The 57,671-nt window shown below is 62.3% G+C and carries 45 protein-coding genes and 1 pseudogene (1 of these 46 cut by a window edge); 17 read left to right on the top strand and 29 right to left on the bottom strand.

The window, feature by feature from the left end:
• Window positions 1-14: 14 nt before the first annotated feature.
• From rbfA to B0G83_RS24095, 8 genes are all read right to left on the bottom strand, one after another.
• Complete coding sequence (gene rbfA / locus B0G83_RS24130) at window positions 15-380, bottom strand: 30S ribosome-binding factor RbfA (RefSeq protein ID WP_105509910.1); 366 nt, start codon at window positions 378-380, stop codon at window positions 15-17.
• Between the two features lie 200 nt (window positions 381-580).
• The gene (gene infB, locus B0G83_RS24125; RefSeq protein WP_105509909.1) at window positions 581-3,544 is read right to left on the bottom strand and encodes a translation initiation factor IF-2; all 2,964 of its coding nucleotides are present in this window, start codon (window positions 3,542-3,544) and stop codon (window positions 581-583) included.
• 94 nt (window positions 3,545-3,638) lie between these two features.
• Entirely contained in the window at window positions 3,639-5,114 is a 1,476-nt protein-coding gene (nusA, locus tag B0G83_RS24120; RefSeq protein ID WP_105509908.1) for a transcription termination factor NusA, read from the bottom strand.
• Window positions 5,111-5,569, bottom strand: coding sequence for a ribosome maturation factor RimP (rimP, locus tag B0G83_RS24115; protein WP_035550921.1), 459 nt, complete (start codon window positions 5,567-5,569; stop codon window positions 5,111-5,113). Before rimP ends, nusA begins: the two co-directional genes overlap by 4 nt.
• 624 nt (window positions 5,570-6,193) lie before the next feature.
• A complete protein-coding gene (gene rluB, locus B0G83_RS24110) occupies window positions 6,194-8,062 on the bottom strand; it encodes a 23S rRNA pseudouridine(2605) synthase RluB (protein ID WP_105509907.1) in 1,869 nt (622 codons plus the stop codon).
• Between the two features lie 64 nt (window positions 8,063-8,126).
• Window positions 8,127-9,173, bottom strand: a complete 1,047-nt coding sequence (gene scpB, locus B0G83_RS24105; protein WP_105509906.1) for an SMC-Scp complex subunit ScpB — start codon at window positions 9,171-9,173, stop codon at window positions 8,127-8,129.
• Window positions 9,174-9,543: 370 nt separating this feature from the next.
• The gene (locus B0G83_RS24100; protein WP_105509905.1) at window positions 9,544-10,785 is read right to left on the bottom strand and encodes a pyridoxal phosphate-dependent aminotransferase; all 1,242 of its coding nucleotides are present in this window, start codon (window positions 10,783-10,785) and stop codon (window positions 9,544-9,546) included.
• 143 nt (window positions 10,786-10,928) lie between these two features.
• A complete protein-coding gene (locus tag B0G83_RS24095) occupies window positions 10,929-11,831 on the bottom strand; it encodes a LysR family transcriptional regulator (protein WP_105509904.1) in 903 nt (300 codons plus the stop codon).
• Window positions 11,832-12,240: 409 nt separating this feature from the next.
• Between B0G83_RS24095 and B0G83_RS24090 the strand changes: the two are divergent.
• Both B0G83_RS24090 and B0G83_RS24085 read left to right on the top strand, forming a co-directional pair.
• Window positions 12,241-12,636: pseudogene (locus B0G83_RS24090) on the top strand (transposase); the annotation flags it as partial.
• A gap of 298 nt (window positions 12,637-12,934) precedes the next feature.
• A complete protein-coding gene (locus B0G83_RS24085) occupies window positions 12,935-13,189 on the top strand; it encodes a hypothetical protein (RefSeq protein ID WP_105509903.1) in 255 nt (84 codons plus the stop codon).
• A 301-nt stretch (window positions 13,190-13,490) separates the two neighbouring features.
• Here the strand turns inward: B0G83_RS24085 and B0G83_RS24080 are convergent, their stop codons facing one another.
• The gene (locus tag B0G83_RS24080) at window positions 13,491-13,814 is read right to left on the bottom strand and encodes a hypothetical protein (RefSeq protein WP_105509902.1); all 324 of its coding nucleotides are present in this window, start codon (window positions 13,812-13,814) and stop codon (window positions 13,491-13,493) included.
• 307 nt (window positions 13,815-14,121) lie between these two features.
• Here B0G83_RS24080 and B0G83_RS24075 point away from each other — a divergent pair, with 307 nt between their 5' ends.
• The 3 genes from B0G83_RS24075 (at window position 14,122) to B0G83_RS24065 (ending at window position 15,788) form a co-directional block, all read left to right on the top strand.
• On the top strand, window positions 14,122-14,799 hold the full coding sequence (locus B0G83_RS24075; RefSeq protein WP_374954939.1) for a YdcF family protein: 678 nt from the start codon (window positions 14,122-14,124) through the stop codon (window positions 14,797-14,799).
• Between the two features lie 251 nt (window positions 14,800-15,050).
• Window positions 15,051-15,293 carry a hypothetical protein gene (locus B0G83_RS24070; protein WP_035550948.1) on the top strand — a complete coding sequence of 81 codons (243 nt, stop codon included), beginning with the start codon at window positions 15,051-15,053 and terminating at the stop codon, window positions 15,291-15,293.
• Between the two features lie 237 nt (window positions 15,294-15,530).
• Entirely contained in the window at window positions 15,531-15,788 is a 258-nt protein-coding gene (locus B0G83_RS24065; RefSeq protein ID WP_035550951.1) for a hypothetical protein, read from the top strand.
• A gap of 114 nt (window positions 15,789-15,902) precedes the next feature.
• On the opposite strand, the gene B0G83_RS24060 is transcribed toward B0G83_RS24065, so the two are convergent.
• Window positions 15,903-16,193 (bottom strand): putative quinol monooxygenase, encoded by a 291-nt coding sequence (locus B0G83_RS24060; RefSeq protein ID WP_105510004.1) that lies wholly within the window; start codon window positions 16,191-16,193, stop codon window positions 15,903-15,905.
• A gap of 590 nt (window positions 16,194-16,783) precedes the next feature.
• Here B0G83_RS24060 and B0G83_RS24055 point away from each other — a divergent pair.
• Window positions 16,784-18,082, top strand: a complete 1,299-nt coding sequence (locus B0G83_RS24055) for an EAL domain-containing protein (RefSeq protein ID WP_105509900.1) — start codon at window positions 16,784-16,786, stop codon at window positions 18,080-18,082.
• 23 nt (window positions 18,083-18,105) lie between these two features.
• On the opposite strand, the gene arfB is transcribed toward B0G83_RS24055, so the two are convergent.
• Window positions 18,106-18,510, bottom strand: a complete 405-nt coding sequence (arfB, locus tag B0G83_RS24050; RefSeq protein WP_105509899.1) for an alternative ribosome rescue aminoacyl-tRNA hydrolase ArfB — start codon at window positions 18,508-18,510, stop codon at window positions 18,106-18,108.
• Between the two features lie 165 nt (window positions 18,511-18,675).
• Here arfB and B0G83_RS24045 point away from each other — a divergent pair, with 165 nt between their 5' ends.
• The gene (locus B0G83_RS24045) at window positions 18,676-19,317 is read left to right on the top strand and encodes a VC0807 family protein (protein ID WP_105509898.1); all 642 of its coding nucleotides are present in this window, start codon (window positions 18,676-18,678) and stop codon (window positions 19,315-19,317) included.
• On the opposite strand, the gene B0G83_RS24040 is transcribed toward B0G83_RS24045, so the two are convergent.
• Genes B0G83_RS24040 through recC form a run of 3 tightly spaced genes read right to left on the bottom strand, consistent with a single transcriptional unit; the run spans window position 19,318 to window position 28,618 of the window.
• Window positions 19,318-21,540: an AAA family ATPase gene (locus tag B0G83_RS24040; RefSeq protein ID WP_105509897.1), complete on the bottom strand. Its 2,223-nt coding sequence runs from the start codon at window positions 21,538-21,540 to the stop codon at window positions 19,318-19,320.
• Window positions 21,537-25,235, bottom strand: a complete 3,699-nt coding sequence (recB, locus tag B0G83_RS24035) for an exodeoxyribonuclease V subunit beta (RefSeq protein WP_105509896.1) — start codon at window positions 25,233-25,235, stop codon at window positions 21,537-21,539. Before recB ends, B0G83_RS24040 begins: the two co-directional genes overlap by 4 nt.
• On the bottom strand, window positions 25,232-28,618 hold the full coding sequence (gene recC / locus B0G83_RS24030) for an exodeoxyribonuclease V subunit gamma (RefSeq protein ID WP_105510003.1): 3,387 nt from the start codon (window positions 28,616-28,618) through the stop codon (window positions 25,232-25,234). The genes recB and recC overlap by 4 nt, the downstream gene beginning before the upstream one ends.
• A 201-nt stretch (window positions 28,619-28,819) precedes the next feature.
• Between recC and B0G83_RS24025 the strand changes: the two genes are divergently transcribed.
• Window positions 28,820-31,153, top strand: coding sequence for an FUSC family membrane protein (locus tag B0G83_RS24025; protein WP_105509895.1), 2,334 nt, complete (start codon window positions 28,820-28,822; stop codon window positions 31,151-31,153).
• Window positions 31,154-31,201: 48 nt separating this feature from the next.
• Here B0G83_RS24025 and B0G83_RS24020 read toward each other — a convergent pair whose 3' ends face one another.
• The 3 genes from B0G83_RS24020 to B0G83_RS39480 all read right to left on the bottom strand — a co-directional run bounded on the left by B0G83_RS24020 (window position 31,202) and on the right by B0G83_RS39480 (window position 32,816).
• Window positions 31,202-31,411 (bottom strand): hypothetical protein, encoded by a 210-nt coding sequence (locus B0G83_RS24020; RefSeq protein WP_105509894.1) that lies wholly within the window; start codon window positions 31,409-31,411, stop codon window positions 31,202-31,204.
• A gap of 248 nt (window positions 31,412-31,659) precedes the next feature.
• Window positions 31,660-32,643 (bottom strand): aldo/keto reductase, encoded by a 984-nt coding sequence (locus B0G83_RS24015; RefSeq protein WP_105510002.1) that lies wholly within the window; start codon window positions 32,641-32,643, stop codon window positions 31,660-31,662.
• Between the two features lie 20 nt (window positions 32,644-32,663).
• The gene (locus B0G83_RS39480) at window positions 32,664-32,816 is read right to left on the bottom strand and encodes a hypothetical protein (RefSeq protein WP_308701480.1); all 153 of its coding nucleotides are present in this window, start codon (window positions 32,814-32,816) and stop codon (window positions 32,664-32,666) included.
• 188 nt (window positions 32,817-33,004) lie between these two features.
• Here B0G83_RS39480 and B0G83_RS24005 point away from each other — a divergent pair, with 188 nt between their 5' ends.
• A complete protein-coding gene (locus B0G83_RS24005; RefSeq protein ID WP_105509893.1) occupies window positions 33,005-33,928 on the top strand; it encodes a LysR family transcriptional regulator in 924 nt (307 codons plus the stop codon).
• 144 nt (window positions 33,929-34,072) lie between these two features.
• On the opposite strand, the gene B0G83_RS24000 is transcribed toward B0G83_RS24005, so the two are convergent.
• Window positions 34,073-35,650 (bottom strand): diguanylate cyclase domain-containing protein, encoded by a 1,578-nt coding sequence (locus B0G83_RS24000; protein ID WP_374954938.1) that lies wholly within the window; start codon window positions 35,648-35,650, stop codon window positions 34,073-34,075.
• Here B0G83_RS24000 and B0G83_RS23990 point away from each other — a divergent pair.
• The 5 genes from B0G83_RS23990 (at window position 35,649) to B0G83_RS23975 (ending at window position 41,369) form a co-directional block, all read left to right on the top strand.
• Entirely contained in the window at window positions 35,649-36,053 is a 405-nt protein-coding gene (locus tag B0G83_RS23990) for a DUF2471 domain-containing protein (RefSeq protein WP_105509891.1), read from the top strand. The two genes, B0G83_RS24000 and B0G83_RS23990, sit on opposite strands and share 2 nt — an antisense overlap.
• 751 nt (window positions 36,054-36,804) lie before the next feature.
• On the top strand, window positions 36,805-37,017 hold the full coding sequence (locus tag B0G83_RS38260) for a hypothetical protein (protein WP_146120288.1): 213 nt from the start codon (window positions 36,805-36,807) through the stop codon (window positions 37,015-37,017).
• A gap of 643 nt (window positions 37,018-37,660) precedes the next feature.
• Window positions 37,661-39,532, top strand: coding sequence for a DUF3857 and transglutaminase domain-containing protein (locus B0G83_RS23985; RefSeq protein WP_105509890.1), 1,872 nt, complete (start codon window positions 37,661-37,663; stop codon window positions 39,530-39,532).
• 515 nt (window positions 39,533-40,047) lie between these two features.
• Entirely contained in the window at window positions 40,048-40,590 is a 543-nt protein-coding gene (locus tag B0G83_RS23980) for a TetR/AcrR family transcriptional regulator (RefSeq protein ID WP_105509889.1), read from the top strand.
• A gap of 44 nt (window positions 40,591-40,634) precedes the next feature.
• On the top strand, window positions 40,635-41,369 hold the full coding sequence (locus tag B0G83_RS23975; protein WP_105509888.1) for a CPBP family intramembrane glutamic endopeptidase: 735 nt from the start codon (window positions 40,635-40,637) through the stop codon (window positions 41,367-41,369).
• Window positions 41,370-41,519: 150 nt separating this feature from the next.
• Here B0G83_RS23975 and B0G83_RS23970 read toward each other — a convergent pair whose 3' ends face one another.
• From B0G83_RS23970 to B0G83_RS23945, 6 genes are all read right to left on the bottom strand, one after another.
• Window positions 41,520-41,912, bottom strand: a complete 393-nt coding sequence (locus tag B0G83_RS23970) for a hypothetical protein (protein ID WP_146120287.1) — start codon at window positions 41,910-41,912, stop codon at window positions 41,520-41,522.
• 147 nt (window positions 41,913-42,059) lie between these two features.
• The gene (locus B0G83_RS23965; protein ID WP_374954937.1) at window positions 42,060-42,395 is read right to left on the bottom strand and encodes a PAAR domain-containing protein; all 336 of its coding nucleotides are present in this window, start codon (window positions 42,393-42,395) and stop codon (window positions 42,060-42,062) included.
• Window positions 42,362-43,669, bottom strand: coding sequence for a sel1 repeat family protein (locus B0G83_RS23960; RefSeq protein WP_219849043.1), 1,308 nt, complete (start codon window positions 43,667-43,669; stop codon window positions 42,362-42,364). Before B0G83_RS23960 ends, B0G83_RS23965 begins: the two co-directional genes overlap by 34 nt.
• A 3-nt stretch (window positions 43,670-43,672) precedes the next feature.
• A complete protein-coding gene (locus B0G83_RS23955; protein ID WP_105509886.1) occupies window positions 43,673-45,721 on the bottom strand; it encodes a phospholipase D-like domain-containing protein in 2,049 nt (682 codons plus the stop codon).
• Window positions 45,722-45,724: 3 nt separating this feature from the next.
• Entirely contained in the window at window positions 45,725-48,571 is a 2,847-nt protein-coding gene (locus tag B0G83_RS23950; protein WP_105509885.1) for a type VI secretion system Vgr family protein, read from the bottom strand.
• A gap of 672 nt (window positions 48,572-49,243) precedes the next feature.
• Window positions 49,244-49,711, bottom strand: coding sequence for an Lrp/AsnC family transcriptional regulator (locus B0G83_RS23945; protein WP_105509998.1), 468 nt, complete (start codon window positions 49,709-49,711; stop codon window positions 49,244-49,246).
• A gap of 140 nt (window positions 49,712-49,851) precedes the next feature.
• Here B0G83_RS23945 and B0G83_RS23940 point away from each other — a divergent pair, with 140 nt between their 5' ends.
• A complete protein-coding gene (locus B0G83_RS23940; RefSeq protein ID WP_258168176.1) occupies window positions 49,852-50,418 on the top strand; it encodes a cysteine dioxygenase family protein in 567 nt (188 codons plus the stop codon).
• 155 nt (window positions 50,419-50,573) lie between these two features.
• Here B0G83_RS23940 and B0G83_RS23935 read toward each other — a convergent pair whose 3' ends face one another.
• From B0G83_RS23935 to B0G83_RS23920, 4 genes are all read right to left on the bottom strand, one after another.
• Window positions 50,574-53,210, bottom strand: coding sequence for a mechanosensitive ion channel family protein (locus tag B0G83_RS23935; protein WP_105509883.1), 2,637 nt, complete (start codon window positions 53,208-53,210; stop codon window positions 50,574-50,576).
• Window positions 53,211-53,418: 208 nt separating this feature from the next.
• Window positions 53,419-54,066: an NAD(P)-dependent oxidoreductase gene (locus B0G83_RS23930; protein ID WP_105509882.1), complete on the bottom strand. Its 648-nt coding sequence runs from the start codon at window positions 54,064-54,066 to the stop codon at window positions 53,419-53,421.
• 134 nt (window positions 54,067-54,200) lie between these two features.
• Window positions 54,201-54,680 (bottom strand): Rrf2 family transcriptional regulator, encoded by a 480-nt coding sequence (locus B0G83_RS23925; RefSeq protein ID WP_105509997.1) that lies wholly within the window; start codon window positions 54,678-54,680, stop codon window positions 54,201-54,203.
• Window positions 54,681-54,768: 88 nt separating this feature from the next.
• Window positions 54,769-55,248 (bottom strand): hypothetical protein, encoded by a 480-nt coding sequence (locus B0G83_RS23920; RefSeq protein WP_105509881.1) that lies wholly within the window; start codon window positions 55,246-55,248, stop codon window positions 54,769-54,771.
• Window positions 55,249-55,552: 304 nt separating this feature from the next.
• On the opposite strand from B0G83_RS23920, the gene B0G83_RS23915 reads away from it, so the two are divergent.
• Both B0G83_RS23915 and B0G83_RS23910 read left to right on the top strand, forming a co-directional pair.
• Window positions 55,553-56,134 carry a DJ-1/PfpI family protein gene (locus tag B0G83_RS23915; protein ID WP_105509880.1) on the top strand — a complete coding sequence of 194 codons (582 nt, stop codon included), beginning with the start codon at window positions 55,553-55,555 and terminating at the stop codon, window positions 56,132-56,134.
• Window positions 56,135-56,311: 177 nt separating this feature from the next.
• A complete protein-coding gene (locus tag B0G83_RS23910; RefSeq protein ID WP_105509879.1) occupies window positions 56,312-56,638 on the top strand; it encodes a hypothetical protein in 327 nt (108 codons plus the stop codon).
• Between the two features lie 69 nt (window positions 56,639-56,707).
• Here the strand turns inward: B0G83_RS23910 and B0G83_RS23905 are convergent, their stop codons facing one another.
• Window positions 56,708-57,671, bottom strand: partial view of an ATP-binding protein gene (locus B0G83_RS23905; RefSeq protein WP_105509996.1) — the 3' portion only. It continues 806 nt past the right edge of the window; only the last 964 of its 1,770 coding nucleotides appear in the window; its start codon lies beyond the right edge, outside the window — the gene reads right to left on this strand; its stop codon occupies window positions 56,708-56,710.

Raw genomic sequence — 57,671 nt, 5'->3', positions numbered from 1 at the left:
GGCTCGCGGCGCGCTCAGTCTTCTTTCGCACGACTGGCGTTGGCTTCGTCGATCAGCTTCGACATCTCGACTGCCCGCTCGATCGTCTGGTCGTAGTGGAAGTGCAACGTCGGCACGGTATGGATATGCAGACGTTTGAACAGCTGATTGTGCAGATGGCCGGCCGCGTGCGTGAGCGCTTCGAGCGTCTGTTGCGGGTCGCCCGTCAACGTCGTGAAATAGACCTTGGCGTGCGCGTAATCCGGCGTCAGCTCGACACTTTGAATCGTGACGATACCGATACGCGGGTCCTTGACCTCGCGCAGCAGTTCGGACAGATCGCGCTGGATCTGATCAGCGATCTGCACGTTGCGATTGGGAGAAGTACGTTTTTTAGGCATGGTGTGATGTGATCCGCTTGGGCGGATGCAAAAAAGTGGCTTCGCGCAGCTGCGGCCTGCCGATGGTTCGTGGAGCAACGCTTGAGCGGCCCCATTCCATTGACGACGGGTCAGACCGCCTGCGCGAAACGGCGGGCCCAAAAACAACGGGCGGAGCGGGCGTTAAAGCCCGCTCCGCCCGTTGAGCCGTGCCGCGTGAATTACAGCGTACGCGCGACTTCGGTGATCTCGAAGACTTCGAACTGATCGCCTTCGACGATATCGTTGAAGTTCTTGATCGACATACCGCACTCGAAGCCCTGACGGACTTCCTTGACGTCGTCCTTGAAGCGCTTGAGCGAGTCGAGTTCGCCCGTGAAGATGACGACGTTGTTGCGCAGCACGCGCACCGACGACGAGCGCTTGACGAAACCGTCCGTGACCATACAGCCTGCCACCGCGCCGATCTTCGGTACCTTGAAGACCTGACGCACTTCGACCGTACCGGTGATGATTTCGCGCTTTTCCGGCGCCAGCATGCCCGACATCGCGGCCTTCACGTCATCTACTGCGTCATAGATGATGTTGTAGTAGCGAATATCGACACCGTTGGATTCCGCCAGCTTGCGAGCCTGCGCATCCGCACGGGTGTTGAAGCCGATGATGACAGCCTTCGATGCCGTGGCCAGATTGACGTCCGACTCGCTGATGCCACCCACGGCGCCGTGCACGATCTGTACGCGCACTTCGTCCGTCGACAGTTTGAGCAGCGACTGCACCAACGCTTCCTGCGAACCTTGCACGTCGGCCTTGACGATGAGCGGCATGTACGCCACTTCGCCTTCCGTCATCTGCTCCAGCATGTTCTCGAGCTTCGCGGCCTGTTGCTTGGCCAGCTTGACGTCGCGGAACTTGCCTTGACGGAACAGCGCGACTTCACGTGCCTTGCGGTCGTCCGGCATGACGATGACTTCTTCGCCAGCTTGCGGGACTTCCGACAGACCCTGAATCTCGACCGGGATCGACGGACCCGCCGATTTGGTCGGCTTGCCGGTTTCGTCGAGCATGGCTCGCACACGACCGTAAGCGCTACCTGCCAGCACCACGTCGCCGCGGTTCAGCGTACCCGACTGAACCAGGATCGTTGCCACCGGACCCTTACCCTTGTCGAGCTTCGCTTCGATGACGAGGCCCTTGGCCGGCGCTTCAACCGGTGCCGTCAGTTCCAGCACTTCGGCTTGCAGCAGCACTTGTTCGAGCAGATCGTCGATGCCTGCGCCGGTCTTGGCCGACACCGGCACGAACGGCGATTCGCCACCGTACTCTTCCGGCACGACGCCTTCGGCGACGAGTTCCTGCTTCACGCGTTCCAGATTCGCATCCGGCTTGTCGATCTTGTTGATCGCGACGACGAGCGGCACGCCGCCTGCCTTCGCGTGGGCGATCGCTTCCTTCGTTTGGGGCATCACGCCGTCGTCGGCTGCGACCACCAGAATCACGATATCGGTTGCCTTCGCACCGCGGGCACGCATGGCCGTGAAGGCCTCGTGACCCGGCGTGTCGAGGAACGTGATCACGCCACGCGGCGTTTCCACGTGATACGCGCCGATGTGCTGCGTAATCCCGCCCGCTTCACCCGCTGCCACCTTCGCGCGGCGGATGTAGTCGAGCAGCGAGGTCTTGCCGTGGTCGACGTGACCCATGACCGTGACGACCGGAGGACGCGGCAATGCTTCCGCATCCGACACTTCGCCTTCGACCAGCATGGCTTCCGGATCGTCCAGCTTGGCCGCAACCGCGTGGTGACCCAGTTCCTCGACGATGATCATCGCCGTTTCCTGGTCCAGCATCTGGTTGATCGTGACCATCTGGCCGAGCTTCATCATCGACTTGATGACTTCCGACGCCTTCACGGCCATCTTGTGCGCCAGATCGGCGACCGTGATGGTTTCCGGCACGTGTACTTCACGCACGATCGGTTCGGTCGGCGCCTGGAACGTAGTGTTCTGGTCCTGATGCTTGCCGCGACCCTTCGGGCCACCGCGCCAGCCACGATCGACGCCGCCGCTCGTGTCGCCACGCGTCTTGATACCGCGGCGCTTGGCTGCGTCGTCCTGCCAGCCGCCCTTACCACCGCCCGGCTTCTTCTTGTCACCGGCAGCCGGCGTGGTCGTAGCAGCCGGAGCAGCAGCAGCCGGCTTCTTGGCAGCCGGACGTGCCGGTGCTTCACCCGCCGGACGCGCCGGCTTGTGCAGCGTGCCTTTGGCTTCCGCGGCCTTGGCCGGCTCAGCGGGCTTCGGTGCCGGTTCCGGCGCCTTGACCTGCGCCTTGCGCGGCGTATTCATCATTTCGCGAATCGCACGTGCTTCGGCTTCTGCCGCGGCACGGCGCTTGGCAATTTCTTCCTGCTCGGCGCGCGCTTTCTCGGCTGCCTGACGCGCTGCGTCTTCGGCCTTCTTCGCGGCTTCGCGTTGCGCTGCGCGTTCTGCCGCGGCGCGTTCGTCGTCCTGCTCACTTTCCTTCGCGGCCACCGGCTCGGCGGCCTTGGCAGCGACAGGCTCGGCCTTGGCTGTTACGGGTTGCGCCGCCGGCTGCTGAGCTTTCTCGCGGGCTGCCGCCTCGGCCGCAGCCGCTGCACGCTTCTTCGCCGCGTCTTCTTCCGCACGACGACGCTCAGCTTCCGCAGCCTGCTCACGCGCCTGACGTTCGGCTTCTTCGCGTTCGAGCTGTTCCTGACGCGCCTTCAACTCCTGAGCCTGCTTTTCGAGCAACTCGGCTTCGTGACGCGCTTCCTCTTCACGACGCTGCAGTTCGAGATCGTCAACTTCGACCTCGACATCTTCGGCCACATGATTCGATGCATCACCGCCTTCACCGGCGGCTTCGTCGCGGCGGACGAAAGTGCGCTTCTTACGCACCTCGACCTGAATGGTGCGAGCTTTGCCCGTCGCATCGGACTGCTTGATCTCCGACGTATGCCGTTTCGTCAGCGTGATCTTGCGCTTGTCTGCATCAGTCGAGCCGTGAGACTTGCGCAAGTGGTCGAGCAGACGCGCTTTGTCCGTTTCGGACAAAGCGTCGGCTTCGCTCGCCTTGGTGACGCCAGCCGCCTGCAGCTGCTCAAGCAGCACGCCTGCAGGCATTTTCAGTTCCGCGGCAAATTGGGCTACGTTGTTACTCGCCATTCATTCCTCTTAATGCAAGGACCGATTCCTTGCGGTTAGCATCGGGTCATGCGGCCTGACGGCCGCGTTCAATTTAGTGCGCCATGGTCATTTCTCACTGGAACCAGTGTTCACGTGCTTTCATGATCAACGCCTTAGCGGCATCCTCTTCCATCCCGGTCATCTCGACCAGTTCATCCACAGCCAGTTCGGCGAGTTCGTCGCGCGTCTGGATCTGATGTTCAGCCAGCTTCGCGAGCATGTCGGCGTCCAAGCCGTCCAGGCTCTTCAGGTCGAGCGCTACATTTTCGACCTTTTCTTCGTTCGCGATAGCCTGCGTCAGCAACGCGTCGCGCGAGCGGTTACGCAGTTCGTGAACGGTGTCTTCGTCGAATGCTTCGATTTCAAGCATTTCGTTGAGCGGCACGTAGGCAATCTCTTCGAGGCTCGTGAAGCCTTCGTCGATCAGGATGTCGGCCACTTCTTCGTCAACATCGAGACGCGCCATGAACAGGTCACGCAGTACGCCACGCTCCTGATTCTGCTTTTGCGCGGATTCGTCCGGCGTCATGATGTTGATCTGCCAGCCGGTGAGTTCGCTGGCAAGACGCACGTTCTGGCCGCTGCGGCCGATCGCGACCGCCAGTTCGTTTTCGTCTACGACGACGTCCATCGAATGCTTTTCTTCATCGACGACGATCGACTGGACGGCTGCCGGCGCGAGGGCGCCGATCACGAACTGGGCGGGATCTTCCGACCATAGCACGATGTCGACGTTTTCGCCACCGAGCTCGTTACGCACAGCCTGCACGCGCGAACCGCGAATGCCGACGCACGTGCCGATCGGATCGATGCGTTTGTCATACGCGACCACGCCGATCTTGGCGCGCACGCCAGGATCGCGGGCCGCCGCCTTGATTTCCAGCAGGCCCTGTTCGATTTCCGGCACTTCCATTTCGAACAGCTTCATCAGGAATTCGGGCGCCGTACGCGACAGTTCGATCTGCGGACCGCGCGCGGTGCGATCGACCTTCGCGATATAGGCCCGCACGCGGTCGCCCACGCGCAGGTTTTCCTTCGGAATCAACTGGTCGCGGCGCAGCAGCGCTTCGACACGGCCGGTTTCGACGATGAAGTTGCCTTTGTCGAGACGCTTCACCGAGCCGGTCATGATGTGCTCGCCGCGCTCGAGGAAGTCGTTCAGGATCTGCTCGCGTTCGGCGTCGCGCACCTTCTGCAGGATCACCTGCTTGGCGGCCTGCGCGCCGATACGACCGAATTCGATCGACGGCACCGGTTCTTCGATGTATTCGTCGAGTTGAATTTCAGGTTGCTGTTCGCGTGCTTCGAACAACAGGATTTCCTGATCCGGTTCCTGCAAACCGGCTTCGTCCGGCACGACCTTCCAGCGGCGAAACGTTTCGTGCTCGCCGCTTTCACGGTCGATATGGACGCGGATATCCGCATCTTCCTCGAAGAGTTTCTTGGAGGCCGAAGCGAGAGCCGCTTCGAGCGCGGCATATACCACGTCTTTATCGACGTTCTTCTCGCGTGCCAGCGCATCCACCAGCATCAACACTTCGCGACTCATTGTTTGCGGCTCCTAAAGTCAACTTTCGGAACGAGGCGTGCTTTGTCCATGTCCGCGAGCGTGAAATCGAGCATCGCGGCGCCTTCCTTCCCTTCAAATTCCAGACCGATCGTTTCGCCTTGCGGAGCATGCAGGATGCCCCGGTACGATTTCCGTCCGTCCAATGGCTTTTTCAATGTGATTACCACTTCGCTGCCTGCGAAGCGTTCGAAATCCGCCAGTTTCTTAAGCGGACGATCGAGACCCGGCGACGACACTTCAAGCCGCTCATAATCGATATTTTCGACCGTCAGAACGTGCTGGAGCTGACGCGTGACTTTCTCGCAGTCTTCAATCCCGATGCCAGCCGGCTGGTCGATATAGATACACAACATGCCGCGCCCGGTGCGCTCGAGATCGACGAGCTCGTAGCCGAGTCCCACGACCGTGGTTTCAATCAGTTCCGTCAGTTGCACAATGCCCTCTTAGATGTTCGCGCAGCGAGCCTGCCGCTTGTTTTGCAAACAACCAATGCGGGCCGCGCGCCAAGCTGGCGCACGTTCGTGCTACCCGAGATGCCGAACCACGATGAACTGAGCGGCAAAAAAAAAATGGGCTAAACGCCCATCATCTTATTGCCGGTGGTCGCACCTGAGCCGCACATAAAAAGCCGCACGCCCAGCGACTCCGCGATTGTAGCCATTTTTCAGGACAAACGCAAACCGCAGAACGCCGTGTGAAGCGCATTTCCGCTTGATTTCATGGGCATCTTTCGAGGATATGGCGGCATCGCGAGGCTTTTGCAGGGCGGCTTGTGGCGCGCCCCACCTGCGACTGACCGCAAGGGGTAAAGAAACCTGCCCCTACTTTTGTCTATAGCGCGGTTTTATGCGTTGCATGAAACCGGCCACACATATCGATCGATTTTGACGGCGGCCTCAAGGCAATCAATCGCTAAAGAACGATTGGCGGCCGGCCATTACAGATAACCTACTTGTCACCCGGGAAACCTTGACGGCTGCTTAACGGCCGCTCGAAGAGTCTAACGACTGCGCCGCACGCTATCCGCCGATAACCGCTCAAGGTCTTACCCGGGCCGTTCAACGCCCGCGTGTGCGACCACGTGGTGCGCCGCCGCTACGATTGGCGCCACCGCCCGGATTGGTGTTGCCGCCGCCCGCACGGTTGCCATTGCCGCCACGATTGGCGCCCGGCCCGCGACCGCCGCCATTGCCAGGATTGGCGCCATTGCCGCCGGCGCGCTTGCCGCCACCCGCCGCACGATTACCATTACCCGACGGCGCGCGATTGCCGTCGACGTCACGGCCGCCTCGCGGGCCTGCGGTGCCACCACCCATCGGACCAGCGAAGCCACCAGCGCTACGGCCCGCGCCACGGTTGCCGTAGCCGCCACCGAAACTCCCACCCGCACCGCCGCCGAAGCCGCCACCTGCCGCACCACCGCGCCGGCCTTGACCGCGCGGCTGCTGCTGATCGAGACGTCCATGCGACATCAGCACGGGTTCACGGCTGATAAAGCCCATCGACGTTTGCATCGGATCCGGCTGCTTGCGCTCCGGCGCCGCATTGCGGCTGCCACGCTCTTCAGACGGCGCCTTCAGGCCGACCGACGCCATCAGCGCGCGCACCTGATTGTCTTCGAGCTCTTCCCAGCGACCGCGCTTCAAGCCCTTCGGCAACGAAATCGGGCCGTGACGCGTACGGATCAGGCGGCTGACCATCAGGCCGGCCGCTTCGAACATACGGCGCACTTCGCGGTTACGCCCTTCGGCGAGCGCAACGTGATACCAGTGATTGGTGCCTTCGCCGCCACCGTCGCGGATACGCAAGAAATTCGCCGGACCGTCTTCCAGTTCGACGCCGTGCAGCAGCTTCTGACGCATGCCCTCGGCCAGTTCGCCGACCACGCGCACCGCGTATTCACGCTCGACGCTATAACGCGGATGCATGAAACGGTTCGCCAGGTCGCCGGACGTGGTCAGCATCAGCAGACCTTCGGTATTGAAGTCGAGACGGCCGACCGCGAGCCACTTGGCGGTCTTCATCGGCGGCAATTTGTCGAACACCGACGGACGGCCTTCTGGATCAGCGTGGCTGACGATTTCGCCGGTCGGTTTGTGATACAGCAGCACGCGCGGCGGCTTGTTGGCCAGCTTGCGCTTGACCGGCTTGCCGTTGATGCGAACCTGGTCGGTCGGCATGATGCGCTGGCCGATGTGGGCCGGCTCGCCGTTCACCGACACCCGCCCGGCGACGATCAGCTCTTCCATGTCGCGACGCGAGCCCATGCCGGCTTCGGCCAGCACCTTGTGCAGTTTGGGCGCGTCGTCGTCGGCTGCCAGCACGCGCTTGGGCGCGGCGGGCTTGCCACGGCGCAGCATCGGCGCGGGCGCACCGCCGGTCGTGCCGTTGTCCGCGTCGAAAGCGGGCGACGTCACGTACGAGAACAGATCGTCCTGACCGGCTTCCGGCGCTGCTGCCGCAGCTGGCGCTTCGGCGCCGCGGCGCCCCTGGCGCTGAGCGCCCTCACGCGGTTGACGCTCACGCTGGCCTTCACGGGGCGCGCCATCGCGCTGACCGCCTTCACGCTTCGCGCCGCTGCCCGCGTTGCGGCGCGGCCCTTGACCCTTCGCGCCCGCATCCTTGCGCGGCATCCGCACTTGCGCGACGACTTCGCCGTCCGGCGGCGCTTCGGTAACGACCGGCGCGCCTTGCGCGGGTGCGCCTTCGGCGCCCTTCGTCTTGGCTCCGGCGCGGCGACGCGCGATCAGGCTGCGCGGGCCGCGGCGCAGACCGCGGCGCGGACGGTCTTCGCCGTCTGCTTCCGCGGTCTGCGCAGGGCGTTCGCCCTCGGCAGCCGACGCTTGCTTGGTACGCGTTTCGTCAGCCCGCGCGGACGGCACGGCGCGGTCGGATTCGGACGAATCGGTGTCGTGGGTATGTGTCAAAACAACCTCAAAATGTCAGGTCGCGCACGCCCATTGCGGGCGTGGCAAAAAAAGTTCGGTTACGTCAGGCGCTGCGCGACTCGGGTTCGTCGTCGGTCAGAATGCCTGCGTCCTGTGCGGCATCGCGACGATCCTCAGAATCGTCGTGCGCCGCCGTGGTCGGGATCGGCTCGGCGGCGTGCTCCGTATCGCGAAGTACGCCCGAGTCGTGCGCGGGTATTGCCGGATCGGCCTGGGAGACCGGATCGTGATGCTGTGCGGACCCGGCGACGCCGGCCTGCGATTCAACGTTTGCCGTTTCGGCATGTTCCTGCACGCCCGGAACGCTGGCGGCGGCCGGATACGAGTCGGGCGTGGTCGCGGGACCGGCGCTGCCGGCGTCCGGCAGCGCCGGTTCGCCCGCTACGTGCGGGATATCCTGCTCCGCGCCTGTGGCCAACACGTCGCGCGACTCACCCGCAAGTGCGCCTGGCTCGCTCGCGTCGGATTCCACCGGCGCGTCTCGCGCATCGCTATCTACGGCCGAAGCCTGCGCAGCGGTTCCGATATCAGCGAACTCGATGGCATGCTGACCAAGCAGATCCGCGTTCAACTGTGCCGACGGATCGGCCAGCGGCGGCAATTCGTCGAGCGCTCTCAAACCGAGGTCATCGAGAAACTGCCGCGTGGTCGCGTACAGCGCCGGACGCCCCGGCACGTCACGATGGCCGATCACTTCGATCCAGTTGCGATCCTCGAGCTGCTTGACGACCTGCGTATTCACCGTCACGCCGCGAATCTCTTCGATGTCGCCACGCGTAACCGGTTGCCGATAGGCAATGATCGCGAGCGTTTCGAGCACCGCGCGCGAATATTTCGGCGGCTTCTCAGGATGCAAACGATCCAGGTACGAGCGCATCGCGGGCTTGCTTTGAAACCGCCAGCCCGACGCCAGCCCGACCAGCTCCACACCGCGCCCAGACCAGTCGTGCCTGAGGTCTTCGAGCAACGTTCGAACGGTGTCTGCCGACACGCCGTCGGCAAAGAGCTTGCGCAACTCGCCGAGCTTTAATGGCTCCTGCGCGCAGATCAAGGCAGTCTCGAGGACGATCTTCGCCTCTTGGGTATTCATGCAGCTAGGTCAGACCCTGTGGTCAAAGAACCGGATCAAACAGACGATTTGGAACTGAAGACGCGCTCGCCCGATTCTGATCGGTCATATTGATGGGAGCACGCACCGGGGGGTGGCGAAACAGACTATCGAGCCAAACCCAGCCGGACGGAGCAGCGAAATTCCCGAAAGGAACCGCGTGACTGAGCGCCATATTACGCAAAAACAATCAGTGCGTAAAGACGAAATCCCCGGCGCATTTTCGAGCAAGACGTTGGCGAACATGCTTTTGAGAAAAAACGGGAGTAATTGGACAGAAAACAGAGTTTTCTTGGTCAATCCCGTTCAAACGGGTCGCGCCTCGCCCTTTTCCGCCATTCGTTCGAGCCACTCAGCGCATTGCGTCATGTTGTGCCAGGAAACGCTTGAGACGCTCGACGCCCGCGTCCAGCCGCGCCGTATCGCACGCGTAGCACCAGCGCACGAAGCCTTCGCCCTGCGGCCCGAACGCGCTGCCCGGCGCCACGCCCAGACCGACTTCGCGCACCATCGCTTTACAGAGCTCAAGGCTGCGGGTCGCGCCCGGCATCGAGAAAAACAGGTACATCGCGCCGGGCGGCGTCTTGACGTCGACGCCCGGTATATCCGAGAGCGCGCGCACCAGGTGGTCGCGCGATGCCTTCAGATCGAGCACCAGTTCCTGCGTGAAACGCTCGCCCTGCTGGACGGCCACGATGCCGGCCTGCTGCACGAAAGCCGGTGCGCAGGAGGTGTTGTACTCGACCAGTTTGCCCAGGTCGTCCATCAACGCGGCCGGCGCGACAATCCAGCCAAGTCGCCAGCCGGTCATCAGCCAGGCCTTTGAAAACGAATTCACGCAGATCACGCGTTCGTCGCGCGAGGCCAGGTCGAGAAACGACGGCGCGGCGCGCGATTGCGTCCAGCCCGCGTCGATCGCGGCGGCGCCGGCGTCCGCGTTCGCGTAATACAGACGCTCGTAGACCTCATCCGCGACGATCCAGATGCCGTGGCGCCGGCAATGCGCCAGCACGGTGCGCTGCTCGTCGCGGCTCATCACCCAGCCGGTGGGATTGTTCGGCGAGTTGACCAGCAGCATCCTCGTTTCCGGCGTCAGCGCGGCGAGCAACTGCGCCATGTCGAGTTGCCAGCCGTGCTCGCCGTAGCCGAGCGGCACCGTGTCCACGTGCGCGCCGAGAATCTTCGGAATCTCGACCAGATTCGGCCACAGCGGCGTTACCGCGACGACGCGGTCGCCCGCGCCCACCACGAGTTGCGCCGCGAGCATCAGCGCGTTGACGCCCGCGCTCGTGACCGCGATGTGATCCGTCGATGTCGGGCCATGCAGCGCGCCGACATACTCCGCAAGCGCCGCGCGCAGCGGCGCGATGCCCAGGTTGTGCGTGTAGAACGTCGCGCCGGCGGTCAGGGCGGCGCTGGCGGCGTCGCGGATGAAAGCCGGCGTGACCCGGTCGGACTCGCCGAACCAGAAAGGCAGCACGTCATCAACACCAAAACCGGCGTTGGCGACTTCGCGGATCTGCGAAGGACGCAGTGCGCGCACGGCGTCGCGCGCATTGGGGACGGCAGGCGCAGGCAGATCCGATTCGCTCATCGAGACGTCCAGACAAAGGGTGAAGGACACAGGCTGACATTCAGCAGCGGTGACAGTTTAGCGCGAGGGCTGTTTTGGCGACGGCGAAACCGGCTCCCAACGCCCCCGCGGGCTGACGCATCAGCCTCACGAAATGTCCACCCTCACGCCAGATCCTCCGCTCGTGCCGGCAGTTCGCGGATCAGCCCCCACACCGCCTCCGCCGCCGGCGACAGCGAGCGATCGCGTCTTCGCACCAGTTCGACCGTCCGCTCGGCGCGCGGCACCAGCGGCCGCGCCACCAGCGACGCCCCCGCCGGCAGCGGCAACGCCAGCCACGGCAGCACGCTGACGCCCACACCTGCCTCGACCAGCCCAAAAACGGTCGCGGAATGCCCCAACTCCTGCACCACCGTGGCGCTTACGCCGTGCTCCTGCATCACGGCGTCGATGATAGGCCGGCTGCCGGACGCGTAATCGAGCATGACGAGCTGCTGGCCTTCGAGATCGGTCCACGCCACCTGCGACTTCAGCGCCAGCGGGTGATCGTCGCGCGCCACGACACAGAACGAATCGGTCATCAGCGACTCGCTGAGCAGATCGTCGGCGGAAAAGGGACCGATGATGACGCCGAAATCGACTTCGCCCGATTTGACCTTGCGCACCACGTCGCTTTGCACGTCGTCGCGCAAACCCAGCGTGACGTACGGAAACTGCCGCCCGCAAGCCGCCACCACGCCGGGCATCAGCCGGCACGCCACCGTCGGGCTGGCGGCCACCACCACGCGGCCACGCCGCTGCTCGCCGATTTCGCGAATCTCGCGCAACGCGTCGTCCAGATCCGTCAACAGCCTCGACACGCTCGACACCAGATTGCCGCCGACGTCCGTCAACTGCACCTCGCGCGTCGTCCGATCGATCAGCTTCAAACCGATCTCGCCCTCCAACTCCCGCACGCAGCGGCTAACCGCCGACTGCGTCAGACCGATCTCGTCCCCCGCCCGGCTGAAGCTTTGCAAGCGCGCGACCTCAATGAAAACCCTTAGTTGGCGCAGCGTCACATTCATTTACCGACCTCATCAATTTCGCCATTTAATGCGCATTGTATGGCGAAACCGTCCTCCTTATTCAGTTTCAAGCATATCGCTGCAATGCAGCAATAAGGCGCAAACGCACGCTGGACGGGCCTGATTGCACAAGATTGGTGATTGTCCTGATTTGCGGGATGGGTTTTTTGGATTCTCATACGCCCCTAGCTAGCGCCCGCGCTGGCCCGCTGTCACGGGGCTTTCAGGCGGTCAGACTTAACTTGGCACACTTCCTGCATTTACATGCACACAGGGTCGGCGCCATGACTTCTGACTGCATAGCAGACCGTGGCAAGCCCGACCCCCCTTGGCACTCGCCTATCGAGTGCATGGAGAGTGCGCGGCGCGGGGCAGCGCACCGGAGTTAGCTTCGCTGAGGTGAAACATGATGCTGTTCGACGATTTGAGAGACAACGAGTGGGCGCTGGTCGAGGCTTTGTTCTGTGCGGAGCCCGCACGCAGCGAACGGCGCGGCCGGCCACGCGTGGAAGCACGCGCGGTGGTCAATGCCGTGCTGTGGGTGCTGTCGACGGGCGAAGGCTGGTCCAAGCTGCCGGGCCGCTATCCGTCGCCGCCGACCTGCCGCCGCCGTTTCGACGAGTGGCAGGCCGATGGTACGCTCGCCGAAATAGTGAAGCGACTCAACACGAGTGGTCGTGAAGTTTCGCTGCGCGGTCGCATTGGCGCGACCGCCGCGAAGCCGCCGGCACCGCCGAGCCGTGACCGTCTGCGTGGCGCGTTCTGGACCAATCCGGAATCGTGGCGCGCGCCGGTCAAGATGGCCTGACGCGAATTGTTTTGCCTCCGGGCGCCTGCGGGCGCCCGGCGTGTATCTGGGCCGCCGCGCGTCCGTGTCAACGCCCGCCGGTTCCCGGTATGGGCACCGCCGTCGGCGCGCCCACCTCTGTCGGCCCTTCCCGCCAGACCGAGCCTGATATCGCGCGGCTTCAGACGCCTGAAGCCGCGTCCCGGTTGCGGATGAAACATCCATTTACTATTACTTACAGCGTGCTTTCGCAACCCGGCATACCTTATGGGTATGCAAACAGGCCTTGAATCGATCGGCTTGACGGGAGCTCAGCATGAAACCAATGTCACTGCTTCTGTGCGGCATTGTGATTTCATCAATGGCCGCACCGGCGCTTGCCCAGCAGCGCCCAGAAGGATGGAACTGGCGGCCGGAACGAACGGCCACCCTCGAAGCCTGGCAACAGGGTGAGACGCGCGGTCGTGATTTCACGCCGCCGGCGCCGCGCGGCGATTTGCGTGGCGATATCGCCAGTAATGTGCGCGCGCGGCCGGATATGCCGCGCGAGAATGCGCCGCGGCGTCGTTAAGCGGCGATCGCGCGGTCGAATTGAATCGCTGGGGAACCAGCTGACATCGCGCTAGTCTGATTTAATGCCATTAGCACAGCGTGGCAGTAGTAAATCCGGTACGCCCGTATCCTCGCGATACGGGCTTTTTTTTGGCGCGAGCGGCAAGCACCGGGCAACCCTCGGTGAGGTGCGGAACGGGTGGACATGGGGCGCCTGGAAGGGAGCAATAGCTCGGTCGCCAACCCGCAGCAACAATACCGTCACTTCCAGCCGCGCGAAGCGGCCGGAAAGAAGCGTCAGCGTCCCTGTCCGCGCGGCGCTAGGGCCGGACTTCGAGCGCGGCGGCAGGCCGCGTTTCGGCAGGGGTGACGACGTAGTCGTTCATGCGCCGTGCGGTCCAGCTGAGCAGACGTTCGTCGTGCGCGAGCCGGTTGAATTCAGCTCTGCCCCGCTCGGTGAGGACGGCGATATCGACAGGTGCGTGAAATCCCGGAGCCGGTGCGACGGTGCGTTGACGAACGGTGTCCATCAGGCCCAGCGCGCGAAGATATTGGAAAACGCCCGGCCTTCTGGCCCATGGGACCTGGCGATATTGCGCCCGCCGCAGCGCTTCAAGTACCGCTTCGTTGGAATACGTGGTCATCTCACTTCTTTCTTAAAGTGCAGCTATGACACATCTATGCCCAACACGTCACCGCGCCACCAGTGACGCGCTCAGCACCCGCCCTTGGCTGGAATCTCGCCGCATCTGGTGCGGCCGAATCCGCCAGGTGCTGCCTGGCCTCGTTTTCGGAACCCCCGTCTGAACGGCATGTTAGCGTTCTGTCCACGAGCCGACGATGCAACCGCTGCGGCGCGATAGCAAGCCCATGGATTTATCCCGAAAGTCATACGTTACCCCATTTAAATTGATTCTATTCACTTTATTAGCGCTTTTTTTTGCAGCAATCGTGCTATGGAAACGCGCCCGCCGCCCCCTCGCCGTCGGCGCAATCGCCGTGTTCTGGTTGCTCGCCGCGGGCTGGCTCACCGCCCCTTTGCTGGATCTCGCGCAGCCGCACGAACAGACCGTGCAGCCCGCCAGATACGCGCCGCGCACCGCGATCATTCTGCTCGGCGGCGGCACCCGCTACGACCACGACCACGTGCTCGTCCCGCCGCACGACGTCCTCGCGCGCATTACCGTCAGCGCGCAGAGCTACGCCGCCTGCAAGCGAAGCGCGGCCAGTTGCCAGGTGATCGTCAGCGGCGGCAATCCGCAGCGGCATAGCGCGACCGAGGCCGATACCTACCTGCCCTATCTGCTGCGCGACCAGGTGCCGCGCGCGGATATCGTGCTGGAAAACACCAGCCGCACCACGTACGAAAACGCCCGCAACGTGTCGTCCATTCTCGGCCGGTCGCGCTACGACGCCTTGATACTCGTCACATCCGCGTATCACATGCCGCGCGCGCTGCTCGACTTCCGGCGCTTCGGTCTCGAGCCGCAACCAATGATATCGAGCGCCCGCCGTGCCCAACTCGGTGTACTCCCGCGTTATGACAATCTGGTGAGCGCGGAGACCGCGTTGCACGAGTTGATCGGCATCGGGCAGTTTTATGTATATAGCGCGATGGGTTGGTTTTGAAATACGAGCAGCTCAACACGCCGCTTTATTTAGAGATGCGAATGTTTGCTGTATCCGCCATGCATGTCGACTGCGCGCATCGAGCGGAATCGTCCCGGGCGACGTGTGTTGACGGAACGTAACAAGATGTAACGAATTGTCATCGGAGTGAGAAAACCATCTGCTGGAGCGGATATTGCTGGCTAGAATGCATTGTCTTTCCGTTTGGACAGGCAAATACTCGGGTCCATAACCACTCTGCGGAGGTAACGATGAAGAAAGTGTCCCTGGCGATCCTGGTTTCCCTCAGTGCCGTAACGGGCGCGGCTTATGCGCAGGACAACGGCGTCATGATGAGCACCGATCCGGCCAAGGCCGCCGACGTCGAACAACGTGCGCAAGATTTGCAAAACCGTCAGCAGGCGATGGAAAGCGCACCGGCCATGCCGATGAAACATCACAAGATGGCTCCGCATCACAAGAAGGCCGCCAAGGCCGACGCCGCCAGTTCGTAAGCGCAGCGTCCACTGCACGAATCCGCAGCCTGGATTTTTCGCGCACCACTACCGTCACCCGCGGCCCCGCCGCGAAGGTGAAAAGCCGAAGCCGGCACCGCCGGCTTCGGCTTTTTTGTTGTCTAATGGTCCGGCAGCGAAGCCGCGGCGCCGCGCTGACGGTGTGCTACAGTCGCGCACCGTCCGGCGCCCAGCCGGACTCCCCTAACCCGTGCGCACCCTGGTGCGGAGGACAGCATGAGCAACATCCAGCTAGATATCGAATGGACCGAAGCAGCATCCAAGAAAATCGAAAAACTGATGCCGCGCGGCGGTCAGGAAGCGTTTCTGGCGCTGCCGCCCGTCGAATGCCTGCCGATGGAAGGCGACGTGCTGTTTCTCGGCCCGGACGGCAAGCAGCAACCGTTCATCGTCGCGGAACGTCAGTATCACCATGATGGCGACGCCGACTGGACCATCATCCTGATCCTCGACGTCCCGCAAGCCACGCATTAAAGCCACGCCGTAAACGCCAACGGCGAGCGCCGCGCGGCCCCGTTTTCCGGACCGCCAGCCGCTCGCCGTGGCGCACAGTGGTCGAACGAATCGTTCGACCACTCATTCGACCACTTACACGATCTTCGACAACACGCGGATTTCCGAGTGTTCGACCCAGTCCGCCACGGCTTGCTTATAAGCCGCGATATGCGCGGACCTGGCATGCGCCGCCAGCGCTTCCTGACTTTCCCAACGCTCGACGAACACAAACCGGCGCGGCTCCTGCACGTCGCGATGCAGGTCGTACTGAAGCGCGCCCTGCTCGTTGCGCGTCGGTCCGACGATCCCTTCGGCCGCCTGACGCAGTTGCTCTTCATAGCCCGGCTTCGCGACCGAGATTGCGACCACTGCGATTTCCGACATGCCCAACCTCCAATAGACGAAAAGAAGCAGCAGCATACCCGCCGGGCGTCAATCGTGCAGGCGGCCGCCGCGCGCCGCGAGACGAGCGCTTTCACCGCCTCGCGTCTCGCCTGACAAAACCGCTTGCGTCACACAAAACGTCTGAGCACCGTCCTGGCCTAAATTTTGGCGGGTGCCCGTTTCCCGCACTGCTACGCTCGGTTTAATACGGACGATTGATTGCGAGCCGCCCGACCTGTTTTCATGCACGGCGAGCGCGCAAGCGAAATCAGGCAGAGCACGTGACATGCGGGCACGGCAAGCCGCCGGATAACCTTGTAGCAGGCGGTTGACGCGGCCATCAGTTCTGTCCCCGCGTCTGTGATAACCCGCACATTCATGCGAATTGCAAACTGCTAGACTGGTTTGAATACTCCGCCGGAGTCCGGCATGGCTGGCATCGCTCTGCGCGTTCCTGGGCTGTATCCGTCCTGCCCTGCCGACGAATGGGCTGTGCATCCGTTGCGCGCCGAAGCAGTTTGCGCGCCCCGTCACCTGCTTGCCGCGATGTCACCATGTCCGCTCTCGTGCCCGCCTTTATGCCCGCGTCTATGCCAAGCGTCAGCGAAGTGACTCTGAGCGGCCTGCTGCCGCATCTGGTCCGGGACGAGTCCGGCTGGACCGCGACGTGGCGCGCCTTGACGCTGCACAGCGTGTTCCAGCCGGTGCTGTCGGTCACGCATCAGTGCGTGGTGGGTTATGAGGGCTTGCTGCGCGCGTTCGATCCGGTCGGCCTGCCGGTCTCGCCTGAAGTGCTGTTCTCCGGCACCCGCTCCGCCGCCGACGCGCGCGAACTCGACCGCATCGCGCGCTGTCTGCATGTGGCGAATTTCATGGAGCAAGGCATCAGCACCGGCTGGCTGTTTCTGAATACGCGTCCGCAGGTATTTGAAACAGGCTGGCCGCAACGCACGTTTATCGACGAACTGTCGGCGCATTTCGGCCTGCCGCAGGAACGCATCGTGATCGAGGTGCTGGAGCAACCCGCCGACGACGAATCCGCCGTCGCCAGCATGCTCGCCGCGTCGCAACCGCGCGACTTCCTGATCGCGATCGACGATTTCGGCACAGGCTTTTCGAACTTCGACCGCGTGTGGCGCTTCCGTCCCGACATCGTCAAACTCGACCGTTCGCTGGTGGCGCGCGCGGGCAAGCGCGAGGGCGACGATTCGATGATCAGCCATCTGATCGCGATGTTGCATCAGTCCGGCACACTCGTGCTGGCCGAAGGCGTCGAGACCGACGAGGAGTTGATGATTCTGATGCAGGCCGACGTCGACTTCGTGCAGGGTTTCTGGCTCGGTCAACCGAAGGGCTCAGTGCAGGCGGCCTGCGCCAAAGTGCCGGCGCTGATCGAGTCGATGTGGACCAAGTTCGCCGCGTACGAACGCGAGCATGCGGGTCACCAGCGGCTCGGTTTCGAGGGCTTCGCGGAAAGCGTGCTGGCCGCCGTCGACGCCTTCAAGACCACCGGCGATCTGCGTCAGGCGGCGCAAAAGATCTGGCATCTGAGCGAAGCGCGCCGGGTGTTCATCACCGACGGCCAGGGCGAGCAGACCCAGCCTTCGGTCACGGCCGCCTCGGTGCCGCCGCCCCCGCTGCGGCTCGCGCCGCTCTATACCGACACGCGCGGCAACTGGTCGCGGCGCGCCTATTTCAAGCATGCGCTCGCCGCACCGGGACGCGTTGCGATGATGGGGCCGCATTATTCGCTGGCGGACGGTCAGGATTGCTATACCGCGGCGATCGCGTTCGAGCGCAGCGGCGAGACGCATGTGCTGTGCGTGGACTTCGTGCCGATCGCAACCGCAGTGGACGGGCGTCACGGTGGGCGCGGCGGCAAGCGTTAATCGCGTCGATCAGCCCACGCCGGTCAATCCTCCACGCGCCCGCGGCCGGATTTGATCTCGCTGCGTTTAGCCTTGCCATCCAGCCGACGCCGATTCGACGCGCGTGTGGGCCGGGTCGCGACCCGAGGCTTGCGCGTCACGCTGACGCTCTCGATCAACTCGTCGAGCCGCGCCAACGCCGCCGCGCGATTCATCTCCTGAGTGCGGTGTTCCTGCGCCTTGATGATCACCACGCCGTCGCGCGTCAAGCGATGATCGGACAGCGCAAGCAGCCGCATCTTCAACACCTCCGGCAACGACGAAGCCTGCACGTCGAAACGCAGATGAATGGCGCTCGACACCTTGTTGACGTTCTGCCCGCCCGCGCCTTGCGCGCGCACGGCGGTCAACTCGATTTCGTTCGGCGGGATCGGATAGCGGGAAGTCATGAGGCGGGTCTGGGCAAAGAGACGTCAGTGTACACAGCGAGGCACGCGGCGCGCAGCCCGTCACGGGCTACGGACTATCGGACACGAGTGCCGATGCGAAAAACTATTTGCTTCAACGCACTCAGTTCGCGGATACTGCGCTTTCCGCTTACAGCGTAAATTCATATGAAACTCCGTCCGGGTTTTGTGCTGGAACTGGTCGTCAATTTTCTGCTGCCGTGGCTCGTGTACCGCTATTCGCATCCGCAGTTGGGCGAGACTGGCGCGCTGATCGCCTCCGCAGTGCCACCGATCCTCTGGAGCCTGATCGAACTGGTGCGCTTCCGGCGCGTCGACGCGCTGAGCGTGATCGTCGTGGGCGGCATCGTGCTGTCGATCGGCGCGATGGCGCTGGGCGGCAGTCCGCGCATGCTGCTATTGCGCGAGTCGCTGGTATCCGGCGCGATCGGCGTGGCGTTTCTGCTGTCTTTGCCGATGCGCCGTCCGCTGATTTTTTACCTCGCGCGCGCCAGTGTCGCGCGTGAAATGGAAGGCGGCGCCGCGCGCTTCGAAGCGCTGATGCAGGAACGGCCAGGCCTCTCCGGCGCGCTGCGCCTGATGACGCTGGTATGGGGCGTCGGCCTGACCGGCGAAACGGCGCTCAGGTCGTGGATGGCGCTGACGTGGCCGATCGAGCGCTTCCTGGTGATCTCGCCCTTCATCGGCTACGGCATTTACGGCGCGCTGACGGTCTGGACCATGTGGTACCGCAAGAGCCTGCGCAAGCGCAGCGAAGCCCGCGTGCCGGCGGACAGCGTGGCAAGCTGATCAACGCCACGCCTCCGCGATCCGCGCCGCGAGCCCCGAATCGCGCTGTGTGGGCGTCGCGATCGCTTGCGCCAGCACGGCTCGCGAGCCGATCACTTCGACCCGCTCACGCGCCCGGGTAATCGCCGTGTACACCAGCTCGCGCGACAACACGCGACTCAATACCGCCGGCAGCATCAATACCGCGTGCTCGAACTCCGAGCCTTGCGACTTGTGGACCGTGAGCGCGAACGCCGTATCGTGCGGCGGAAGCGCGGCCGGCGACACCGCTCGCAAACCGCCGTCGCCGGTACGGAAATAGACTCGCAACGCGCCGCCTGCTCCCGGCAATGCGATACCGATGTCGCCGTTGAACAGGCCCAGCGCGTAGTCGTTGCGCGTCACCATCACCGGACGCCCCGCGAACCACTGCGCGCCCACCGCCAGCGTGACCCCAGCCGAACGCCGCACCTGAGCGGCCATGAGCGTATTCACCTGATCGACGCCACGGGGTCCGGAACGGGTAGCGCACAAGATGCGGAAACGGTTCAGCGCGTCGAACAGCGGCAGCGGATCCGGTGTGTCGGCGGCCAGTGCTTCGGCCAGTGCGTCGGCATACGGTGCAAAGCCGGCGGCGAGTCGCGCGACGGTGCGTTCGGCAAGTGTCGGCTGGGTGTCTTCATGCAGCGCGGCGGCGCATGCATCGACCGGATCGGTGACGAGCACGTCGAGCGCCGCGCCGGCCGAGCCGTTGCGGATCGCCACCGACAGACGGCCGATCGGCGAATCGAGACCGAAGCGGTAGTTGCGCTCGAGCCAGACGACGCAATCGGCGAGCGGATTGTCTGCATTGGGCGACGACGACGCGTCGTCGAACAGGTCGCCTGCCCGCGGATCTTCGAACGCGTCGGGCTCGCCTGTCGGCGAAAAGAGGTCGTGAGGCGGGTGATCGAAATCGTCCGGCGCAGCGCCGTCTGTCTGTGCGAAAAGCGCATCCGGGTCTTCGCCGACACCGCGCGAGACTTTGGGCAACGCCTGCGCAAGCCGTGTCTTCCCGATACCCAACGCGTCGGCGATCCGCTGCAAGCCGGGTTGCGTGAACGTCGGCCGCGCGCTGAGTTCGGCAAACACCGCGCCGGCTTCGACGGCGGCGAGTTGATCCTTGTCGCCCAGCATCACGAGCCGCGTCTGCGGCGCGACCGCGTCGAGCAGATGCGCGGCCATCGCGACGTCGATCATCGACGCCTCGTCGATCACGACGACGTCGTACGGCAACGGATTGTCGCGATGGTGCCGGAAGCGTCCGCCCGGCCCGGAGCCGAGCAGACGATGCAACGTGTACGACGTCTGCGGCAAACGTTCGGCCAGTTCGGGCGGCAAGTCGCCGGCGCGCGCGAGCAAGGCTTCCTGCATACGTTGCGCGGCCTTGCCGGTAGGCGCCGCGAGGGCAATGCGCAGATCGACGCGCGCGTCGAGCAGACAGGCCAGCACGCCGACCACGGTGGTGGTCTTGCCGGTGCCGGGGCCGCCGCTGACGATGGTCAGGCGCCCCGACAACGCCATGACGGCCGCGACGCGTTGCCAGTCGACTTCGTCGTCTTTGGGCGGGCCGAAGTAGCGCAGCAGGCGCTGGTGAAGCGCGGCGGCGTTGGCCTGCGCCGTGGAAGCAAGGTCGGCGCCGCCGCCTGTAGCGGCGCTCCCACGAGAGGTCGCCGCCGCTTTAGCCTCGCCCTCCGCGATGAGCGCTTGCGCCGAATGCCCCTCGCCGATCGTGATCCGCGTCTGTGAGGAAAGCCCGTCACCGGCAGCATGCCCCGCCTCCGCATGCGCCACCAGCGAGCGCGCCAGGCGCCGCTCGTAATCGTAGTAACGCGCGAGGTACAAACGCCCTTGCCCATCGATCACCAGCGGCCGCAACGCCGCCGAGGTCTGCGACCCGTCGCTGGCCATGCCGCTCGCGAACAACGCCGCGCGCACCTCGGTGCTCGACGCATCGAAGCGCCGCGCCAGCACCGCAAGCGGCACGCACACGTGCCCTTCATCGGTTGCGCGGCTGGCGGCGAACGCGCCCCGTGCCGCCCATTTCACCGCGTCGGTCGACGCCCCGCCGCGCCGCGCCAACATTCCGATGCGGCGTGCAAAACCCTCGGCAAGCGCCATGCTGAAATCGGCCGGCGCGGGCAAGCTCACGCCGATGTCGTCGATTTCCGGCAACGCAGAAGCGCCATGATCGAACGTGCTCATACGCCACCTCCGATCATGGCCGCGTCGAGCAACGCCACCAGTTCGAACGCGGGCCGGCGCACATGCACGCCGGCTGCCGCGTCGGCATCCCGCCAATCCGGGCGCACCCCGCGCACGAACAGATACAGGTAACCGCCGATATGCGTGTCGTACGCGTAATCGCGCACCCGCGTCTTCAGATAGCGATGCAAGGCGACCGTATAAAGCAACGCCTGCAGGTGATACGCGTGGCTCGCCATCGCCGCTTCGAGCGGCGCCGACGCATAGTCGGCGACGGTGTCGCCCAGATGGTTGGACTTCCAGTCGACGACCCAGAAGCGTCCGTCGTGCTCGACGATCATGTCGATAAATCCTTTGACGAAACCCCGCAGCACGCCAGGTTCGAGTGCCACGTCCGGATAGCCGTGTTCGATCAGCAGTTCGCGCAACGCCGGGAAATCGAGCGACGGCGCGGCGAACAGAAACTCGAGTTCGTTCAGCCGCCGTTGCGGATTCAAGCCGGCGAGCGTCATGCCCGGCACGAGTTCGGTGTTGACGATGTCGGTCAGCAGGTTATGCATCATTGCCGGCAGACGCGCGGCGAGTTCCGGCACGGCCGGCGCCGGACGTTCGCGCAACGCGCCACGAATCGCATCCGGCCAGGTGGTCGGATCGCTAAAGTCAGCGAGTTCGAACATGCGATGCAGACACTCGCCCGCCGCCGCGCCACGCGGAAACGCGAGAATGTCGTCGTCCGCGCAAGACGGCGTTTGCGGCGCAGGCGCGAGCATGGGCGGCGGTGCGAGCGCATCCGCGGTTTCGTCGTGATCGGGACGCACGTCTTCCGTTGGCGCAGGCATGTCCTCGGCCTTGCTGCCGGCCGCGATCAGTCCGCTGAAACTCGCCATGCGCCACTGATCGCGCAACGGCCGGCGACTGGCGCGCGCCTGCAGCCGCACGCCGCTGTCCTGCAGGCTCTCCAGCGGCACGCGGCGCTCCACCCTAGGCAAGGGTTGCAGCGTCACCGGGCCGCCCGCCAGCGCCTGCCAGTTCGCGGCCAATACGGCTTCGTCGGGCGGCTCGGCGAGCCAGTCGTCGAAACTGTGCGCGCCGCCGCCGGCCAGCCAGTTCAGCACGCTGCGGCGCGACTCTTTGGTGGAGCGCGACGACAGATACGTGCCGGCGACCAGATAGCAGCGGTACACCGCGCGCGTCAGCGCCACATACACGAGCCGCGCGCGTTCGGCCGCCTGCTCGCGCGACGCATGGCGCGACGCGCGTTCGGCCTCTGCGTCGTCGCAACCGTAGTGCAGCACCGCGGCGCCGTCCTCGTCGTGATACTCGCGTGCGTCGGGCAAACCGGACGACGGCGGCTCGCGCAACGCGCCGTCGTTCAGGAACGGACAGAACACCACCGCGTATTCGAGCCCTTTCGACTTGTGCACGGTCACGATCTGAACGAGGTTACGGTCCGATTCGAGCCGCAACTGGGCGTCTTCGCCACCGCCCTGCGTGCGTTGCGCGGCGAGCCAGCGCAAGGTGGGCGCGATCCCGGGCTGGGTCGCGGCACGCGCCTGCACGAGTTCAGCCAGATGATTGACGTTCGTCAGACGGCGCTCGCCGTCCACGCCCGCCACCAGCCGCTGTGCGACGCGCAATTCGCGCATCAGCGTGCGCCACATCACCGCGAAACCGCGCTCATGCCACAACGTGCGATAGCGCGAAAAACGTTCTACCCAGCCCATTGCGTCCGCCGCGTGCGCGGGATCGTCGGCGGCTGTGGGGGTGTCGGCGACCTGCTCGAGACGCCACAGCGACGTGGCGTCGAGACCAAGCCAGTCGGTCGCCAGCGCGGCGCGTAGACGGCGCAGATCGCCGGGTGTATCGACGGCGGCCAGCACGCGTTCGATCTGCTCCGCGTCGAGCGTGGCGAACACCGAGGCCTGCGCCAGTTCGACACTGCCGACGCCCCACGCCGCCAGCACACGTTTGATCAGGCTGCCCTGCCGGTGCGTTTGCACCAGCACCGCGATATGACCCGGCGCGAGCGGCTCGTCGCCGATCGTCACCGCGCCGTCGCGCGCGCCGCGCAACAGACGCACGATCTCGGCGGCGCACGCTTCGCTCGCTTCGCTTTGCGCTTCGCGCTTGGTCAGCGCGGCTTCGCCTTGCGGCAAGGTCCAGATACGGAAATCGCCGCCGCTCGCGTCGGGATCGACAAAAGGCGCCCGGCGCCGTTCGCCCGCCCGCACCGGCTGATAATCGAGGCCGTCCAGCACGAACGCGCGCGGGTTGGCTTCGAAGAAACGGTTGCACGCTTCGACGATCGGCGCGGTCGAGCGCTGGTTGACCGCCAGCGTGTAACACGCGGACGCCGCCGCGCGCGCCGCCAGATACGTATGCAGATCCGCCGCGCGAAAACTGTAAATGGCCTGCTTCGGATCGCCGACCAGAAACAACGGACCAGCCGGCGCGAAGATGCGGCTGAAGATCGCGAATTGCAGCGGATCGGTATCCTGGAACTCGTCGATCAGCGCTGCCGGATAACGCGCGCGCAATGCGTCGGCCAGCCACGGATTCGCTTCAAGCGCGCGGTACAGGTTGGACAGCAGATCGTCGAACGACACCACCCGGCGGGTGCGCTTGCGCGCCACCAGTTCGGCCGGCGCGTAGTCGAGCCACGTCTCGACCAGCGCGAGCCAGCGCGCGCGTTGTGCGGCTTCGGCCGCGATCACCGCTGCCGCGAGCGCTTCCGCGTGCTCGAAGAACACGTGCCCGGGCGGTTCGAACTTGACCTTGGTCGCCTTCTTCAACGCCGACACGGTGAGCTTCAACGCGGCTCGCGGCGGCGGCGCATGGCAGTCGCCTTGCGCGAAGTAATCGGTCCAGGCGGCGATCGCGGCGCTCACATGGTCAGGCTTGTGCGTGGTCTTGCTCAACCGGTCTTGCGCGTCCGCAAGCAGGCGGACGATCCCGTCGCGCTCCGCCTGCCAGACTTCGCGAGCGGCGTCGAAGCCGGCTTGCGGATCGGCGCTGCCGCCGCTCGAGTCCACCGTGCCCCAGCGCAATTGCGCCAACGGCTTTTTGAGGCGCCGCGCCAGTTGCTCGTCGAGCGATGCGGGACCCGCGCGTTTGGCCACCAGCCACGCGGCGAAGGCGGGATGCGCGTGCGCAATCGGTTCGACCTGTTCGCGCCAGAAATCGGCGGCCATTTCGAAACGCAACGCGGCGTCGTCGGCTTCCATTTCGAACGCGAACGGCATGGCGGCGGCGAACGGCGCCTCCTGCAACGCGCGCTGACAGAATGCGTGAATGGTGTGAATCGCTGCCTGATCGAAGGTGCGCAGCGCGCGTCGCACCACCTTCAACGCAGCCTCGCGATCGATGCCGCCGTCAGGCGCCAGCGTCGTTTCAAAGAGACGCTGGATAAACGGATCGCCGCCGTCGTCGTCCAATTCGATCGCCCGATGCAGCTCCGCGAGACGACCGCGAATTCGCTCGTGCAGTTCGGCGGTCGCCGCCTTCGTGAACGTGACGACGAGAATCTGATCCGCGTTCAGATTCTTTTCGAGCAGCAGGCGCACGTATAACGCGCAGATGTTCCACGTCTTGCCGGTGCCCGCCGACGCCTCGATCTGGTTCACGCCGTCGAGCGAACAGCCGAACACGTCGAGCTCTTCGGCGACCAGCGCATAACCGTGCACGGCGCCGCTCATGACGCGCTCCGCAGATGCTGGACCAGCGGTTTGAAGACGATCGAGGCGAGACTGCCGAATGGTTCGTCGAGCGTGAGCGGCGTGCCGCGCAGCGCGATGCGCAAGGCGGCGTCGTCGGATTCGCCGCGCACGCGGTCGTTGATCCAGACGCCTTGGGCGGCGGAGTCGCTCTCGCTGACCTGGGTCCACGCGCTTTTCGGGAAGAAGCGCAGCGGCAGCCTGCGCCCTGCCCTGAACAACGCGGCGAGCGGCGCCAGTTGGTCGAGCGGCGCGGCAACCGGCGTGAGTTCGAAGCTCTCGCCGCTGCCATGCCAGACGGTGCGGCGCGGGCCATCCGGCCGCGCGGCGCAATAGACCAGATGCGCGAGCCACGCGGACAGATAGTCGCGGGCGGTGGGCTTGGCGTAGCGAAAAATGACCTGTCCCGTATCGGTTAGCAGATTCAAGGTGCCGTGCAGTTGCAGCGGCGTTTGGGCCGCTGCGCGCAGCGCTGCGTCATGCGCGCCGAATAGCGCGCCGGCCATGTCCTCGCTATCGGGCCAGCGTGACGGAATGTCGAGCACGAACGGCAACCGCTCGACGCCCGAGGCGACCTCACGACGCACGCTGTCCGCAAGCTGGCGCAGCGCGCCGAGTTCGCGCGCGCGCCATACCGCGCCGGTCGCGCCGCCCGGCAATTCGGGGCTGGCGGCGGCCACGCGGCGCACGCGTTCGAACATGACGTCGTCTTCGATATCGACGTCGAGCAGCACCGGCAGCAGACGCTCCGCCAACGCGTCGCGCCCCGCATAGTCCAGGTCGAACGGCTCGGTGTCGAGCAACTCGCCTTGTGCGTCCGACAACACGATGCCCAGGCGGTCACGCAACAGCGCCCGCGCCGGATGGCGCCAGAAGCGCACGAATTCGTCGAAGGCTACCGGCTCCGACGCGTCTTCCGGCGGCAACGGTTGATCGAAGAATGGCCCGGCCGCCGGATGCTGCGGCGCGGCCAGCAAGCTTGCCAGCTCCGCACGATCGGCGTCGTAACTGAACAGCGCGTTTTGCGGCACGAAATAGTCCGACGCGAACGCCTGCAACGGGTGGTCGACGATAAACGCGTGACGCGCTTTCTCGACTTCCGCCGGACTTGCGTCGTCGCCCGCCGACACCTGCGCGAGATGGTCGAGCAATTCGTCAACCAGCGCGGCGGGCGGCAACGGCGCGTTGTCGCGAATGCTGCGGCCCGTGTACGCGATGAACAGCTGATCGCGCGCGGCCAGCAGCAGATCGAGGAACAGGTTACGTTCGTCGTCGCGGCGCTGGCGATCGCCCGCCTTGCCGAACGCCGCCATCAGGTCGAACTCGTCGGCGCGGGCGAGACTCGGCAGCACGCCGTCGTCCATGCCGAGCAGGCAGACGATCCGGTACGGCAAACCGCGCAAGCTGGTCAGCGACGAAAACGTCACGCTGCCCCAAGGCACGCCACCGCGCGCGGGGTCGTCGAGCGCTTCGGTGAGCGCGCCGCGCACTACCGCGGCGGGCAGCGGGACGTGTTGCGCGCCGGCTTGCATGGCGTCGCCCATCTTGTCGATCGCGTCGCGCACGGCCGCCAGCGAATCGGCGAACTCGACGCCGCCATCGAAACTCCGTGCAAGGGTTTCGAGCAGCAGTTGCGTCCATTCGACGGGCGTTCGTTCGATCGCGCATTGCGCCGCGAACGACTCGACGTCGTCGACGAAACTCGACAGGCGGCCTAGCAGTTCGGCACTCGAGCCGCCGGCGCCTTCCACCGGAAGCCACGCGTCGACAGGTTCGCCGCCCTCGGGCATTGCGTAGCCGAGGTAGAGACGCGTTAGCGCGTCGGCGAACGTATGACGGGCGATCGGCACGTGTTCGCCGCTCGGCGGAACCGGGGCGAGCCCACGACGTGCGCCGGCTGCCGCCAGCCATTCCTGCGCGGCTTCGAGGGACGTGGCGTCGATCTCGTAACGCGCGGCGATAGCGTCGACGCGCAGCCATTCGATCAGATCCGGCGCGCCGACGCTACGCTCGGGCAAGGCCAGCCAGTCGAGCAGCAAACGCGCGACCGGATTGGCCTGCGAGGGCGGCAAACCGGTGATCCGGTACGGAATGCGGCGCGCGTCGCCCGCGGGCGTGGTGCCGAACACCGCATCGATCAACGGGCCGGCGGCCGCGAGGTCGGAAACCGCCACCAGCACGTCGGACGGCTGCAGATCGTCGAACTCGTCGAACCAGCCGAGCAGACGGTCGTGCAGCACCTCCAGTTGCCGCGACAGGCTATGACAAACGTGCACCTCGATGCCGCGCTCAAGGGGCAACTCGTCGGCATCCGTTTCCGGGCGCAGATCGAGGATGCCGTTTTGCACGGCGGCGAGCCAGCTCGGTTCGGGGTTTTCGGTGAAGTCGCCGGTCTCGCCCGATGCGGCGCTTTCGGTCAGTTCATGCAGCATGTGCAGCTGTGCCTGAGTCTGACGCCCCCATTCGGCGAGCAGCGGATGGCCGACTTGCTGATAGTCGAGTTGCCCGGCCGCGTCGAGCGCTTCGACGCGGCCCGCGCTGACCACGTCGAACCAGAATTCGCGGCACGGGTTCATCACGTATAAACGCACGTCCACCCACCGCGAGAGCGCCCGCAACAACGCGACGTGCAGCGGCGGCATGGTGGGCAGCGCGAACACGCTTACCGCTTCCGGCCACTGCGCGTTCGAAATGGCTTCGAGATCGAGCGTGCCGATGTCTTCCAGAAAGCGGTACGCGGGCGGCAAGGCGGCGGCGGACGTATGCGCGTTGCCAGCCAGGCCGGCCAGTTCGCTTAGCACCGCGCGCCACAGCGCGGCCTGCCAGCGCTCGTCCTCGCGTGCCGCGTCGCTCGCACCGGCAAGACGCGGACCGGTGTCGTCCAACGCGCCGCTGGCGAAGATCGAACCGCCCTTCTGCCACTGCAACAGCCATTCGGGGCGATAGGTCAGATAGTGGTCGAGTACCGTGGCTACGCGGCGGGCCAGTTCGTAGCGCATCGACGCATCTGCCGCGTCGAGATAGGTGCGCAACCGCGGCGACGCGTTCCATGGCAGCGCTCGATCCGCATCCCCCAGCAGCCGGTAGCAACGCCACACGAGGCGGTCCGGCGCGAACGGCGAATGCTTCGGCACGTCGATCACGCCGCCGATCTGCGCCCACAACCACTGCGCGAGATAACCAAAATTGACATTCGCGCAGATGCCCTGGCGTGCGGCGATATCGAGTTCGAGCCGGCGCCTGACCGCCGCGCTCGGAACGATCACCGGCTGCGCGGTCCAGGGGTCGGACGGCGCTTGTGCCAGGTCGTCGAGCAGCGCGCCGACAAGGGTTTCATAGCGGTTCGAATAGAAGAGCTGGAGCATGGATCCTGGGGAAAACGTGCGGCGCGAGCGACGCGCGAGAAGCGCGCCGGCCATTGAAGCGACAGCATAACAAACGCGCTCCCAGGGCAGAACCTGGCCGAACGGACGAGGTCGAAAGCCAGACAAAATCAGTTAGACTCGACGGCAGTTTGAGTCTGTCCCTCAACCGCGTTTTCTCAGTGAGTGGAATCCAGGCAGTCGATGCGCTATTCGGTTGAAATAAAAAAATTCCTCTACAGCCAGTACTTTTATGGCGGCTTGCGCATCGCGGTCGGCGTGTCGTTACCGGCGGTACTCTGTCTGATCGTGTTCCACGACCGCGACCTCGGCTTCACGATCGCGACCGGCGCGCTCGGCGCGTGCGTGGTCGACATGCCGGGGCCGCTGAAGTACAAGCACAACGAGATGCTGGCCTGCACGGTGATCGGTTTCCTGTCGGCGCTAGCCACCGGACTGGCCACCGTGAATCCGGTGGCGCTGTGGTGTACGGTCGTGCCGCTCACGTTCGTGCTGTCGCTGATCGTGGTGTACGGCAACCGCTGGCCGCAGATCAGCTTCGCCACGTTGTTCATGATGATCATGACGCTGGAGGAGCATTTCACGCCGCTGCAGGCGCTCGTCAATGCGTCGTGGATTCTGGTGGGCGGCCTCTGGTACACCTACTGGTCGACCTTCGTGAGCCGCTGGATGATGCATCGCATCGAACAGCAGGCGCTGGCCGAGAGCGTGTTTGCGTGTGCCGACTATCTGCTCGCGCGCGCCGCGTTCTACGACCTCGACAACGATCTCGACGAGTGTTATCGCAATCTGGTCGATAAACAGATTGCCGCGGTGGACCGTCAGGAGGCCGCACGCGACATCGTGCTGCGCAACCTGCCCAAGTTGAAGAGCGGCAAGCTCGAACCGCGCCGCGCGATGCTATTCAATCTGTTCATCAATACCGTCGACCTGCACGAACTGTTTGTCGGTGCGCACACCGATTACCCGATGGTGCGCAATACGTTCGGCGGTTCCGATCTGCTGGTGTTCTACCGCGATCTGATTCGCAAAGCGGCCGCCGATCTCGAGGAGATCGGGCTCGCGGTGCTGCAAAACCATCCGCCGCGCCAGCGCTCGAACGTCAAGGCGGAATTGCGCGCAATCGAGTTCGAGATCGAGTTGATGCGCAAGCACGATCTGCCGCGCAAGAATCCCGAGGCGTATTCGGCGGTGTCGGCTAATTTCCGGCGCATCTGGAGCGCCACGCGGCTGATCGACAAGATGCGCAAAAGTCTGTCGAGCGATCCCAGCACCGGCGAAACCGAATTGCGCCTCGACCAGGCGCTCAGCCGATTCGTATCGAGCCGGCGTGTGCCGTTCGGGCAGATCTTCTCGAACCTGACCATGGCCTCGCCGAGTTTCCGGCACGCATTGCGCGTGACGATCGCCGTGGCCGTCGGGTTCTGGCTTGGTCGTTTGCTGCCGCTCACCAACGCGTACTGGATCGTGATGACCACCGTCATCATTCTGAAGCCCGGCTATTCGCTGACCAAGCAGCGCAACGGACAGCGGATCGTCGGCACGCTGATCGGCTGCGCGGTAAGTATCGCGCTAATGATCTTCGTGAAGGATCCGCACATTCTGCTGGTTGTGATGTTTGCGTCGATGGTGATGAGCTACAGCCTGCTGCTGTTCAATTACACGGCTAGCGTGGTGTTCACGTCGTCGTATGTGCTGCTGATGTTCCATCTGCTTGCGCCGGGCAGCATGCGTATTATCGGAGAACGCGCGATCGACACGGTGGTCGGCTGCGCGATCGCGATTGCGGCGAGCCATCTGTTCCCGTACTGGGAATACCGTTTGATGGGCAAGCTCGTCAACACCATGATCGGTGCGACGCGGCAGTATCTGGAGGCGAGCTGGTGGTGGAGCGGCAAGCCGGCCGCGGCAGTGGTGGCGACGGTGACCGAGGCCGGCGCGCGTGCGCCGGCAGCGGCGATGGCGGATCCGGCGATCGAGTCGGGTCAGCCGGTGGCGGCGGCCAAGGCGGCGGCGACCGCGCTCGACCGCGACTATCGCTATCGGCTGGCGCGCAAGAACGTCCACGTGGCGTTTGCCAATCTCGGGCAGGCGTTCCAACGCATGATGCTCGAACCGAAGTCCGCGCAGAAGTTCGTGCCGGAATTGAATGGTCTGCTGGTGCGCAGCCATGTGCTTGCGTCGCAGATCACGGCGGCAGCGCCGTTGCTGCGCACGTCCGCGCAGCAGCATGTGGACGGTGTGTCGCTCCAACCGTTGCAGCGCGCGTTGAGCGTGGTCCGCGACAATTTGACCGAGGCAGAAGTCGGCACCGTGCCGCCCGCCGATCAGAGCGAGCAGATCAAACTGCTGAACCGCGAACTGGATGCGATGGTGGTGGACACCGAGAAGTCGGCGGATGTTTCGGCCGACGCGGTGCATGACATGAAGCTGCTTGCACATCAGTGCAAGCAGATGCTGGCGGCAGCGGTGCTGATTCGCAAGGACGCGAGCGTGATCCGGTTGCCGGAAGAGTGAGTGCGGTTTGCAGCGGGTTCGCCGCGGCCTGCTGCGCTTAGCGGCGGATTACTGTGCTGCGCCGCTCGCTGGCTTCGCGGCGGTGGCGGCGGCTGCCGCATCCGACGAGATCGTCGGCGCGGGCGCATTCTCACTGTCGAACTCGCGCTTCTCCGTGATGGCGTTGTAGAACAGCGTGGCAATCACCAGCAACACCGCGACCACGATGAAGATCGCAATGCCGATGGTCGGGTTCTTCTTGCGCGGAGGTTTGTTCATAAGGCGGACTCGGTTCGCGAAACAGTCGCGGTTGGTGTCGGGGAAGGCGGCATTCTACGCTGAGTGAGCTTGCGTGAGGCTTGCAGTGGGTGGGGCGGCGAGGTCGCGGCGTTGGACCTCCACCGTTACCGCATGGCGTTCGCCGCGCGTCCGTGTCGAGAACATCGCCCCTGGTGGTGGTCACCCGCTCGGGTCGGGTTCGGTAGCCGCTTCGCCCAGCCACCCAACCTCCATGAAGGGGCTATCGTTCACTTGCCAACACGCTCTTGCAGGTGCGCCGGATAACGATCGCCCTGCACGGTAATTTTCGCGAACGCAGTCTCGATCGTGTTTAGATTGCCGGGCGTTAGCTCGATGCCCGCCGCGCCTACGTTCTCTTCCAGCCGGTGCAGTTTCGTCGTGCCGGGGATTGGCGTGATCCAGGGCTTTTGCGCGAGCAGCCATGCCAGCGCGACCTGCGCCGGCGTGGCGTCCAGACTGGCCCCGATCTGCTTCAGCACGTCCACCAAAGCCTGATTGGCCTTCCGGTTCTCTTCGGAAAAGCGCGGGACAATGTTACGGAAGTCCGATTTATCGAAGCTCGTGCTCTCGCTGATCGCACCGGTCAGGAAACCCTTGCCGAGCGGACTGAACGGCACGAAACCAATGCCAAGTTCTTCGAGCAGAGGCAAGATTTCCTTTTCCGGCTCCCGCCACCAAAGGGAATATTCGCTTTGGAGCGCCGCGACGGGCTGCACGGCATGGGCGCGGCGGATCGACTGCGCGCCTGCTTCCGACAGGCCGAAATGTTTGACCTTTCCCTGCTGGATCAGGTCTTTGACCGTGCCCGCGACGTCGTCCATCGGCACGCTTGCGTCCACACGATGCTGATAGAAGAGATCGATGCGATCGGTCCGCAGGCGCTTCAAGGCTGCGTCCGCCACTTCGCGAATGCGCTCCGGACGACTGTCCTGCCCCTTGCCGGCGTCGCCATCCTGAAAACCAAACTTCGTCGCAATGACGACCTGATCACGGAACGGCTCCAAGGCCTCGCCCAGCAACGCTTCATTTGCGCCCTGGGCATAGGCTTCCGCCGTATCGAAGAAGGTCACGCCACGCTCGAACGCGGCGCGAATTAGTTTGATCGCGTCGGACCTGTCAGCGGCAGGACCATAGCCATAGCTCAGGCCCATACAACCAAGACCGAGGGCAGATACTTCAAGCCCGCTTTTTCCAAGAGTACGTGTCTTCATCATTTAAACCTCTCAATTATTCAGATGGCGGCGCCAATGGGGTATTGCTCGTCCGTCACCTTCTCCATCCAGGCGACAGGGCTGTCGTTCTGCGATTCGGCAATGGCGATATGCGTCATTGCCGTGGTCGCCGTCGCGCCGTGCCGGTGTTTCTCGCCGGGCGCGATCCACACGGTGTCACCGGGCCGGATCGTTTCGACCGGTGAAGTATTCGGCCGGTCCCGTCACGGACGGCTGTGATCCGCATGTCCTGATCTGCATAAGCGTTCCCTTCGCGATATGTCCTGACCTTCAATGTAGCAGCGCGGCTTCTTGCGATTAAGAGCTAAAATCCGCATGAAGTTATAAGACAGGCTTATCAATGGCGCGCTCCGATCTCTCCGATATCACCGCATTCCTGGCTGTCGCGCGAGAGGGCAGCTTCACGAAAGCCGCCGCGAAGCTCGGCGTTTCGCAGTCGGCCCTCAGTCAGACTGTGCGCAATCTGGAGGCGCGGCTCGGGCTACGGCTTCTCACCAGGACCACACGCAATATCTCGCCGACGCAAGCGGGCGAACGGCTGATCCAGTCGGTCGGCCCTCGTCTGGACGAGATCGAAGCCGAACTGAGCGCGCTCAGCGCTTTGCGCGACACGCCGGCTGGCGTCGTGCGCATCGCCGCCGGAGAGCATGCGGCGGAATTGCTGTTGTGGCCGGTCATCGAGCGGCTGCTGCCCGACTACCCCGACATCACGATCGAAATCGTTATCGACAATGGACTGACGGACATCGTCGAACAGCGGCTCGATGCAGGTGTGCGGCTTGGCGAGCAGGTCGCCAAGGATATGGTCGCCATTCGCATCGGTCCGGACGTGCGGATAGCGGTGGTCGGCACGCCGGCATATTTCGCGAGGCACCCGAAGCCGACGACGCCGCAGGATCTGACGGCGCACAACTGCATCAACATCCGGCTGCCGACGGCCGGCGGGATATATGCCTGGGAATTCAGGAAAGGTGGACGTGAACTGAACGTGCGTGTCGAAGGGCAACTCGTGTTCAACACGGCAACGATGGCCGTAAAAGCCGCGCTTGCGGGCGTCGGGCTTGCCTTCGTGCCGGAGCAGCGCGTGTTATCGCAGCTTCAACGCGGAGAGCTTGTGCGGGTGCTGTCTGACTGGTGCCCGTCGTTTTCGGGTTTCCATCTTTACTATCCGAGCCGCCGGCAACCCACTCCCGCTTTCGTCGTCGTTGCGAATGCGCTTCGTGAAGGCGCTGGCGCGCAGGAATCCCGCAAACGGAAAAAGTAGCGGCCGGGCGCGGAATGCGTGGCCGCGCGCTTCAGAAGGCGGCGCTGCCTGCGCGATGTCTTGCCGTTGTCGTGGGCTTACGACGGCTTACGACGGCTTATGGCGGGCCACGACCTGAAGCACTTGCCGCATGAGCCCAGCGCCCTACCTTGCCGCCGACCCCGTCCCCGCCACATCGTTGTTCCTCTGCTGGCGCGCGCGTTTCGCAAGATACATGGCGGCGTCCGCTTGCCCAAGTGCCTGATCCACGGAAAGGAAGCGCACCGCTACAACGCCGGCGCTCACCCCGGAGTACGTCAATCGTGTATCACGCAGTGAATAGGCGCCGGCAGTAACTTCCGCGGCGCGCGCTGCGAGCGCGGCTGCGGCACGGTTGGCTTCGTTCTCGTCGACAGGCCCCGGCCCGACGAAAGCGAACTCGTCGCCGCCGACTCGGGCGAGCATATCGGTGTCCCGCGTCATGCCGGCGAGGCGCCCTGCGCACTGATGCAACAACTGATCGCCCGACAGATGACCGAACTGGTCGTTGACCTGTTTGAAGCCATCCAGATCGAACACGCCGACGAGAACGTAGGAACCATCGCGCGCGGCACGTGCCAGCAACCGGCCGAGTTCATCGCGCAACGCTCTGCGGTTCGGTAGTTCGGTCAGCGAATCGGTGAGCGAAAACCTGGTCAGGTACTCGTTTGAACGTCGTAGTTCCTCGACCAGCCGTTCCCGTTCGATATGTTGCGCAATCAGTTTCGAAAACAGATTGAGCGCGCTGCGCGCCCGGGGCCCGAGCGCCTTGCTGTTCTTGCCGGCGGCGCACAGCGTGCCGATGACTTCGCCGTTGCTGTCGCAAACCGGCGCGCTCGCATACGTCTGTATGCCAAGAGCGGCTGCCGCCTGCGAATCCGGCCAAACCTCGCTGACATTGGAAACGACTCGCCGCCCCTGTTCAAGGCAGCGCTTGCACAGTGTGTCCGACCAAGGGACGGTCAGTCCTTCCGGAATGAGGAGTTCACCCGTATTGCGGGCAATCGCGATCGACTGAACCGCATTTTCCTCGTCGATCGACGTGAGGTACGTCGACTCCAGTCCCGTGACGACCTCGAGCATTTCCAGTAGAGGCCGGGTCAGCGCCTCCAGACTGTTCGCCGTTGCCACTGTTGCGGACAGGCTTTCCAGCATTTCCTCCATGGGTCCTTCCTCGCGAACGGTTCTTGACGGGAAAGAATGTTGCCAGAGCGACGCGCTCGACACCAGGGAAAAGCGGGCGATACCGGTCGGCATCCGCGGATGCCTATATCCCAAGGCTGGAGCGGTTTCCCCCTTCTCTCCAATAGATCCAACTTTCGACTTGCATCCTGATCGAATACTGTATAAATTTACAGGTGTATGCCCATACAGGATCAGGCCATGACCTACCTTATACGCATCTTGAACGACGGTGATCGCGAAACGCTTGCCTGGTTGTGCAAGCATGTCGGGGACGTCCGGGTGGCTGCTGCTGCACGAGATCTGGGCGGCAACGGCAAGCCGTATCTGTCCGCCGTATGCCGCTATCTCGGCGTGCGTCCACCGCCGCCGCGGCAGCGTAGTCAACCCGTTGGAGATTGCACGGTCGGGGACAGTCATCTCGCCCAGATCCGCCAGTTGCTGGCACAGCGAAACCAGGCGCCGTTGAAGCAGCGCCTTTGAAGCTGCCAGTTGACCCGAGACCAAGGAAGATACCTGCATGATCAATGCCACTGACCTCGATACGGATGCCGGTCAAATCGGCTCTGCCGCACTCGAACGCGCGCTTCGAAGCGCCTCGCTAGACCTTCAGCAGATCATGGCAACGACCGCCGGTCGTCATCTCGACAGCGGTCGGCGCCGCTACGCGAGTGGCGCGCAATCGCCGACCTGGCGCACGCTGCAAACAATCGACGAACTCGTGTTCGAAAATCGCGGTTTCGTGGCGAGGCACGACGAGACAGTCCGTTCAATTTTTTTACGATTCGGCGACAGTCGTTTGTCGGGAGCGGAGCTCGATGAGCCGGTCGACTGGCGGCTCGATGATGACGACCTGCCCACTGTTTATCTGATCGTGCGAGCCATGGTGCAGGCCGGGATGGCGGATGCGGTGGCTGTCGACTAATAGTCGATTACGGCAGCCTCTGTCTGGCATCTGGCGTGGCGCGGCGCGGCGCGGCGCGGCGCGGCGCGGCGCGGCGCGGGCAAAGTATTCCTTATCAAAAAAGACTCACGCCGTATCTCCCAGAGGCAACGCTGTCAAATATTCGATCTGGCTAACGGCATGCGCGTCAACCCGGACCAGCGCTCGGCTGGCGGGTTTGTCTGGGCTGGCGCGGTTTTCTCGGAAGACCCACATTTTTTGTCTTGGTGCAGGCCAGCATTTAGGACAGTGGTTTCTGCTCGTCTTGCCCTTCCTCGCGGCCCCGGCGGGCTGCGCATTTCTTATTACCGAACGTCATCGAAATAGACGCCGAATTAGCGTCAATTCCGTGACAAGATCGTCGCCTTTAAATTCTCAATCAAAAAACAAAACAAAAAATCACCAAATCAAACAAAACTCCACATTCATTACATTTTTGTAAAAAAATAGAAGAGCATAAAATCTGAAATTTACCTACTCCATTGATTTATCTGACATTTCGTCAAATCAACGACCCGTCTTAAATGATCAACTCTATTTTTCTTTCATTTTAATTACAATAAATTTAACATTCACAATTCTTTCCTACCCCCGCACTTTCTGCCATCACCTCATCTCAAAATACCCCCTTGCTTACGACACCCCCTCTCAGTACACTTCTTCTGGCATTGAGATCCCGATTTTTCAAGTTAAATCATCAGTTTAAAATTGGATCTTGCTTTGGCAAAAATTCATGCTTTCGCTCAATGAACAAGAAATTCTGCTCATCTCAGGTGGGAATGGTGGGAATAACAGCACCAAAGACGATCACGGCATGTGGCCCGGTGGTGGCAATGGCTCGTTTAGTAACTTAATGAGCAGCTTCGCCCACGGCGCCGTCAGTTCAATCGACAATATGGGGCGCGATGGCTGTGGGTGGCACCTTAGGTTCAGCGGCTGGTCCTGAAGGCGCGGCACTCGGGACCGCGGCCGGTGCTGTATATGGTGCCGGAATGACAGTTTTATCCCGCAGGTATTGATATTTCTTTATTCTAAATCTCTGGGTCGAGCGAAATCATGAAAAATCCCCAAAGACTGTGGCACACGATTGGACAGGATTTCTCGGCAGTGTCTGTCTATGCATATGCGGAATATTGATCTCGCTCGGCTATTTAGGCGAAAACCCGTCGATCTTGGGCCGCTCCGGAGGAGTGATGATTGCTGCTCCGTCTCTGTGGGTCGCGACAATTTACCGTAGAAAGCTGAAAGACTGGCGACCATCGCATGAAGGTCAGCGCGATAGCCGGTGCTGATCGGCATAACGATCTTCCCTCTACCCATTCTGCTTCAGTTTATTATCTAATTTACCTGTCAATTTCATCTTAAACAAATGGCACACCACGCAATTGCAAACTCCCGCGAGCGATCCAGTTTTCCATCTATTGACAAGTAACGCAAAATAATCCGACCAATGGACTGACGAATGACAGGCAATAGGAATTTTATAAAAATCAAAATCCAAAAATCCTTTCGACGTCTATCTTCATATCGTGCTCAGATCCGCGCTTACTAACCCAAATTTTTCAAGTCATAGAGAACTCCCGCAAAACATGTCCATAAAAATCCATCGACTTCTTTCCGGTTTAGTCGTGACTGCTCTATGCAGTCAAGCACAAGCCGGGGCGTTTCAACCTAACATTACAGTGCTTTCCGATGACATCGCGTATAGCGTCAACGCGGACGGAACATACACAAAAGACGAGACGGAGAGCTTCCGTATCAACACCGATCAGGGCGTTAAGCAAAGTAGCCAGATCGCCACAAAATATAGTACGTCGTTACAAGAGCTTGCGATCGTGGAAGCTTATACGACTACCAGGGATGGCAAACGAATCGACGTCACCCCGGAAAACATTCGGGAACAGCAGAGTCAGGAGAGTTCGGACGCGCCGATGTTCGACGACGGCAGAGTCAAAACAGTGATATTTCCAAGCGTGGAGATTGGATCCACGCTCACTCTCCGCGAGCGTGCCACCCAGCGCAAAGCGATTTTCCCCGGTGAATTTTCACTCTTCGAATATTTTGACGATCAGCAAGAAATCCACGCCGCGACAGTCACGGTACGCGCCCCGGCTTGTCTGAAGCTTCATATGGACGCCATTGGTTTGAGCGGCGGCCAGCTCGCTTCAAGCGAACCCGATACGCAACGATGGAAGTGGTCACTCGAAAATGCACCGGCGCATGCGCCAGAACTGGGCTCGGTCGGTGTCATTGACCATAGCCCACACTTGGTCGTCACCACATTCCCGAACTTTGCGGCCGTCGGAACAGCTTATAGGCAGCGCGCGGAGCCGAAGGCCGCAGTAACGCCCGCGGTTCGAGCAGTGGCCGACCAGATTACAAAGAACATCACCGATCCGAAAGCACAGGCGGAAGCTCTTTATAACTGGGTCAGTACGCATATTCGCTACGTTGCAATCTACCTGGACTTTGGCGGCGTCGTTCCGCACGACGCCGATGCGATTCTCAAAGCAGAGTACGGTGATTGCAAAGATCATGTGACTATCCTGCAAGCACTCCTTGCCGCGAAAGGAATCCGAAGCAGCCCGGTGCTGGTGAATGCGGGACCCATCTACTGGTTACCGCGCGTCGCGGCACCGCTCGCCGTATTTGATCACGCTATTACCTATCTGCCGGATTTCAAGCTGTTTCTCGACTCAACCGCGAGTGTGGCGCCGTTTGGCACCTTACCGATCAGTGAATTGGGCAAGTCGGCGCTGGTCGCTGACGACGAAAGCGGCAATGCGAAAATCGTCAGCCTACCACTCAGCGACGCCGATAACGCGAGAGAAAAAATCACGATCCATGTGTCGCTGAATAGTGATGGCGATGCAAAGGGGACGAGTGAGATTAGCAGTACAGGCGCATTTGACTGGCTATCCCGCGCGCTGTTCGCGTCGTTTCAACCCGGAGTCGAGCCGGAAGTCGCGAGTCGATTTCTGGCTATGACGGGTCAGAACGGCACAGGGAACTATGTTCACGGCGATCCGCACGACCTAGCCCAACCGTTCCTCTACACGACGGAATTCCAGTTACCCGGCTATGCGCAATTCCCGGGTCCAGGCGCAATACGGGTGCCGCAGGGATTGAACAGCTTCAGCAACATTGCGTCGACGTTTGAAGCGTTCGGGCCAGAAAAGCGCGACTTTGCGATTCCGTTTCCGAGCCGCCATATTGTCGAAACCACGATCATTACGCTACCGGACGGCGTGACGATATCCGGTTTGCCCAAGCCGGTAAATGTTGTGTCGCGCTTCGGCAGCTATTCGTCGAGCTACGCGGCCAACGGACGTATTGTCACCGTCACCCGAGATCTCACAATCTCAATCGACGGCCCTCTAGTGCAACCTGATCAATACCCCGAGGTGAGAAAGATGGCACTAACGGTAGCGCGCGATCTTCGTTCGCAGTTGCTGTATTGACGACGGATATGCCGGCAGCGCCGACGATCCACGCGACACCGCACGCACGCCTGAACCGCTTCGTGTGCGCTATGTTGCCGATCTGATCAAGGCGATGCCGGACAGATCGGCTTTACGCCACGTACCTCACCGGCAATGCCGTCGAATACTTGATCGGATCGAACCCTACGAAAAGTCCTTTGGGATCAATTGCGTCGCCACAACATTCGTTTGCACGGCACCTTGATGCATCGCCGTTCAGGCCTAGGATGCCACCACCCGTCCGGCAAACTTCGGCCACTTAGAGTCAATCACGCGCAACGGCCAAGCGGCCCCTCTTCGACCGGCAAGAGATACTTGGCTTGCCCCTGACGCAGAGCTACCGATTCATAAGGAGCGGCCCGCCTGATCGCTCTTCAACGGTGCGATAAACCATGTTGTGGCCGCCACGTTTCCTCACTCATTGCCTGGACGCCTGATTCAACAAGGGACAAAAAAACTTGAGTGAAACGAACGTTTCATGTAACGTTCGTTTCATGAACAGAAAGGAAACCCTTCGCGACAAGGCTCTGGCGTATCTCCTTGAACATGGCTTAGCCGATCTCTCGCTGCGGCCGCTGGCCGAACAGATCGGGACCAGCGCACGGCTACTGATCTTTCACTTTGGATCCAAGGACGGCTTGATAACCGAGGTGATGGATGAAGTGCGGTTGCGTGCGCAGCAGTCGTTCTCTGCCTTGATGCGTGATGCTGGCGGGAAGGGCGGATTGAAGTTGTTCTGGCATTGGTCAACGCATGCAAACAATAGCCCTTATGTGCGCCTGCTATATGAAGTGCAGGTGTTGGCCATGCAAAACCCAACTGTCTACGCGCCTTATATGGATGAGACGAGTTCAACCTGGTTGGACTTTGTCGAAAGCACGCTACCACCGTCGCCAAAGCGACGCGTTACGGCCACGCTCTGCGTCGCCGTGATTGATGGCTTGATGCTGGAATACCTGAGCACGGGGGACCTAACCCGCACCACTGCGGCGCTTGAGGTCTTTGCATCGTTGTTAGGCCATACCGATGGCAAATAGAAACCCGAGCTATCTGCCCTTAACGATGAAAAGCGAGTGACTGCATGAAGAATCTTGCGAGCGTTGATCTGGAATCCGATAAGCAGGCAAGCACTCCACGCGCTCTGCTGGCTTCATACAAGCACACGCTTCATTTCATCGCTATCTGCGTGATCCTGACCGTGGTCAGTGCACTCAACGCTACGCATACATCGGCAGATGCTGCCACTACGCCGAATCAGTTGCACATTTTTTATGTGTTTATGATCGGCATGGAATGGTTATGGGTCCGCTTTGTCTACAAAGGTATGCGTAAGTACCGGCGTTCTATCCTCGAGTTTTTCGAGTTCCGTCAGTTGACGCTCAGGGAATTCGGAAAAGACGTCGTCTATGCCGCTCTAGCTTTCGCCATCGACTATGTGTCTAACCTGGGCATTGTCGGCCTGCTACAACACGGTGAGCAGCCGAGCAATCCGCTACTGCCGACATTGCCAGTTGGCGCACTTGCCGTGGCTTTATGGATATGCCTCTCGTTTAGCGCCGGCGTGTGCGAAGAAGTTGTGTTTCGTGGGTATCTGCAACGTCAACTTACCAGCATCACGGGTAGAGTATGGATCGCCATCCTGGCCCAAGCGATTTTGTTCGGAATCGGGCACGGATATCAGGGTCCTATAGCGGTTCTCAGCATCGTACGTTACGGTCTCGTGATGGGAATAATCGCTGCGTTGCGTGGCAATATTCGCGCAGGCATCCTGGAACATGTGACCTGGGATATCTTAGGCGGGTTCGGAATCGTTTAAGCAAATTCAAATGACGTTGTAACGCAACCTCGTGTTGTATCAACGGCCACTTTGGAAGAGTAACCTGCCATAGCGTCGAAAAGCAGTTGTGGGCCGAACTCGGCCCAGTTCGACCCGGAGCCGGTCGTCAATTCGACGACAAGCGGTTACTTACATTGAGTGCGCGCGATATCGCCCGTACGCGAGCAGCACGAAAAACACCAGTGAGGCTAACGCACCGACAAGCAGTGACGCCCTTGCTACGCGCGCCCAGTTATCAATTTGTGGGTCGTTCAGTGATCTATAGTCACCACTCACCAGCCAGACAATCGGCGCGTAGTTGAATTTACCGTCATCCCCGAGGCGCGCGCGCTCTGCCGGATAGTCTCTCTGCAGTTTAGCGGCGATTTTGCTCTGCATGAAGCCGCAGGCTACCAGACCGATCAGGGCTAGAGCGATAAGCACCTCGAAAATGTGCATAACACCGGCGAAATTCATGTCGTGAAATTTTTCCTGAGTTGCTTTACCTTTGCTGCGGAAGATTATCGACGATTTCCATATCAAGGCCGACTTACCGCTTCTGGCAGCACAACGACAGAAACGTGGGTCTCGTCAATGATCCCGACTGATCATGTAACTCTACATTCCCCCTCAATGGCAAATCCTTCCTCTACAAGAAATCATTACCACAATCGGCCGCCTTCATCTAATTCAAGTTCCGACTGACATTGAATTCTGGGACGCGACCAGCTTCGGCGGCGGGCTGCACTGGCAAATACACAGGTCATCGCTCAATGCCACTCGTCGACCGTTCGGGCCTGACATCGTAACGCGCGGGCCGTCGCACTGGATCTTGCCGATCGAATTGCACGCGGGACACGACACGTCGTCACCCTCCTGGGCGATCGCACGATCGTTGAGTACTAGCGTGGTCGATCGCGCCAGCACCGTTCCGTGGGCCGTGGGATCATCTAGCGTTGCATGCTGATGGCTAACTCCTTCCGCACTAAAGGTCAGACTGGGTCGAGATACCCGATCAGTTCCCACTGCACTTTTTTCATCTGCTGACGTGGCTCCAAGATCTGATCCAGTAAAGCAACTTTGCGCGGCTCATGCACAATGAGCGACGGTAATACGTCGCCTTTCAGGAAGCGCCGCTGACCGTCGCCCGCCTGACCTTTGCCGAGCTTTGCGCACCACACGCCGTCTTCCGGGCATTGTTCGCCTGTGGTGGCGACTGTACCGATCGGCGATCGCGATATGACGGTCGCGGGCTGATCCTCCAGTGACGTCTTGCTGGACGAGGCAGCCAGCGGCAAACCGGTCGCGGGGTCGAGGTTCTTGGCTTTCGCCATCTGATCAATGAGTTCGTCGGAAGGCTGAGACGGCGGCACCGCTGCGTCCTGATCCTTCTGCCACTGGAAGGTGCCGTCCCACGGCGGCAGCTTCGCCGGCGGCAACGGCACGATCTTGTCGACGTCGGGCACCTTGGGGTTACGGCTTTCGTTGCTATCGATGAAGTCACCGATTGCCCTATAGCGCCGCACGCGCTCCGGATCTTCGGGCAGCGCGAGGTAAGTCAACTCATCGCTCTTCGGAGGCCCCTTGAAACCGGACTCAAGAAAGGAAGCCGATAGCCTATTCCCCGCCTCCACCCCCTTCTGGAAAGTTTTAATGGCTTCCGGATAAAATCCATCATCCTGTAGGTCGACACCTAACGTGCCCGCAGCTTTCCCATAACTCTGGTCAGTCGCGCACTGGCGCATCTGCTTCGCAATCGCAGGCGCCTTATCCATCGGTGCCAACAACTCACCGATGCGATACTGCGCTTCGGGGCTGCCCAGATCGGCCGCCTTACGGAAATAGCGCAGCGACGTTTCTGCGTCCTCTTTCAGGCCGTAACCTGTTTCAAGGTAGTAACCAATATCGTAGTACCCGCCAGGTATCCCCTGTTCTACCAGTCTCGCGGCAAGGTCTACAACCTCTTTCGATCCTTCAGGAGAGTGAGCGAGCCCCTGCGAGATCAGCAACTGGGCGTTCTCATTAGCCTTGTAGTGCCCATATGCAGCTGCGATCCGGTAGTACCGCAGAATATCGTCAAAATCCTTGGGTCCGTCTCTTTTCTGCAGATAGCGAGCGTACCGGAAAAGGCTGTCTGCCTTGGGGTCGAGTGGCGGCAGATGATCGGACTCATGCGTGCAGGTGAACGCGAGATTGGCACGCACAGCGCTCATGTCAGGTAGCTGGGTCACTGCAGTTTCCTTTTTGGTACAAGCGCAGACAACAAAAACAATTGAAGCCATCAGGATATATCTGTTCATCGGTCAATCTTTGAAAGAGCGATCATTCTCGACTCGCAAGAAAGCGATCAACGAAGCTACGGGCGTGTCCCTTTTGTACTTTCTCGCCTTATTCCGCTCGATAATCTGACTCCACGCGTTGAACGCATCCGTGGGATTTTCCAGATCCGCCCGAGGGTTCCCTTGTCGGTCAGCGGTGTGCAATTTGAACAAATCCAGCCGTAAGTTCCGTGCGACATCACCGTTCTCGCTACAGAAATTCAACTCACTGTCCACCTTCATACTCCGGGTGTTGATGTTTGCAGAGCCTTGCGTCACGAAAGCATCATCGATGGTCATTACCTTCGCGTGCACGTACACGTCGGCCCAATTGCCTCCGGGCGAATCTGGTGCAACCAATGTGCAGATCTGAATCTTTAGCCCCTCTACCGGCGTCGGCGGGGCATCCGCACTGATGTGCTCATTCGCCGCTATCTTGTTCTTTATGTCGCCAATCTTCTCTTGAGTCTCCAGTTGGTCCATCTGATTCTGCTGGTAGGCCGACGCGAGGCTCATGGCTGAACCATCGAAAGGGCTGGCAGGCGTGGACTGAATTCTCTGTGCGGCTGCCTGCTGCTGTGCAAGTTGCGCTTCCAATGCCTTTTGCTGCGCGGCTAGGTCCGGCGCCCTCTCCAGCTGGGCTACACCTGGCATGGAATTGCCGTAGCCCAGAGAGTCGAGCATCTGGTATGTCGCGACTGTGCCGTTCCCGACCGCGGCAGTACTCGAGTTCGTGATGACGAACAGATAGATCGGGCCGTGTTTGCCTGGATCCCGCCCCCCGGCGACGTGACTTTTCGCGACACTCCTTATCTTGTCCCCAAGCTCTTGCCAGCGGAAATACTGGTTCTGGAAAAAGATGTACTGCGTCGCATTGTTCACCGCCTGCAGATACATCCGCCCGATGTCTTCCTTGCCCTTCTGCGACTGCGTGCGCAACACCTGCGCCATGAGCTTCGTGTTGTCATTATCGTCTCGCATTTTCAGGCTGCAAGGGTCGACATGCGACCTGGATTTGGCCAGATCTTTGCCTGTCGCGTCGTCCCACGCGGTGCAAAAGTTATCGTTCAGATACTGGAGGACAGGGCCGGTAAGGCGCCCTGAGATGTCCTGCCACGGGGAGGGTCCGTTGCGTCCGGCGGAGGGCGACGCCGCGGGCTTGAAGTCGTGCCGGCTCGTATCCCAGTACTGGTCGAGCATGTTATGGCCCATCACGAAGCCAACGGCAAGATCCGGGTCTTCGTAATCAATCAGCACCATTTTCTGGTGATGCGTAGGCTCGGCAACCATCCCCTGCGTATTTCCCGCTATCAAACGGGGATCGTACCCCTGCGCTTTTTCATAGCTTCTCAGCCGGCCGAAGATTTCGGAACGCTCGCTCACACTAAAGGTCCGGGTAGCGAACTCGAGATTCTTGAACGCGTCCTCTTTATGGTACCGCTGATTGTAGGCACCGTTATAAGTTGTCCATAGACCCATCGGCGTGGCGGCTTTGACCGCGCTGAACTTCGTGACGTTGTTCATATTCGCGCCGCGATACCAGGCGCTATCAAAAGCCAGCTCTTCCTTCGTCTGATAGTCCGCCGAATATAACGTTGTGAGCTGGGACACCATTTCGGAAACCCGACCTGGAAGGACACCTTTGACGTCCGTCGTACCGTCGTAACCAGGCATGTTGTTTTCGCTCAATGCGGCGATATAAAGAGGATCGTGCCAGCACAATAGCCGTACCTTGACCTTGTCCGTGGCGTCCAATTTCCGGAGCAGTTCGCCAATGCGCAACGCGCGCTCTTTGCCGCGCTTGAAATACATTGATGGCTGGAAACCCCAGCAGATAATGTCGACGGTTTTCGTGGCCTTCGCGATGGCATCGTAGACAGCGCCAAATGCCGCCTCGCCATTTATCAGGTACTGATAGGTTCCATAGGTGGCGGGATATTCGGCTTTATCCACAAACCACTTCATCGCAATCGTGCCGGTGTTCGTCTGATTCAGCGCGATCGGTGTGGTACACGTCATATTTGATGCTGCCATAACTTACGCGTCCAGAGAAGGATTGAGAAAATCGTTGTAGTACTGCCGGTGCACCGCGCGCTCGGGCGCTGGCGTGTCGCCGTCGGGCTGGGCTTCATGAAACCGGAACCCCTGGTTCGCGAGCGCCCCATTGACCGGGTCCCGGTATTCACCCGGAACCGGAATCTCATGCTTGTCGCCGTTGGCCATTTCCAGCGTGTACTGCTGGGTCGTGACGTGATGATCGATAGGCAACTGGCCAGTCTTGTCGAACACTCCCTGCTTCACTAGCGCACCATCCGCGAACAGCTTGTATGGCATCCCCGCAGGCACAACGTTCGTAGCGGACGGGGAAGCCATGGTGTTCAGCATCAGCCTGCGCGTCGGCATATCCTTGAACGCGGGGTTGGTCACATCCATTCGCGTCGGTCCGCTGAACGAATGTTGTGCCCCCTTGATATCGATTTTGCCCGGCGCATGGATCTCGATGTTGCCGCCCTTGATGCGTATATATCCACCCCCGGACGTTAGCAGTATCTCCTGCTGCGCGGCCGCCTTTATCTGCTCCGTCGCCGAGACCAGCAGCAAAGACTTCTGCGCGGTCAACTCGACGTTGTCCGCATGCGCCTGCACTTCCACCTTCCCTTTCGCCGCGAACAGCTTCATGCCCGCGTTCTGCACGAACAGGCTCAGCCGGTTCGTGATACTCGCGACCAGCGATTTGCCCGCCGCGATGTGCGCGCTCTGCCCGCTCACCAGGTTGATGTGCTGGTCGGCCGCAACATGCGCGGATTTTTGCGTTGACATTGCGATGCCCGCCGGCGCGGCAAACAGCATCACCGGTTGCGAGAACGCACCAGCGTTGCCCGTGCCGCCGCCGGCCGTCGCCCCGCCACCGGTCGTCCCCGACGCACTGTGCTGCGTCGCGTTGACAAAACCCTTCAGCGCATCCTGCCCGTCCTTCAGGCTTTCAGCCTGCGAGGCTTCGCTTGCCTGCGACGCCGCGTCGAGCACGCCCGCCGAACCGGCAAGCTGGTTGCTGGCCGCACGCGCGTCGAGCGGCTGACTGGCGACAGGATGTGTCGTCACGTATAGTCCGCGGCCCGCACGCAACGCGCCGTACGCGTCCGAACTCAGGTCGAAGCCGCTGCCGAGATAACCACCGCGTGTATTGCCGCTCTGGTCGATCAGATACCCTAGGTGTAACTGCGCATTCGTGCTGGAGCTGTATAGATGTACGCGATTCTGCGAGGTCGAGTCGTCCATCACCATCTGGTTGAAACCGTCGCCCGAGAACTCCTTCGACCGGTAACCTGACAGCAAACCGTTCGAATGCCACTGCGGTTTCGCCTCGCCGTTGTAGACGCGATGCAAGGCGATTGGCCGATCGATATCATTGCCGACGTAGCCGATCAGCAACTCCTCTCCTGCCCGCGGCGTGTGCACCGAGCCGTAGCCATCACCCGTATCCGACTGCACCACGCGCACCCAGCATGACGCACGCTCATCGCCCTGATTGATCCGGTCCCAGACGAACATCACCTTGATCCGGTTCAGTTCGTCGGTATACGCTTCGGCCCCGTTCGGGCCGACCACGATTGCGGTCTCCAGCTTCGCGTCCGGCTTGTGGTGTTCGAATGGACTGCGATAAGGCACGGCGGTGCGTTGCGCCTCGACCTCGACGTGATAAAAACCCGTCGATCCGTCGGCGTGAGACACGCTGAACGTGTCACCCGAATCGGCCGCCTGTGCCCGTGCAAGTTCGCTCTGCAGGCTGTGCGGAAAGTTGACTTCGTGCCCGGACAGCGGCAGGTTGTTGCCGATCGTCCACTCGACCGCGATTGCCGCGAATTCGCGCTGCCCCGCCGGATCCTGATCATGCTCCGGGTGCCCGGCAATGGTGAACCGCACGCCAGCGTCGATCGCGCGCAACCCGCCCTCACCGTGAAAGCGTTTGGCCCGCGACTCCCATTCCTCCATGCGGATCTTTGAAAGATGGTCGCCGCGCGTCTGCTCCAGATAGGTATAGCCGCCCGTGTATTCATACACCTCCATCTGGGACGGCAGCGAACCCTGGTTCGCTATGGTGGGCACACTGGTCGCCTTCGGATTGAACGGCGTCGACGGATTTTTATAGTCGAAGGTGCGTGTCGACAGTAATGCCGATTGCAGCGTGCGCGTGCCCGACCACTGCACCAGCGCATCCGTTTCGCTGCCCGTTCCCGCACGATAGAAATTCACCTGCTCCGGTGACATCGGCACGAGCGTCTCAAGGCGATCGGTAATCACCAGCGTGTGCGACTTGCCGTCGTCAGCCTGTTGCCAGAATCCGTACAAACCTTCGGACTCCATCAACCGGTGCACGAAATTCCAGTCGGTCTCTTCCTGGCGGCAGTACGAGCGGGTCGGCAGCGGCTGGGAGAGTGCGAAGCGGAACATGCCCTGCGCCTGCGGGTGCTGGTTGAAGACGTCCGAGATGATCTCGTCGGCCGCCGTGTCCTGCCAGTACTTCTGGTCGCGGCGAAAGCGAAGGAAATGCATCCACGACGCGTAGCCTAGCTGGTACGAAGTCAGCCCACCGTCCGCGCCAAGGCGCCGGGCCGTGTGTACATAACCGTGATGCGGGTGATAGGAACGGTCCGATTGCTGGATCCATAGCGTCACCGGCTGGGCGATCAGCGTCTTTAGCGCGACATCGCCGGACGTAGAAACGACGTCGACGGTCCACGTGAAATCGCGCCCGATCCGCGAGCGCCCGATCGCCCGCTGTGGAAGCAAGACATTATTGCCTGCTGGAGTGTCGAGTTTAATAAGGCGGTCCTGCTGCGACAGACCACCCCTTATCGCCCCGATTATGTTCTGGGTATCCATACCGCCCCCGACTCAATTCTCAACCCGAATCTCGCGATTCTACAGATCAATTGTCCGCGAACAAATGCGTCAACTCCATGGAAATGTCAAACGGATGAAATCCGGCATCTTTATATGCGCGACGAATCGAATAGCCGGGCAAAATCAGGCGCCGGGCGTAGGCTGATACAACTAATTTCCGCGCCGACTGTCCGCGGCATGTGCCGCACAGCCACGTCGCTGGCGAGCCGGCGCAGACGGCGTCGCCGTAAGCTTCCCGCCAAGATAATCCGAATAATCCGACCGGTTGTGCAGCTTCGTCCTAACTGAAAATAATCGCCGCCTCGCGCACAGCTTCCTAGGCGTCACTTCCGACCGTATATCGGATATCCACGGTTTCGATACGAAATCCTTCAAATGGCCGCCGAATACCCGGGCAATCATTATTCTTACAATTTATTTACATTTAGAATGTATAACGAGGTCGCCACTTCCGTATATTCGGACCTGGGAAACAGCACGCCATGGCATTCCGCCCCCCAGTAGGTCGGATCAAGATAGAACAGCGTAAGAGCGCCGTTTCGGACCTTGGTACCGCGAAAACGATGAGAAATACGGGGGTACCCGACACCGCACAGAGAAAAGCGTCCAGTGCGAAAAATCCGCCAGAAGGCGTTTCCCACCAGATCGGCTCTACGCCGTATACCTCACCGGCAACGCCGTCGAATACTTGATCTGCTCCATGGCAAAACTGGAACTCACGTCATAAAGCGGCACGGCGGCAATAAGAAGTTTATAAACCCGGTCATAGTCATCGATATCCGACACCACGACCCGCAGCAGATAATCGGTTTCCCCGCTCATCCGATACACCTCCACCACCTCCGGTATCTGCTGCACCGCGCGCGTGAAGGTCTGCGCCCACTCCTCCGTATGCTGATTCGTGCGCACCGCGACGAACACCGTCGTGCCCACCCCGAGCTTGCGCGCGTCGCATAACGCCACCTGCGCGCGAATCACGCCGGCCTCTTTCAGGCGCTGCAGCCGCTTCCAGCAAGGCGTTTGCGACAGATTCACGCGCTGCGCCAACTCGGCGATCGGCATCGTCGCATCCTCCTGCAACAGCTCCAACAGCTTCCGGTCGATGATATCCATTCCCATCATGGCACCCCCATAGGAAATTATTCTACTTTTGAGACTCCGAGGGGAATTATATGGAAACTCTTTCTCCGAGCAAACGGGTATAAATGTCGCTATCGAAAATAACGCCCAGACAGCCGCCGCCCGGCTGCGCAACGATCATGAGCCAAGCCCTTCGTACCGCCCCCCTCGCCCATCTGTGCGACGCGCTCGACGCGATCTTCGAGGCCTGCTCGGCATTCCCCGAGCCGTCGGCCTCCACCTTCTTCGCGCGCAGCATGCGCATTGCGCTTGCCGACGCCGCCGCGCATCCCGACTTGCTGACCTCCGCGCAACGCGAAGGCGCGGCGGAAAACTACCGCCGTCATCTGCTGGCCGCCGATCCGCACGGCCGCTATGCAATCGCCGCGCTGGTGTGGCTGCCGAACCAGGCAAGCCCCGTCCACGCGCATCACACGTGGTGCGGCTATGCGGTGCTGGACGGTACGTTGAGCGAAACGGTATTTGAATGGAACGGCGCACAGCATTGCGCCAGCGCGACGCGCACACAAGCGCGCAAGCATGGCGCGGTGTCGCTTGTGCGCGGCGGTCGCGGCGGGATTCATCAGTTGGGTAATCGCAGCGACGCGCCGGCGATCTCGCTGCATGTGTACGGCGTCGCAGGCGCGCAGATTTCGACGCACGTGAATGACATCGTCCGCACGGCCGAGGCAACGGCGCTGGCCTGATCGATCGATCGATCTTCAAACGTATGTTCCGACCCGACCTCGCCCCAGCGTGACACGTTCACTGCGGCAAAAAACGCTAACGCGTCAGGCCGTCAAATACGTCCCCGGCGGCAAGCAACACAGACCGTTGGTCCAAGCCGCGACGACAAGCTCTCTCAACTCTTCCCGTCCCCTTCGCCGGCCGTAGGAATCTGCGGCGGGATCGGCGCGGTCTGTCCGGTCGGCGGCGGTGCCGGACGCGGTTCGTGCGACACGTCGCGTGCCACTGCCAACGGCGCATGCACACCCCGCGCCGCCGAACCTGAAGCCGAAGCCAAACCCGAACCGGTCTCCGCATGCCCATGCCCGTGTCCATGTGGCACGAAACCAGACATCTCGTCGTCCTGCAAAGGCTGCCCTTCGCTATCCTTCGACGACGTATAGACCCGCATCTGCGGCACCGGAATCTCAATACCGGCTTCGTCCATCTTGCGTTTGAGCCGCAGATTGAACGCACGCGCGACGCTCCATTGCTGCAGCGGCCGCGTCTTGATCTGTCCTTTCACGACCATCCAGTTCGGATCGAAACGGTCGAGTCCCCACACCTCGATCGGGCCGAGCATCTCGCGACGGTAACGGAAATCGGCCATCAGATCGGCGCCGACCTCGCGGATCAATTGCGTGATCTGATCGACGTCGGTGGAGAAGGACATACGCACCTCGAACACCGCGTACGCAAAATCGCGCGACAGGTTCTTGACGATCTTGATCTGCGAGAACGGAATCGCGTGGATCGCCCCCTGCCCGTCACGCAAGCGCACGGTCCGGATCGACAGATGCTCGACGGTGCCCGCGTGACCGCCGTCCACGTCGATCCAGTCGCCGACCGAAATCGTATCTTCGATGATGATGAACAGCCCTGTAATCAGATCGGTCACGAGCGACTGCGCGCCGAACCCGATCGCGAGACCGATCACCCCGGCGCCCGCCAGCAATGGCGTGACGTTGATCCCGAGGTTGGCCGCCGTGACGATGCCGGCGACCGTCATGATCGACACCAGCAGCACATTGCGCACGAGCGGCAGCATCGTGCGGGCGCGCATGCTGGGACCGCGCCCCTTGTTGCGCGAACCGCCGGGACTGAGCGCCTCGGTAATCGCCGTATCCACCAGAATCCACAGCAACCACGCGATGAACACCGTGGCGATGATCGCCGTCACCGCATGCGCGATGCCGCGCGCGGCGACGTTTTCCTCGATCACTTCCGCGAGCGACACGCCCCACAAACGCGCCGCGAGTTCAAAGAAAAACAGCCAGATGAAGAGTGTCAGCAACGTGCCGCAAAACCGCAGCAGACGCGTCAGATACGGCGAACGCCGACGAGCGCGCGCGCTACGCGGACGCGTCATGCGCAGCACGATGGCCGAGAGGAAAAACGCCAGCACCAGCAGCAGCGCGGTTACCACCGAAATCTGCAGCACGTTCTCGCTGGACCCCGATCCGCCGAGCGTGGCCACCACCGACGCCGTGGCCAGCACCAGCACCGGCACGTGCCAGAGCGCGGCGAGCACGTCGAAGGCATCGGTCGCGGCCTTGTGGTCGGTGCGCTGCTGATAGGGCCGGTTGCGGATCAGGTGCGCGACCGGCCGGCGGAACGCCAGCGCGAAATAACCGGTGAGAATCGCGGCCGTCATATTGGCCGCCGTCGAAATCAACGCGGCGAGATTCGAGCCGAGCTGATGCGCGACGTCGTAATTGACGGCCGCATCGCCGAGCGCTCCGCACACGCCGACCAGGAACAGCACGCGCCGCGCGTGATCGATCAGCAGCCGCACCGCGACCCGCCGATGCCCCGAGCCGAACAGCGAAAACATAATCAGGCAGATTGCCGAAAACACCGCGCCCGCGACGATCGCGTACGCAACCACCATGCCGAGCGTGCGACCGAGCGCGTCGGGCATCGCGCGGACGAACAGCAGCGCGGCGAGAAACGCGACGATCCACGGCCCGACGCGGCGCAGCGCGAAGATCAGCAACTCGCCCGTGGTGGGATTCGGGTTGAGTCCCATGAGAATGCCGAAACGCCGGTACAGCCGATGCTGCACATAGACCAGCGCGCCGGCACAGGCGCCCCAGCCGGCCAGCATTGCGATCATCGAGAACAGAATACGGCCGAAGCTTTCCTGGCCCTGGCCCGAGACGATCGTGTACAGCTCGTTGCCGGCCGCGTTGAAGCGGCCGCCCCAATAACGCACCGGCGTGCGGCCCTGATGCACGTCGGTTTCGAACGATGCAATGCCCGACGCGATCGCGCCGAGCAAGCCGGGACTCGGTTGAACCGGTGCGGGCGGCGCGACGTTCTGCGAGACGGCGCGCAGCTTCTTGAGCTGGGTGACGAGCGCGGTGCGCTGGCGGTCGTTGTCGAGCGTGGCGATCACGCTGTCGAGCGAGCGCGTCAGTTCCGCCTGGCTTGCCGCGGTCGGCGCGGACGCGGCATCCGCCGCCGAAGCGCCCGAAGCCGCGGCGGGAGGGTTGGCCGTCGCGCTGTTGATCAGGCTCTGCAACGCGGGAATGACCGGCGTACTGGTCACGGCGCCGGCGGCCCAGGCGTTCGCGGGCAGCATTCCGGCGCACAGGATCAGCACGGCGCAGAACGCGGCCACCCATGCGTTAAACCACGCGCGGACGCCATGGCCGCGGCGGGTGTGGGGTCCGTCACGAAGCGCGGAAAAATGAAAGACGGCGTGAATCGCAAGCTGCCCGCCGTTGGACGGCGCAGCCTCGGACTCACGCCGCGAGGGGCATGACTGCATGGCAATCCGTAAGAAAACGGGAGACGCCAGTGTAGCCGCAGTTTTATCGGGCGCGACCGAACATGCGTAACCGAATGTTAGGACGCTTGCGCGCCGACGCCCTCGCGGGCGCGGCGAGCGTTATCCGGTCATGGGCCGGAAAGCCGGTTTTGTCCGCCGTCAGGCTCAACATGCCCAATGAGCCCATTAGCCCATGAGCCCGACAAGCTCAGTACGCCACCGTCGCGATCTGACGAACGAAACGGCCCTGCTCCAACTCGTCGACGAAGGCGACGGCATAGTCTTCCGCCGAAATGCGGCTATTGCCTTCCGCATCCGCCAGCAGTGTGTTCGTGCCGGTGCGGAACGTGCCCGTGCGCTCGCCCGGGGCGATCAGCGCGGCCGGCGCGAAAAACGTCCAGTCGAGATCGGTGACGTCGCGGTAGTACGTCAGCGCGTCGCGATGCGCGAGAGCGACCGCTTTGTACGCGTCCGGGAAGCCTTCGGTATCGACCAGTTGTTTGCCCGGCGCGACTTCGAGCGAACCCGCGCCGCCGACCACCACGAGGCGCTTCAGACCCGCTGCGCGCACGCCGTCCACGAGTGCCAGGGTCGCCGTGCCGACCACCGCGGCATCGCCTTGCGGCGGCGAATACGCGCTCGCCACCACGTCATGGCCGCGCACGGCGGCGCCGACGTTCGCCGCGTCGATCAGATCCGCCTGTACTGCGGTCAAATTCGCCACGCCGGCCGGCACACGCGCTGGGTTGCGCACCAGCGCCGTCACCTGATGCCCGCGACGGGCCGCTTCCGCGGCGATTCGCGAACCGATCATGCCGGTGGCGCCAAACAACGCGATCTTCAATGGCTTGCTCATTTCGATGCTCCTATCATTGCGTTATATGTAACCATGTCGATTACATATAACGCGGAAAAAAGAGGGGCTCAAGCCCCCGTTGGTTGTCAGGCGCGTGCGTCTTTTGTCGACCGCACATGCGCCTTCCCGTTCTGCTACTTCTTTGCGATGTCGCCGCTCGCGTGATGCGCGCGCCGCTTGCGCTCCTGCTGCCGCTCGGCCCGCACAACGTCGGCCGTGGCGTCGGCCAGCGTGCGTGCACCGAGCGACGCCTCCATGGCCAGTTGCGCCTCGTCGATGATGCCGCGCAGCACACCCTGGATATGACGCCCGACCATGCACGCCGGATTCGGCTCCTCGCGGTGCAATGCGAACAATTGCGCGTCGTCCACCGCGCGATACACCTCGAGCAGACTGATCTGCTCCGGCGACCGCGCGAGTAGCGCGCCGCCGCCCGCGCCGAGTTGCGACGTGGTGAGGCCGGCCTCGGCCAGCATGGACAACAGCCGCCGGATCAACGCGGGATTCGTATTGACGCTACCCGCGATCATCTCCGACGAGAGCGGCACGCCCTCCTGCAACGACAGCAGCGCGAGCACGTGCACCGCGAACGCAAACCGGCTACTCGTATTCACAGCGAACCTGCCCAGCGACGACAATGTGTAACCATGGTAATTACATTTAATCCGACTGTCAAACGGACGATCCAGCCAAGCGGGTTCATCATTTGTCCATCTGCTTTTGCGCGTCGCTCGAATCGCCCGAGGACGACCCCGACGCAGACGCATTCGCCGCCGACGCCGAGCTTTGCGCCGACCATTCCTGCAGCTTGCGCCCGGCGGTTTCGAGGCCCTGCCCGGTCAGCGAAGCGGCTTTGCCGAGTTGCGCGTTGGCCGAACTCGCCGCGCTCTGCAGATTCGCTTGCGCGGTCGACGCCAACGCGTCGGGGTCGATCTTGATGGTCGGCGCGGAGGCGGCCGAGTCGAGGTTCTGCTGTGCGGCGTCTTTGGTCGCGTCGACCTGCTGGCCGACGTAGCTGGCCGCCTGATCGAGCTTCTGACTGGCAACCTGCGCGGCATTGTTGAGCGAGCCGGCGACCTGTCCCGCCGACGCGTCATTCTTCTGACAGGCAGCCAGGCCGCCGAATACGACGAGGACGACCGCGGCACGGCGCAGCAAACGTGAATGGAGCGATGAAATCATGGTTCAGTGTGAGCCGCGTCGAGCGGCTTCCGCTTGCGAAAACGCGCCAATGATACGCCGTCGCGTCGCACCTCGGCCTTTGCGGAGCGTCGAACGACCCTGCACGCGGCGTCGGATAGCACGTTCAACGCCACGCGCGGCGATGCGCATCGAGTCACACCGCCCCACACCAGCCGACCTCGCAGCACCGTCACCGCTCGCGTCGATTGCCGGCGCCGTCGCGGTTCTGTCAAACGGGTTGGGGTAGACTGCCGAAGCGTATTTCCGCGTTCGATGTGTAGCGTTGATCAATTGGAGGCATGCGATGGCAGCAAAGAAGATCCTGTTCCTGACCGGCGACTTCGCCGAGGATTACGAAACGATGGTGCCGTTCCAGGCACTGCAGGCAGTCGGCCATATCGTCGACGCCGTGTGCCCGAACAAGAAGGCGGGCGATCGCATCAAGACGGCGATCCACGATTTCGAAGGCGACCAGACCTACACCGAGAAGCCGGGTCATCTGTTCGCGCTCAACGCCACGTTCGACGACGCCGATCCGCGTCAGTACGATGCATTGGCCATCGCCGGCGGCCGCGCGCCGGAGTATCTGCGACTCAATCCGAAGGTGATCGAACTGGTGCGGCAATTCGCCGAGGCGGGCAAGCCGATCGCCGCGATCTGCCATGCCGCGCAGCTGCTGGCCGCCGCCGACGTGATTCGCGGCAAGCGCATTTCGGCCTACCCGGCCTGCGCGCCCGAAGTGAAAATGGCCGGCGGCGACTACGCCGACATTCCGGTCGACGCCGCGATCACCGACGCCAACTTCGTCACCGCGCCCGCATGGCCCGCGCATCCGGAATGGCTGCGTCAATTCCTCGTGCTGCTCGGCACCCGGATCGAACTCTGATCCGGCCTGAGCGCGGTGCCGAGCGTAAGTTCAACTTCGGCGCCGCTCCGGCGGCGAGTGCCTTGCCCGATGCGTTAAATCGCGCTCGCCGCCATCCATCCCAAATTTGAGACTCGTCCGATAGTGTTCAACGGAGGGCCTTCCTATAGTCGCCGCTCGACTTGGGAGGGTCTTGCGATGGAACTGACCGATTGGATCGTCATCCTCGCCGTCACGTTGATGGCGATTATTTTTTTCTGCGCACGCAAGCCGGCCGACTGGTCGTGCGAGAACCGCGTGCGGCGTCTGGCCGGCACGCGTCTGCTGGCGCAGGCCGCCTGCTCGCTGTGGGGCGCGCTGCTGATTATCGAGCGCAGTCTGGTCACGCTGGAAGGCCTGGGCGGCCGGCATCTCGAGCCGATCGAAGCGCTGGCGGGCGTCGTCGTTCTGGTGGCTTTCGGTTGCTACTGGTCAATCCGCGGCCGCCGCATGCTTAAACCCCGGCGACTTTTCACCGCGTGCTGACGCTCACACCCAATTTCGTTCGACCCGCCGTTGGCCTGACTCATCGCGCATGGGTGAGTCATTGCTGCATCAACCCGCGCTGACACCCGGTTTCGCATCCACGACAGGATTTGCCGCGCCGCCGCTCACGATCAGATTCGGGCGATCGCGCCCTTCGACACCCAGCGTCCGGTCGCGCAATCCGCGACCCGGTTGAACGCCAGCCGCAGGCGCTGACGACGCAACGCGCGACTCGGCAGCGAGTTGCGCCGACCTCGCCTCGGCTTCGGGCAGCGACAGATAAAACGTCGTGCCCACCCCCTCTTTCGATTCCGCCCACACGCGTCCGCCGTGACGCTCCACCACACGGCGCACCAGCGCGAGGCCGATGCCCTCGCCCGCCGCGGCATTGCCGTGCAGGCGCTGAAAGGCGTTGAATAGCCGCGGCAACGCGACCGTCGGAATCCCCAGCCCGTTGTCCCGCACGTAGAAGATTCGCAGCGAATGGACGCCCGGCGGCGCGGCCGTCGTACCGATCTCGATGCGGCCTTCGCGCGCCGGGTCGAGATAATTCACCGCATTGCCGATCAGGTTCGCGAACACCTGCTCGAGTGCGGTCGGATCGCCCCACACCGCGGGCAATTCATGCACGCTGACGTGCGCATGCCGTGCCCGGATCGAGCCTTGCATCGCATCGATCACGCGCGGCACGATATCGCGCACCTCGACCTTCTGCTGCCGGTACTCGACCCGGCCGACACGCGACAGCCGCAGCAGCGCGTCGATAATGTGCGACGCGCGCAGCACGGCCGTCTGCAGATAGTGCAACGCTTCGCCGATGTCCTCGTCGACCACCCGCTCAATACGCTGCCGTGGCTCCGCGCCAAGCGACGACTCGCGCACCGCCGCGCGCAGTTCGTCGCACGCGCGGATCAGTTCTTTCGAGAAACCCTGCAGATTCACCAGCGGCGCACGCAGATCGTGCGACACGCTGTAGATGAACATTTCGTTTTCCTGAGTCTGTTGCCGCAAGGTCTCGTTGATGCGCGCGAGT

It is taken from the genome of Paraburkholderia sp. BL21I4N1 (assembly GCF_002973525.1).
Lineage (GTDB): Bacteria > Pseudomonadota > Gammaproteobacteria > Burkholderiales > Burkholderiaceae > Paraburkholderia.
Note: the sequence above shows the minus strand (reverse complement) of the source record. Positions and strands in the feature narration are given on the sequence as shown.

Bases quoted from the DNA above. Each gene is read 5' to 3' on its own strand.
- rbfA (WP_105509910.1), bottom strand. From the start codon at position 380: ATGCCTAAAAAACGTACTTCTCCCAATCGCAACGTGCAGATCGCTGAT.
- infB (WP_105509909.1), bottom strand. From the start codon at position 3,544: ATGGCGAGTAACAACGTAGCCCAATTTGCCGCGGAACTGAAAATGCCT.
- nusA (WP_105509908.1), bottom strand. From the start codon at position 5,114: ATGAGTCGCGAAGTGTTGATGCTGGTGGATGCGCTGGCACGCGAGAAG.
- scpB (WP_105509906.1), bottom strand. From the start codon at position 9,173: ATGAATACCCAAGAGGCGAAGATCGTCCTCGAGACTGCCTTGATCTGC.
- B0G83_RS24100 (WP_105509905.1), bottom strand. From the start codon at position 10,785: ATGAGCGAATCGGATCTGCCTGCGCCTGCCGTCCCCAATGCGCGCGAC.
- B0G83_RS24095 (WP_105509904.1), bottom strand. From the start codon at position 11,831: ATGAATGTGACGCTGCGCCAACTAAGGGTTTTCATTGAGGTCGCGCGC.
- B0G83_RS24085 (WP_105509903.1), top strand. From the start codon at position 12,935: ATGAAACCAATGTCACTGCTTCTGTGCGGCATTGTGATTTCATCAATG.
- B0G83_RS24080 (WP_105509902.1), bottom strand. From the start codon at position 13,814: ATGACCACGTATTCCAACGAAGCGGTACTTGAAGCGCTGCGGCGGGCG.
- B0G83_RS24070 (WP_035550948.1), top strand. From the start codon at position 15,051: ATGAAGAAAGTGTCCCTGGCGATCCTGGTTTCCCTCAGTGCCGTAACG.
- B0G83_RS24065 (WP_035550951.1), top strand. From the start codon at position 15,531: ATGAGCAACATCCAGCTAGATATCGAATGGACCGAAGCAGCATCCAAG.
- B0G83_RS24060 (WP_105510004.1), bottom strand. From the start codon at position 16,193: ATGTCGGAAATCGCAGTGGTCGCAATCTCGGTCGCGAAGCCGGGCTAT.
- B0G83_RS24055 (WP_105509900.1), top strand. From the start codon at position 16,784: ATGCCAAGCGTCAGCGAAGTGACTCTGAGCGGCCTGCTGCCGCATCTG.
- arfB (WP_105509899.1), bottom strand. From the start codon at position 18,510: ATGACTTCCCGCTATCCGATCCCGCCGAACGAAATCGAGTTGACCGCC.
- B0G83_RS24045 (WP_105509898.1), top strand. From the start codon at position 18,676: ATGAAACTCCGTCCGGGTTTTGTGCTGGAACTGGTCGTCAATTTTCTG.
- B0G83_RS24040 (WP_105509897.1), bottom strand. From the start codon at position 21,540: ATGAGCACGTTCGATCATGGCGCTTCTGCGTTGCCGGAAATCGACGAC.
- recB (WP_105509896.1), bottom strand. From the start codon at position 25,235: ATGAGCGGCGCCGTGCACGGTTATGCGCTGGTCGCCGAAGAGCTCGAC.
- recC (WP_105510003.1), bottom strand. From the start codon at position 28,618: ATGCTCCAGCTCTTCTATTCGAACCGCTATGAAACCCTTGTCGGCGCG.
- B0G83_RS24025 (WP_105509895.1), top strand. From the start codon at position 28,820: ATGCGCTATTCGGTTGAAATAAAAAAATTCCTCTACAGCCAGTACTTT.
- B0G83_RS24020 (WP_105509894.1), bottom strand. From the start codon at position 31,411: ATGAACAAACCTCCGCGCAAGAAGAACCCGACCATCGGCATTGCGATC.
- B0G83_RS24015 (WP_105510002.1), bottom strand. From the start codon at position 32,643: ATGAAGACACGTACTCTTGGAAAAAGCGGGCTTGAAGTATCTGCCCTC.
- B0G83_RS24005 (WP_105509893.1), top strand. From the start codon at position 33,005: ATGGCGCGCTCCGATCTCTCCGATATCACCGCATTCCTGGCTGTCGCG.
- B0G83_RS23990 (WP_105509891.1), top strand. From the start codon at position 35,649: ATGATCAATGCCACTGACCTCGATACGGATGCCGGTCAAATCGGCTCT.
- B0G83_RS24000 (WP_374954938.1), bottom strand. From the start codon at position 35,650: ATGCAGGTATCTTCCTTGGTCTCGGGTCAACTGGCAGCTTCAAAGGCG.
- B0G83_RS38260 (WP_146120288.1), top strand. From the start codon at position 36,805: ATGCTTTCGCTCAATGAACAAGAAATTCTGCTCATCTCAGGTGGGAAT.
- B0G83_RS23985 (WP_105509890.1), top strand. From the start codon at position 37,661: ATGTCCATAAAAATCCATCGACTTCTTTCCGGTTTAGTCGTGACTGCT.
- B0G83_RS23980 (WP_105509889.1), top strand. From the start codon at position 40,048: ATGAACAGAAAGGAAACCCTTCGCGACAAGGCTCTGGCGTATCTCCTT.
- B0G83_RS23975 (WP_105509888.1), top strand. From the start codon at position 40,635: ATGAAGAATCTTGCGAGCGTTGATCTGGAATCCGATAAGCAGGCAAGC.
- B0G83_RS23960 (WP_219849043.1), bottom strand. From the start codon at position 43,669: ATGAACAGATATATCCTGATGGCTTCAATTGTTTTTGTTGTCTGCGCT.
- B0G83_RS23955 (WP_105509886.1), bottom strand. From the start codon at position 45,721: ATGGCAGCATCAAATATGACGTGTACCACACCGATCGCGCTGAATCAG.
- B0G83_RS23950 (WP_105509885.1), bottom strand. From the start codon at position 48,571: ATGGATACCCAGAACATAATCGGGGCGATAAGGGGTGGTCTGTCGCAG.
- B0G83_RS23945 (WP_105509998.1), bottom strand. From the start codon at position 49,711: ATGGGAATGGATATCATCGACCGGAAGCTGTTGGAGCTGTTGCAGGAG.
- B0G83_RS23940 (WP_258168176.1), top strand. From the start codon at position 49,852: ATGAGCCAAGCCCTTCGTACCGCCCCCCTCGCCCATCTGTGCGACGCG.
- B0G83_RS23935 (WP_105509883.1), bottom strand. From the start codon at position 53,210: ATGCAGTCATGCCCCTCGCGGCGTGAGTCCGAGGCTGCGCCGTCCAAC.
- B0G83_RS23930 (WP_105509882.1), bottom strand. From the start codon at position 54,066: ATGAGCAAGCCATTGAAGATCGCGTTGTTTGGCGCCACCGGCATGATC.
- B0G83_RS23920 (WP_105509881.1), bottom strand. From the start codon at position 55,248: ATGATTTCATCGCTCCATTCACGTTTGCTGCGCCGTGCCGCGGTCGTC.
- B0G83_RS23915 (WP_105509880.1), top strand. From the start codon at position 55,553: ATGGCAGCAAAGAAGATCCTGTTCCTGACCGGCGACTTCGCCGAGGAT.
- B0G83_RS23910 (WP_105509879.1), top strand. From the start codon at position 56,312: ATGGAACTGACCGATTGGATCGTCATCCTCGCCGTCACGTTGATGGCG.